Below are 56001 nucleotides of genomic sequence, written 5' to 3'. Positions count from 1 at the left end.
CGCGAACGTGACGTCAACGCCGCGGTGCATCAGCGCATCGTACAGCTCGCGCACCTGATGCTGGGCCTGCGCGACCGCCATGCCGTATCCGGGCACGATGATCACCGACCGCGCCGCCGCGAGAATCGAGGCGGCTTCTTCCGGGGTCGCGCTCCGGACGGGCTTTTCGGGGGCCGCCCCGGCCGCCGTCGCCTGGACCTGGCCGAACGCGCCGAACAGGACATTGGCGAACGAGCGGTTCATCGCGCGGCACATGATGATCGAGAGAATGAAGCCGGAGGAACCGTCGAGGGCGCCGGCGATGATCAGCAACTGGTTCTTGAGGACGAAGCCCATCGCGGCGGCGGACAGCCCGGCGTACGAGTTGAGCAGGGAGATCACCGTGGGCATGTCGGCGCCGCCGATGGGAATGATCAGCAGCACGCCGAACACGAGCGCGAGCGCGATGATCACCGGAAACAGCATCGTAAGCCCGGGGCGCATCACGATGACGGCCGCCAGCCCGATCGTCACGCCCAGCAGCGACAGGTTCATGACGTTTTGGCCCCCGTAGGTGATCGGACGGCCGGGGAGCAGGTCCTGGAGCTTGCCGAACGCCATGAGGCTGCCGGTGAACGTGAGGCTGCCCAGCACGACCTCGACGGCGAGGGCCGTCATAGTGAACGTGCCGACGCGGGGCGCCTGGAGGTAGTATTCGCCGGTCCCGACCAGCGCCGCGGCGAGGGCGCCGAACGAGTGCGAGAGCGCCGTCCGCTGGGGAACCGCGGTCATCGGTATCCCGAGGCCCATCGGCGCGCCGCTGGCCGATCCCAGCACCATGGCCACGATGATCCACTGATAGCTGACCACGTGCGTGCGCAGCAACGTGCCTACGATCGCGAGCAGCATGCCGATTTCGCCCGCCAGCACCCCGTGACGGGCCGTCGCGGGTGCACTCAGCCACTTCAACGCCAGAATGAACAGCGCCGCGGCCAGGATATAAACCAGGGAGACGGCCGTGTCGAGCATCGTCCCGGCTACTTCCGCTTGAACATCCGGAGCATGCGGTCGGTGATCAGAAACCCGCCGACGACGTTGGTCATGGAGGCCGTGACGGCCAGGGTGCCGAGGATGGTACTGAGCGTGGTCCGCTGCTCGCCGGCCATCACCAGCGATCCGATCACCGCGATGGCCGAGATCGCGTTGGTGAGCGACATCAGCGGCGTGTGGAGGAGCGGCGAGACCCGGCGGATCACCTCGAAGCCGAGGAACGCGGCCAGGACGAACACGTAGAGCCCGGTCATCAGGTCGGTCGACATCAGGCGGTGCCTCCTTCGCGGGCGGGACCCGCCGCCGCGGTGCCCGCGGCCGTCGCGTCCGCCGCGTTCTGGCTCACGCCTGCGGGCAGCGGGGCGAGCTCCAGCGCCGCGCGGACCCTCGGCTGCACGACGTCGCCGTCCCGCGTCACCAGCGTCTCGCGGACGATCTCGTCGCCGGCGTCGAGGTGGAGGGCGCCGTCGTGGCTGAGGTAGAGCAGGAAGGCGGTCACCGTGCGGGCATACAGCTGGCTCGCGTGGGCCGGCACGGAGCCCGCCAGTTGCACGGGGGCGATGATGGTGACGCCGTGCGCGACGGTGGTCTCACCCGGACGGGCCAGCTCGCAATTCCCGCCGTGGTCGGCGGCGCCGTCGACGATCACCGACCCCGGCGCCATCCCCGCGACCATCTCGGCGGTCACGACCACCGGCGCCCGCCTGCCCGGGACGGCCGCGGTGGTGATGACGACGTCATGTTCCGCGACCGTCTGCGCCAGCAGCTCGCGCTGGCGCCGGTAGAACGCCTCGTCTTGCGCCCGCGCGTACCCGCCGCTGTCTTGGGCTTCCGACGTGTCGAGCGGCAGCTCGACGAAGCGCGCGCCCACGGACGTGACCTCCTCGCGCGCGGCCGGGCGGACGTCGTACGCGGACACGGTGGCCCCGAGGCGCCGCGCCGTCGCGATCGCCTGGAGGCCCATCACGCCGGCGCCGATGACGAAGACCCGGGTCGGGGTGATGGTGCCGGCGGCCGTGGTGAGCATCGGGAACATGCGCGGCAGCGCGGCGGCGGCCAGCAGCACGGCCTTGTAGCCGCTCACGGTCGCCATCGCGGAGAGCGCGTCCATGCTCTGCGCGCGGGTGATGCGCGGCATCAACTCCATCGCGAACGCCGTCGCGCCCGTGGCCGCGATCTCCCGCACCGTCTCCGGGGACGCGAGGGGGTCCATCAGGCCGATCAGGACCTGGCCGCGCCTGAGGCGCGCCAGGTCGCCCCGGCCGGCGTCGTTGGCGGCGCTGTAGCACAGAACCTGCACCACCGCGTCGGCCTCGGCGAACACATCCGCCCGCGCCGGCGCCATCCGGGCGCCGTGCTCGGCGTACCGGGCGTCGGAGTAACCTGCCCCCGTCCCCGCCCCTGCCTCCACAAGCACCTGATGGCCGGCCTTGGTGAGGATGGGAACGGTGCTGGGAATCACTGCAACGCGCTGTTCTCCGGTTCGCGTCTCCGTGCCGATGCCGATGATCATCCGGTCTCCGCTGTTCGTGCCCCGTGTTTCACCCTTTCCACCGTATCCGAGTGAGGCGACGCGGGCCATCCGACGACGGTCCGATTCCAGCATACGTCCGGGCGACCCTGCGAGGACACCGGCGGCACGGTCGAGGAGTTCCTGGCGCAGAAGGCCCAGGAGATCAGCCGGGAGCGTTAGGTCATGGCGGCCGTATTCGTGCTCGATTCCAGCGCCATTCTTGCCTTCCTATACGATGAACCGGGCCGCGATGCGGTCGAGGAGTTGCTGGCAGGTGCCGGCGATCAGACTGTTGTGCGTCTGCACCGGATCCATCTTGGGGAGGCCTACTATCTCTTTTATCGCAAGGGGGGTCAAAGGCTGGCCGACGAGATGCTCGACGACGTGCGGCGGCTCCCGATCGTCCTGGAAGACCGCATCTCGCCGGCGTTGATGCGTGAAGCCGGAAGGCTGAAGGCGTCGTATCGACTGTCATGCGCCGACGCATTCGCGGGGGGCCTCGCGAGAGTGCGACAGGGGAGGCTTGTCTCCGCAGATCGCCGGGAGTTCGGGCCGCTCGAGTCGGCCGGAGAGATTGCGGTTGGGTGGATACGTTGAATGCGCCGCGTGACCATGGCCTCATGCCGCCGGCGTCGACCGCGTCATGGGAGCCGAAGGCGGACGCCCGCGGTTCCGCGGTCGCCGGGCGTCGCGCGCGCCGGCGCGGCACCGCGTCCGACCGGGGCGACGGCGTGTTCAACCGGCTCCGACCGGTGCGCCGTTCGCCGGTCGAGGAGGAGATCCGCGATCTTCGGAATCGCCGCGCCGAGCAGCCGCAGGTGCCGCTGCGGGCCGAGGTCGATGGTCGCGACGAAATGGCCGGCGAGCCCGGGCACGCCGGCGCCGCCGTTCACGGGAAGGCCCAGGGCGCTCGCCTGCAACACGACTCCGTCGCCCGGGCCGTAGGACAGCACCGCATGGGGAAGGCGGCCGGCAATGCCGGACAGCGTACGCTCGCGGCTGCCGTATAGCGCGTAGACGCGGATCGCCTCGGGCAGCGGGTGCGTGTTGAGGGCCGCGAGCGTCGGGTTCTGACCGTCGGGCGGGACGCTCCACGGCGTCCGATCGTCGGGACGCCAGAACGGGAAGGTCGGCAGCAACTCACGCGCGGCGGGCGTGCGCGCCACGGTCGCGGCCGGGTACCACGCGTACAGGTAGGACGTGACCGACCCCTCATTGGGTGTGCCGGTCAGAATCAGCCGATCCACCAGGTGATCCCATCCGGACTCGAAGGCGATGTTCCACCGTGCCATCAATCCGCCGAGGCTGTAGGCGACGATGTTGATCCGCGCCGCGTATGACTCGCGAAGCACCACGTCGCGCACGTACGCCGCGAGCGCCGCGGCGGCGGTCCGCAGCGACAACGCGCGGGACCGATACGAGAACCAAAACAGGTCGGGCGCCGGCCCCGTCGCGGAGAACCCGCGCTGCTCGAGCCCCGAGATCACCGCCGGATCGGCGCTTCCCTCGAGGTCGTTCAGGTACCCCGGCACGATTACGGTCGGCAACCGTACGAGGGCGATCTGTTTGGCGGTGGCCGCCGCGGGTCCCTGGCGCGCGGTGACCTCGACCGCGATTTGTAAGTTTTCGTCGATGGGCGGCACGGGCGTGAACTCCGCCACGGACACGTCGCCGCCGACGCGAACCCGGCCCGCCGGCAGGTCGATGGAGGCGGGAATGCGCGGGGCGATCAGCGGGTGCGGCGGCCGCCGGATCGTCTGGCCGCCCACGGTGATCGTCCACTCGATGGTGGGCGGCGGTTCCGGTTGCAGGCCCGTGATCGTGAGTTCGGCCTCCACCCGGCCCGGCGCGCCCATCCGTGCCGGGGAAATGCGTAGACCGAGCGGCGGTTGCGCCTGTCCCGCCGTGCCGCGCACGGTTGCCGCCACCGCGACGCCGAGGAGCAGGGCGAGCGCGATTCTCGCCGGCTTCCGCCACCTCACCGGCCGGCGCACGTCGCCGCTACAGCTCGACACTCTGCCCTTCGGACGGCATCTCTACCCGGCCGTCCGCCGCGAGCCGCTCCGCGAAGGCGCGCATGACCTCTTCCTCGCCGTGCACGAGGAACGTGCGCTCCGGCGCCACGCGGCGGTGCCAGGCCAGGAGTTCGTCGCGGTCGGCGTGACCGGAGAACCCGTTGATCGTGTAGATGCGCGCCCGCACCGGGATCTCCTCGCCGAAGAGGTGCACCTGTTGCGCGCCGTCGATGATCTGCCGGGCGAGCGTGCCCCGGGCCGCGTACCCGACGAAGATGACGCTGGAGTCCTCGCGCGCGAGATTGTGCCGGAGGTGGTGGCGCACCCGTCCGGCGGTGGCCATGCCGGAGCCGGCCATGATCACCGCGCCGCCTCGAATGGCGTTCAGCGCCACGGAGTCCGCCTGGTCGCGGGTGAAGTGCAGCCCGGGGAGATGAAAAGGATCGCGGCCGGCACGGAGGAGCGCGCCGACGGGCGCCGTGTAGCACTCCGGGTGATGTTCAAAGATGGTCGTCGCCGAGATCGCCATCGGCGAGTCTAGGTAGACCGGCATTGACCGGGGCAGCTGCCCGCGGTCCACGCCGTCGCGCAGGAAGAACAGCAGCTCCTGGGCACGTTCCAGGGCAAACGTGGGGATGATGACGTTCCCGCCGCGGCGGAACGCGTCGGCGACCGCGGCGTAGAGCTCCGCGACGGACGCGTCCAGCGGCTTGTGCAGGCGATCGCCGTAGGTCGTTTCCATCACCGCCGCGTCGGCCTGCGGCGGCGCGACCGGCCCGCGGAGGAGCGGCCGCCCGGGGCCGCCCAGGTCCCCCGAGAACAGCACCGTGGTGCGGCGCCCTCCTTCCTCCAGGTCCAGGCGGATGCTGGCCGAGCCGAGAATGTGGCCGGCGTCGAGAAAGGTGGCGTGGATGCCGGCGGTCACCTCCAGGGCCTCGCCGTACTGCGCCCGGCGCCCGAAGTGCTGCAGGGTGTCGAGCGCGTCGCGCGGAGTGTACAGGGGCCGCGCCTCCACCTTCCCGCCGCGGCGCCGCTGCCGGCGGGCGCGGGACCGCGCCTCCTCCTCCTGCACGTGGGCCGCGTCTTGCATCACGACGTGGGCCAGCTCCCGCGTCGCCGCGGTCGCGATCACGTCGCCCCGGTATCCGCGGTCCACCAGGAGCGGCAGCCGGCCGCAGTGGTCCAGGTGCGCGTGGGTCAGGAGCACGCAGTCGATCTCGGCCGGCTCGAAGCCAAACGGCCGGGCGTTCTCCTCGTCGAGATCGCGGCCGCCCTGGTGCAGCCCGCAGTCGACCAACACGCGCCGGCCCGCGCACTCCACGAGGTGGCAGGAGCCCGTGACGCTGCGGTCCGCGCCGTGGAATGAGATCCTCATGGTGATAGTGTACGGCAGGCGTGCCGGATCACCCGCCGGGCGCCGAGAGCGAATGCGCAGGGACGGCGCCCTGCTCGGGCGCCGTCCCTGTGTGTCCTGAGACCGCGGTTCCTCAGGCCGCGGCCTGCACCTTCACCGGAACAGGCTTCACGTGCACGGCCTTCGGGATCTTCACTTCCAGCACGCCGTCCTTGTAGACTGCCTTGGCCTCCACGCCCTTCACCGTCGTGGGGAGCCTGAGGGTGCGGCTGTAGGCCCCGTACAACAGCTCACGATAGTAGTAGTTCCGTTCCTTTTGCTCCTCCTCGTGCTTCGTCTCGCCACGCAGGGTGACGGTGTCCTCGCTGACCGTAATCTCCACCTGCTTCGGATCGATGTTCGGCAGTTCGATCCGCACGATCACCTCGTTGTTGGTTTCAAACATCTCGACCGGCGGCTCCCACTCTTTGGGAGCGAGAGTCCGCCGCGGGGTGCGCATCAACAGCTCATCGAACACCCGGTCCATCGACCGGCGAAGGCCCAGGTCCTCAAACGGATCCCACCGGAATGGCTCCCAGCGAATGATGCTCATCTTCTGTCCCTCCCCTGCACCCATTGCCCTGTCGTTTGACGATGCGCGCCCCATCGCCATCTTTACCGTAGAGCGGCGATCCTAGGGCGTACATCGGATGCGGAACCGGAACGGGATCGGTGCGGGACCCGATAGGCCGTCTACCGGTGGAATGTCTCGGTCTGCCCGCCGACGACCGGCCCGACGTCGGCGAGGGTCGCGTGGCTGATGTCGCCGGGATACGTCTGCTTGAGCGCCGCCAACGCGGCGCCGTAGCGCAGCCCGTCGCGGACGTCTCCACGGCGATGCCCGTACAGGAACCCCGCGGCAAAGGCGTCACCGCGCCCGATCCGGTCCACGATCGTGGTGGGAAACGCCGGATGGCGGTAGACGCCGCTTCCGTCGTGCGCGAGCGCGCCGGCCGCGCCCAGGGTCAGGACCAGCGTCGTGCAACGAAACCGCTCCCGCAGGTCCGCGGCAATGACCTCCGGATCGCCCTCCGCGTCGAACACGCCGCGCGCGTCGCGCTCGTTGAGGAACACGGTGTCCACGCCCCGGAGCAGCGGCTCGATGACCGTGCGCGCGGCCGCGCGGGTCCAGAGCGCGGCCCGATAGTTGACGTCGAAGGAGATCCGGACCTCCCGCCGGCGCGCCTCTGCGATGGCGCGCTCGACGAGGGCCCGGGGGCGGCCGCCGAGGGCCGGCGTGATGCCGGTGAGATGCACCAGGCCGGCACCGTCCAGGACGCCCCATCCCACGGCGTCGGGATCGATCTCGGTAAACGCCGAGCCGGAGCGGTAATAGAAAACCTCCCCCGCCCGCGGCGGTGCTTCGGGTTGGAAGAAATTGAGGCCGACCGATCCCTCCGGCGCCCAGAGGACGCCGTCGACCTCGACGCCGAAGCCGCGGATCGTCCTGGCCACGCGCCGCCCCAGCGGGTTCGCCGGCAGGCGCGAGATCCACGCCGTCCTCACGTCGAGGCGCGCCAGTCCGGCGCAGACGTTGGCCTCCGCGCCGCCGACGTGGACCGCGTAGGTGGAGGCGGTTTCGAGCGTCTCCGCACCGGCGGGCGAGAGGCGGATGAGAGCTTCCCCGATTCCGACGACTTCGGCTGCACGCACGTTTGATCCCTGGGCGCCTCCGTGCAACGCCGGGTTCCTATCCCGAGCGCAACGCGCCGACCTTGCCCTGCAGAACCTTCATCGCGACCGCATATCCCGTGATGAGCCCGTGATAGAAGCCGCGGGTGTCCGGGGTGCTGATTTGCCGATACCGTTTGTCGGCCCGGCTGATCGCGCGGCGCAGCCGGCGGCCCGGCGTGCCGTCCGCGAATCCGTCGAGGAGGTCGAGGTTCTTATCGATCAACACCTTTACGGCCTCTGGTTGCCCGACGCTGAGGTGTCTCATCCGGTTGCCTCCCGCACGCGGCCGGCCGTGCCTTCCCCAGAGTCCACGCTATCCCGATGCCAGGGGGTCCCGCCATCAGGCGGCGGCCTGATTCCCCTATGCGTTCGCCCGCCCCTTGAGCGGCGGTGCGCCGTGTTGGAGAATCGGAGGTGAGGGGGATGCGGAGGCAACCAATGAAAACGCTGGCCATTGTCGTCGGGGGTGGTCCGTCACCGGGCATCAACGCGGTGATCGCCGCGGCGACGATCGAGGCGCGCAACCACGGATTGCACGTGGTGGGTGTGCAGGGCGGCTTCCGGCCGCTGGTCGCCGGGGACGTGAGCCGCGTCCGGCCCCTCGACATCCAGGACGTGTCGCGGATCCACTTCGAAGGCGGCTCGATTCTCGGCACATCCCGGGTGAACCCGGCCAAGACCGCCGACGACCTCCGGCGCGTCGTTGAGTCGCTCCGCCGCCTGGACGTCGCGTACCTCGTTACCATCGGCGGCGACGACACCGCGTTCGGAGCGGCCCGTATCGCGGCGGCGATGACCGGGCAGCTCGCCGCCGTGCATGTGCCCAAGACGATCGACAACGATCTGCCCCTCCCGCCGGGCATTCCCACGTTCGGGTTCACGACCGCGGTGAACCTCGGGAAGGACCTGGTGCACAACATCATGCGGGATGCGGCGACGACCGGACGGTGGTTCTTCGTCACGGTGATGGGCCGCCACGCGGGGCACCTGGCCCTGGGCGTGGCCGGTGCGGCCGGAGCCACACTTGCCGTCATCCCGGAGGAGTTCCGGCCGGAGGAATTCCCCGCGTCGCACCTGCCGCTGGATCGAGTCGCCGACATCCTCGAAGGGGCGATCATCAAGCGCCTGGCCGACGGCCGCGAGCACGGTGTGGCCCTCCTCGCCGAGGGGCTGCTGGAGATGCTGGATCCGGCGACGCTGGGGCCGGTGGAACGCGACAGTTACGGAAACCTGCAACTGGCCGACTTGGACCTCGGGCGCCTCCTCCGGGCCCGGGTCACGGCGGGCCTCGCGGCCCGGCATCTTCAGGTGCCGATCGTCGCGATCGACCTCGGCTACGAGCTGCGCTGCGCGCCGCCGGACGGGTTCGACATTCAATACTGCCGGGGCCTCGGCTACTCGGCCATTCGGTTCCTGCTGCAGGGCGGCAGTGCCGCGATGGTCACCGTCCAGGGCGACCGGCTCGTGCCCATCCCGTTCAGAGACATCATGGATCCGGCCACCGGCCGGATCCGGGTGCGCCGCGTAGACGTGGAGTCCGAGATGTACGGGGTCTACCTCTCGTACATGCTCCGGCTCCGGCCGGAGGACTTCGCCGATCCGGAGCGGGTGAAGACGCTGGCGGCGGCCGGCCGTCTCACCGAGGCGGAATTCGTGCGGCGCTTTCGCCCCGTGGCCGCCGCCGTACCTCGTGCGGCGGTGCCCGTTCCGCCGCACGGCGACTGATCGACGGCCGGGAGGGCTGACGGCGTCGCGGGAAACACAATCCAAGTGGGAGGTCGCAGATGAGCGTGAACGCGATGGTCGAGACCGCACGGGCCCTCACGGCGCCCGGCAAGGGGATCCTGGCCGCGGACGAGAGCCACGGCACAATCGGGACGCGGCTCGCCGCGGTGGGCGTCGAGAACACGCCGGAGAATCGCCGGCAGTACCGGCAGCTCCTGTTCCTGACGCCGGGGATCGCGGACGCGCTCAGCGGCGTGATCCTGTTTGATGAGACGGCCCGCCAGCGAGCCGACGACGGGACGCCGTTTCCCGAGATCCTGACGCGGCTCGGCATCGTGCCCGGCATCAAAGTCGACGCCGGCGCCAAGCGGCTGGCCGGTGCGCCCGGCGAACGCGTCACGGAGGGCCTCGACGGGCTCCGCGAGCGGCTGGCGGAGTACCGGACGCTCGGCGCCCGGTTTGCCAAATGGCGGGCCGTGATCGAAATCGGCGAGGGCCGGCCGAGCCGGTACTGTCTCGCCGCGAACGCCCACGCCCTCGCGCGGTACGCGGCGCTCTGCCAGGAAGCGGAGGTCCTCCCCATCGTCGAACCCGAGGTGCTGATGGACGGCGGCCACACGATTCAGCAGTGCTTCGATGCGACCGAGGCCGCGCTCGACCGCGTGTTCCACTCGTTGCGGGACCACCGGGTCGCGCTGGAGGCGGTGCTCCTCAAACCGAACATGGTGGTGTCCGGAGCGAAATCCCCGGAGCAGGCGGGCGTGGAGGAGGTGGCGGAGGCCACCGTGCGCTGCCTGCGGCGCACGGTACCCGCGGCCGTGCCGGGCGTGATGTTCCTCTCCGGCGGCCAAACCCCCGAACGCGCCACGCAGCACCTGAACGCTATGAACGCGATGCCGGGAACCCGCCCGTGGGTGCTGAGTTTTTCGTTCGCGCGCGCGCTACAGGGGCCGGTGCTGGAGACGTGGCGGGGGTCGGCGGACGCGGTGCAGGCGGCTCAGCAGGCGTTCCTCCATCGGGCGCGGTGCGCCTCGGCGGCGCGGGAAGGGCGGTACACGCCCGCAATGGAGCAGGCCGGCGCAGCGGCCGGTCGGGGGCGCCGCTAGCGCCGACGCCGTACGCCCCGCGGTGGGCTTAGACGCCGGCGGTCGTCTGGACGCTGATCTGCGACGGCTCGAATCCGGCGCTACGCAGCGAGCGCACGACATCGCGCGGATCCTCTTCGCCGGCGGTCAGCACTACCGACCATCCGTGCCGGTCGGCGTACGTGGCCAGGCCGGTGAGCGGTGCCTTTGCCCGCTCGAGCGCGTCGAGGACCGCGCGGACGCCGGTGGTCACGTCGGCGATCGGGATGACGAGGCGCGTGCCGGTCCGCCCCGCGCCCAGCAGCTCGAGAAACGAGTCGAAAATGTCGCTTTCGGTGATGATCCCGGCAAGCTGCCCGTGGTCGACCACCGGCAGCGCGCCGATTCCGAGCGTGCGCATCTTGGCGGCCGCCTCGACGATCGGGACGTCGGGGGCGGTCGTATATGGCGTCGCGGTCATGAGGTCCCGAACCGGCGTCGTCGCCTTGCCGCGCTCGTAGAGCGTCCGCTGCGTCACGATCCCGACCAGCACACCCCGTTCGTCGACGATCGGAAGCCGCCGGATCTTGTGCACGTACATGGTTTTGAGCGCCGCGCTGGTGTCCGTTTCAGGCTTCGCCGTGATTGCCGGGCTCGTCATCCGGTCGCGCACGAGCATCCCGATCACCCCGATTCCTGCTGGCTCGCTGTACCCACCCTTACAGTAGCGCCGGGGGCCAGGCCGGCGCCATGGGACCGAGGCCCGATCCTGAATCGGCTGCGTGATGGATAGGCCCGTCCGGACGAGCGGCGTTATGGTAAGGGCGGAAGACTCGGGGGAGGTGAGTCGGCATGACCGAGATCGAGTCCGGCAACTTTGCGACCTTCGGGGCACCGTGCCTGCGGCGTCTGCGGGAATATCTCGACATGGCCGGCGTGGCGTACGAGGTCTCGCGGCACGCGCCGCGGTACACCGCGCAGGAGCTCGCGCAGGTGGAGCACGTGCCGGGGAAGCTGATCGCCAAGGCGGTCCTGGTCATGGCGGATCAGCGTCTCGTGATGGTGGTCCTCCCGGGGACGTCGCGCATCAACGTGCCGTGGGTGCGCGCGGCGGCGGGCGCGAAGAGCGCGCGGCTGGCCACGGAAGCCGAGTTCCTGCGCGCGTTTCCGGACTGCGAGGCCGGCGCGATGCCGCCGTTCGGCAACCTGTACCACGTCCCCGTGCTGGTGGACCGGGGGTTGACCCGCGACCCGGTGATCATGTTCAACGCGGGTACGCACGACCTCCTGATCACGATGACCTACGCGGATTTCGAGCGGCTCGTGCAGCCCAAGATCGGGATTTTCGCGGTACAGCCGCAGGCCGCGGCATCGTGACGTAGGGCGGGGGAGGGACCGGCGCCGGGTGGGAGCGCGTCCGGCGTCCCCCGGGGCGTCTATGGCTGGCGAGCAGGATGCGTTGCCGCGCCGTCTTGTGCCGGGCATCGCGCGAAGCGTCGTCCTGAACACTGTCATCCCGATCCTGTTGTACCGCCTCACCAAGCGCTATCTCTCGCCGTCCGAGGTGGTCGCCCTCGGCGTCGCGGCGCTGTTCCCGCTTGGGGAGAGCGTCGTCCAGGTCGCCCGCAGCCGCACGCTCGATCCCATCGCGCTGATCGTGCTCGGGGGCGTGGCGGTCAGCATGATCGGCGTCGCGTTCGGAGGCAGCGCGAAACTGCTCTTGATCCGAGAGTCGCTGTTCACGGGGGCGCTCGGGATCGCCTGCTTCGTCTCCCTCGCGCTTCCCCGGCCGCTCATGTTCTACTTTGGCCGCTCCTTTACGACGGGCAACGACCCCGACAGAATCGCGACGTTCAACGCGGGCTGGCAGCGCCCGTATTTTCGGTACGTGAACCGGCTGATCACCGTGGTGTGGGGCGCGGCGTTCACCGCGGAGTTTGTGGTCCGGGTCACGATGGTCAACACACTGCCGGCGGCCGTCGTGCTCGCCGTTTCCCCGGTGATCACGGGCGGGGTCACGATCGCCACGATCTTGTGGACCTTCACCTACGTGCGGCGGGCGAAGGCGCGGGGATGAGCCCCGCGTAATCCCCGGCCGCGGCGGCCGGGGGGAGGAGCCGGCCGCCGCGCCCCGTACGAGGTATGTACGTGCGAGTTACGCCACCCCCGTACCACCTGATCCGCGCGTTGCTGCGCCGTGCGTTCCGGCGCCACCGACCGTCGTCGCTTTCGCTGACCGAGGTGGCCGGCGGTCTGACGTGGGCCTGCACCGACCTTGGAGCCTTCCCGCGGCCGCTGCCGCGCCTGGACGATCTCGAGGGCGTGGTCCTCATGGAGGATCGCGATCCGCAGTTCTTTCTCTCTTTTACCGGGTACGAAGCCCGGCGCGCCGCGGATCTCAACCGGCACGGGCCCCTGAGCGCGTGGACCACGCACGAGGACGTGCGTACTCTGGTCGGGGAGCTTCGCGGGCAGGGCATCAAGGTCGCGATCGGATTTTGGAACTACGGCGGCTGGCGGCTCCATCACCGGCCCCCGTGGGTGCGGGCGCATCCCGAACTCCGGCACATGGCGTTGAGCAGCCAGCTCTACCCGTTCGTCCGGCTGAGGTCCGAGGGGGTGACCTACGCCGAGTACATCGGCCGGCAGTACACGCGTCTTCGGGAGGCCTTCGGCTTCGACGGACTGATGCTGGGCGACGGTTTCTGCGGATTCAGCAGCATTTGGGATCCGGATCGCTACAACGATCGGGCCGGTACGACTCCCGAGTGGACGGTCTTCTACCGAACGGTCGCCCGGGCCGTCCACGGCGCGGGCGGCGTCCTGCTGGCTTACGATCAGATGGGCATGTCCGCCTCCGAGGCGCGGGGTCACGGGATCGATTACGGGGACCTTGCCGCCGCGGGCCTGGACGTCCTTGTCTACCAGTCGTATCCGCAGGCGTGGGCCGGCTTTTGGTTGGAGTCGTACCGGAGCCGGTTCGACCTCGCCGCCAACGTCCGGAACCTCGCGACGATTACCGCCGCGATCGCCGGCACGGGAACGCGGGTGCTCTATACCCTGGAGTTGGGCGACTCGGTCGAGCGGTGGTGGGCGGACCCGGGGCGTACCGTGGAACAGATGACCGCTCTCGATCCGCTGGCCGGCGGCCGATTCTTGGTGTGGGCCAACGATCTGGTCGCCCAGCTCGGCCGACCGGAGCTTCACCCGATTGGAAATAAGACCCGGGTCTGATGGCCGTCACATACCCAAACGCCTACGGGCCGTGCTGGTGTTCGTCGCCGTCATTGTGATTCTCTCACGGCGGGCCGAAGCGAACGAAAAGACGGAAGGCGCGCAACCGCCGGATGCCGAGCCGCAGGCCGTGAGACGCCGCGCTGCGTGATACAGGGTGAATGGAGGAGACCATTCCGGAGGGTTGGGCGCGATGAAATATTCCGTTCAAGGCGACGGCGCGAAGGTGACGATCACGGTTGAGGGCGTTGGATCGAAGCAGGCCGACCTGCTCAAAGAATTCACGGAGTGCGCGGAAGGGCGCTGCTCGTGCCCGACGACCCAGTACGAAAAGGTGGCGTCGATGCGGATCGCGCCCGGCAAGGATCGATTGAGCATCACGCTCACGGCGAAGGCGGGAGAGACTATCGAGCACGGTGACATCAACACCTGTCTCGAGCACACGACGCGGAAGGTGGCGGGCAGGCAGGGCCCCTGACCCCGGGCGCTCGCGCTCGCGGGGCGAGGCGCGGATCTTCAGGCGGGCGCGCCGGGCGCCGCCGTCGGAAGTTCCGCCACCACCTCGGTCCCGCGGCCTTCGCCTGACCAGATCTTGACGGTGCCCCCGATCAGCGCGGCGCGCTCTCGCATGCCACCGAGCCCCAGGCCGCCCCGTAGGGGGTCAAACGGGCGCTCACCGTCCGGCCGGAACCCCCGGCCGTTGTCCTGTACGCGCAGGCGCACGCCGTCGGGGATGAGGTCGAGCCCGAGTTCGACGCGCGTCGCCCCCGAGTGCTTGACGACGTTCCACATCGCTTCCTGCGCGATGCGGAACAGGGTGGTCTCGACGACCGTCTCGAGGCGCGTCTCTCCCACGTGGTTATGAAACTCAACCTCGATCCCGCGCGGCTCGAGCTGCTGGTGGGCGTACCAGCGCAACGCGGACGTGAGTCCGAGATCGTCCAAGACCGTGGGCCGCAGATCGTAGATCAACTTGCGGACCTCTTCCAGCGTCCCCTCCGCGAGGTCCTTGAGCCGGTCGAGCGCCTCGGCGATTTGAGGCACGCCCTCGGCGGCGGCGCGGGCGATGTCGAGGTTCACGATGAGCGCCGTGATCGACTGCCCGGTCTCGTCGTGCAGCTCCCGGGCGATCCGCCGGCGCTCGTCCTCCTGCGCCGTCAGCAGCCGCTTGATAAGCTCGCCCCGGCTGCGCTCCTTGACCGCCAGTTCTTCGAGGAGCTGCGCCTTCTCGATCGCGAGACCGACTTCACCTCCCACCGTAGCGAGGAGCGCCAGTTCGCGGTGGCCGAACAGCCGGCCGGCCGGCAGGACCAGATTCATCAGCCCGGCGATCCCCTTCGACGTGCGCAGCGGCACACTCGCGTGCTGGGCGGCGCTCCCGACGCCCTCCAGCCGCATGCAGTTGACGATGTTGACCGGCTCGGTCAACTGGTGACCGGCCAACAGGTCGAGACACCGGCACGTGCCCCGCATCGCTTCGCGCCCGTCGGCCTCGAGCGGGCGGGGCAGGTGATACGCCGCGGCCAGCTCGTACGCGTCCGTGCCCGGGCGGCGCAGAAAGACCCAGCCGGTGTGCAGCTGCAGGAGCTCGCCCGCGCGCTCAAGGACGTCCCCCAGCAGTTCGTGGACGCCGTTCGGCTGGTGGAGCGCGGTGCTGAGCTGGCTCAGGATGATGAGGCGGCGCGCCCGCTGCATCGACCGTAGCACGACCCCCGCGCCGAACACCAGGATGAAGAGTCCGCCCAGCAGTTCAGAGATGGTGGCGGCCTGCGCGGTCCACGGGGTCCATGCCCACGCAATGAAGTTCAGCCCCGCGATGATAAGGCCCCCGAAGATCAGCCGCGTTGCGAGGTCGTCCAGGATCTGCTCGGCGCGGCGGTAGCCTTCGGCGGCCAGCAGGAACGCGGCGCCTGCTGCCAGGCCCGCGATGTCGCGCGCGAGCGCCGCCTGGCCGGGATCGGCCGGGGCCGAGAGCAGCAACGCCGCGATCACCGCAACGAGCAGCGCCCCGAATCCTAAGGTCCCGACGACAACGATGCCGCGGGAGCGGGGGTCGCGGGACACCGACGCGGTCAGGAAAAACCCGGCGCCCGCAAGCAGCAGGGTTGTTCGCAGGAGCACCAGCGGCAACGGCGCCGCCGGCGCCAGCGCCCCGAGATCGACCACGGCGCGCGCCGCGAGCGCCGCCGCCCCCGCCACCCACCACAAGGCATACGCAGCGCGCAGTTCAACATAGTGCGCGACCAGCATCAGGGCAACGGCGAGGTGAAGTCCGATCGCGAGCGCGAGGATCGTCGTGAGTGCCTGCATGGCTTCGTGCTCCCTGCCGGGCTGTTCGGGCCCGCGCGACGCGGTCCCTCCGGGCGGGGCCGGCGGATCGGGTGCCGGGGGGGCCGGGAATACGACATCGATCCGATAGGCGCTGCGACGCGGGCGTGCTACGGTACAAAGTGGAGCGCATGCGGCGAGTCACCGAGTCAAACGCCGGCTCCGGGATACCGACGGTCGTCCATGTTCACTTCGGGGAGCGCGCCTCCTCGGAGGGCACCGGACGACAGTAGGGCCCGGGGTGCCGGCCGAAGACGGTGGGATGCCGCTCATCAAGTGCGCTCCTTTTGACGTTCGCGGCGAGACGGCGGGGCAGAATCGGGTCGAAGGATGAGCCGGAATCAGATAGCCGCCGGATAGGGCCGGCGGGCCGGGGATGCTAGGGTTGGTGAAAAGGCCGGCGCTCACAGCCGGGCCGCGGGAGGCTGGTTCAATGAAACAGGTGACGGCGTGCGATCGGTGCGGTCTGCGGACGGTGCGCCACGAACTGGAGCAGCGCGGCGTGGTCATGCACTTTTGCGACGAGTGCTACTGGGGTGAAGCCCAGGAGATCGCTCCCGCGGAGGTACCGGGAGCGCGGCCGGTAGAACCGGCGGCACCCCGCAGCGGCGGCCCGGTCACTCAGTAGAAGGCCCAGGTAGGGACGCGCCATGTGGCCGATATTATTTGGTTACGGTTGGATCTGGGGTGTGCTCGTCGCGGCGACGCTTCTGTGCTTCGTCGTCGGCGGGCTCGGATTTCTGTTTCTCGTGACCAGGAAGCCGTCCACGCGCGGATCCGACGACCTTAGCGAAGCGTGGCACCGGTATGAGGAAGGCGATCTGACGCGGTCCGAGTGGGAGCGCACCGCCGGGCGCCCTCAGACCCGGGGGAAGGTCGCCGGCGCCGGACACCCATGAGCGGGACCCGTCACACGGGCCGGGGGCGGTAAGTCAAGAGCCGCAGGCCGTTCAGCACGACCGCGACAGTGCTGCCCTCGTGGCCAACCACCCCGAACGCCAGCCTAAGGCCAATACCCAGCGTGAGCGCGATCAGGCCGGCAATGACGCAGGCGGCCACGAACAAGTTTTGCGCAACCACCTGACGCGTTCGCCGGCTGAGCTCGATCGCGTAGGGGAGCCGCGTTAGATCGTCCCCCATCAGCACGACGTCGGCCGTCTCCAGGGCCGCGTCCGTGCCGGCGGCCCCCATCGCAATACCCACGTGCGCGGCGGCGAGGGCCGGGGCATCGTTGACGCCGTCTCCAACGACGGCAACCGCGGCCGCCCCGGCGAGGCTCCGCACCGCGTCCGCCTTCTCCTCCGGCAGCAGCTCGGCCCGTACGTCGCGGATGCCGAGACGCGCCGCGACGGCGCCGGCCGCCCCGGCATGATCGCCGGTCAGCATCGTGATGCGCGTGATGCCAAGCGCCCGAAGCATGCGGAGCGCCGCGCCCGCCTGCGGCCGCGGCACGTCGGCGAGGGCGATGATGCCGCGGAGCTGGTCGTCGGCTACGTACATCAGCGTCCGGCCGTCCGCCTGGAGGCGCGCGATGTGCGCGCGCGCCGATTCCGGCACGGCGACGGCCTCTTCCCGCATAAACGCCGCGCTGCCCACGCGGACCACGGCCCCGCCGAGCCGGCCGCGCACGCCCCGGCCGGTCACGGACTCGAACGACTCCGGCTGCCCTAAGCTGATGCCGCGCTCGCGGCAGGCGCCCACCACGGCATCAGCGAGCGCGTGCTCGGACCGCTGCTCGAGGCCGGCCGCCATGGCCAGGACACGGTCCTCATCGCCGTCGATCGGGACGACATCGGTGACGACCGGACGTCCGGTCGTCAGCGTGCCCGTCTTGTCGAAGACCACCGTCTCGACGGCGGCCAGTTGTTCCAGGGACGCGCCGCCTTTGAAGAGGATGCCGCGCCGGGCCGCGTTCGCGATCGCCGACAGGATCGCGGCCGGCGTGGAAATGACGATGGCGCAGGGGGAGGCCACCACGAGCAGCGTCACCGACCGGTAGAGGGCGGTGCCGCCGCCGATACCCGCGGCCGCCATGACGGCGTAGGCGACCGCCGCTCCCGCGATGATGACGATCGCGTAGACCTGTCCAAACCGGTCGATCAGCCGCTGGGCCGGCACCTGAGCGGCCTGCGCCTGCAGGACGAGGGCGATGATGCGGGCCAGCGTCGTGTCTTCCGGGGCCTTGGTCACGCGAACTTCCAGTCCGCCGCGCTGGTTGATCGTGCCGGCAAAGACGGTGGATCCCGGGACCACGTCGGCGGGGATCGATTCTCCGGTAATCGGGGCCTGATCAATACTCGATTCCCCAGCGATCACGATGCCGTCGGCCGCCAGCCGTTCGGCCGGGCGGACGATGACCACATCTCCGATCCGCAGCGCGTCCGCCGGCACGGTCCGGGTCTCGCCGCCGCGGCGCACGAGGGCGACCGTGGGCCGCAGGGCGACGAGCGCGCGGATGGCGCGGCGGGTCCGTCCGATCGCGTAGAACTCCAACGCATTGCTGAGCGAAAACAGGAACAGCAGCACGCTGCCTTCGGCCCACGCGCCGAGCCAGGCGGCGGCGAGCGCGGCGACGAGCATGAGCACGTTGACGTCGATCCGGCCGCGCCGTATCGAGCCCCACGCCGCGACCGCGCTGCCCGTTCCTCCCGCGAGGTACGCGAGGGCGTAGAGTAGGACGCCGGCTTGGCCCCCGGCCAACCAGGCGGCGATCTGACTCGCCGCGCAGAGCAGCGGCTGCGCGGCGGGCAGCACCTGCGTCAGCGGGGAGGCGGCATCGGGTGGATGCCGCCGGGGACGTACGGAGACCGGGCGCCCGGGCGCAATTGAATGCGTCGCCATTGAGGTGTGTGAGAACCTCCTGCCGCAGCATATCGCAGCGAAGCTCCGGGGGCATCTGGCGGGCGCCTGATTCCAAATCAGGCCCGGGTCGGATGCCGTCCCGGGGCGCCGTCGACGATGATGAACGTGCAGTCAGGAACGCCGCGGGAGGGATCCGATGCCGCAGGACCGCGAAACGTACTGGGATCTGATCGAGGTGGAACGCCAGCTGCGAAACGCGCTCAGCATCGTGCGCGAAGCCGAGCACCTGGCGCCGGATCGCACGTCGATTCGCGTCGAGGTCTCGAAGATCGCCGACGCCCTCACAGACGCGGTGGCCCTCGCCGCCGCATCACGGCGGCGGGCCCTGGAAGAGTTGTCGGAGTCCGCCCTGGTGTCGGCCGCGGATTAGGCAGGCTCCCTCGCTCCACAGGCCGGGATAGGGTCGCGGCCGGACCGGACAATCAACTCCGGGTCTGACGACATTCGCGTTCTTGGTCCGTATCCTCGGAGTATCGCATCCTCAGAGCGACAATCGCGAGGATGTCGGGGGGTGCGGACGAGGATGACTGCGGAGACCGGACCGAAGGCGGCGCTGGATCGCCGTACGTTTTTCAACCGTCTGTTTTGGGGTCTTAGCGGTCTGCTCGGCGCCCTGGTCGGCATTCCGGTCGTCGGCGCCTTCCTCTCGCCGGCCTTCAAGCCCGTCGAGCGGGCGCAATGGGTGGCGGTCGGCGGTGCCGGCACCTTCGGCCCCGTGCCGTCGCTCGCCCATCACCTGCACCCGGCGCATGAAGGCTGGGTCAACGCGACCGCCGAGATGCAGGTCTGGGTGGTGAGAGACCGGCAGGGCGCCTTCCGCGTTTTCGACAATCACTGCACGCACCTCGGCTGTCCGTATCACTGGGAGGCGTCGCAGCAGCGCTTTGTCTGTCCGTGCCACGGCGGGCAGTTCGACGCGACCGGCAAGGTGCTCGCCGGTCCGCCGCCGCGGCCGCTCGATGCCTACGACACCAAAGTCGAGGGCGGCACGTTGTACATGGGTGCGTTGCGCCGGGGCGGCGCATGACCGCTGACCCCCGGCACGGCGCGTCGGGCCCGCGCCGGGGATGGCTCGAAGAACGCCTCGGCGGGCAGCTGTTCGGCGGGTTCCTGAACCGCAACGTGCCGGACGAGACCGGGCTGCCGCACACGCTCGGCAGCGCAACACTCTTCCTCCTTGTCGTGCAGGTTGCGACCGGCATTGTGCTCGGGATGAACTACGTGCCGAGTCCCGAGCACGCCTACGACAGCATCGAGTTCATCATGTCGCAGGTGCTCCTCGGGCCCATCCTCCGCGGCCTTCACCACTGGGGCTCGAGCGCCCTCGTCGTCGTCGCGGGCCTGCACATGCTCCGGGTGTTCCTCTGGGGGTCGTACAAGCGTCCGCGCGAGGTCACCTGGATGGCCGGTGTCGCCCTCTTACTGATCGTCATGGGATTCGCGTTTACCGGCTACCTGCTCCCCTGGACGCAGCGCTCCTACTGGGCGACGGTGGTCGGCACGAAGATCGTCGGCACGGTGCCGGGCGCCGGGGCATGGCTGCTGCAGGTGATCCGCGGCGAAGCCGGCGTGGGTCCCGTCGCGCTCGCCCGCTTCTACGCGATTCACGTGCTGTTGCTGCCGGCGCTGCTCGTACCGCTCGTGGTTTTGCACCTCTATCTCGTCTACCGGCACGGCATCGCGCCGGCGCCGGGGAACGAAGCGGCGGCGCGCAAGGGCAAGCGGTTCTACCCGGAGCAACTCGCGGAAGACCTCGGCGTGTCGCTCCTCGTGTTGGCGGTGCTCTTCGCCCTGACCGCGTGGCGGGGCGTGCCGACGGAGGTGCGCGCGGATCCGGCCTCGACCACCTACGTGCCGCGCCCGGAGTGGTACTTCCTGTTCTTCTTCCAGCTGCTCAAGTATTTCGAGGGGCCGATCTGGGAGCCGTTCGGCGTGATCGTGCTGCCGCTCGCGGCGATCTTGCTGCTCTTTGTTATCCCGCTCGTCGACCGGCGGGCCGAACGTCGGCCGGCCCGCCGGCCGTACGCGATGGTGTCCGCGGCCGCGGCGGTGGCCGTCGTGGCCGGGTTGACGTACTTTGGGGCCGTGCAGGTGCCGCCCGGGACGCGGACGGCGCCGGCGGGCTCCTCACAGGCGCTGATTAGTCGCGGGCACGAGGTGTTCGTCACCAACGGGTGCAAGAATTGCCATGTCGTTGCCGGGCAAGGCGCCGAAGTCGGTCCCGAGCTCACCCACGTCGGCAGCCGTCTGACGGCCGACAGACTCGCCGCGCAAGTCCGCAACCCGGCATCGGTGAATCCCAAGACCAACATGCCGGCGTTCGACAAGCTCTCCGGCGACGATCTCAAGGCGCTGGTCGCCTACCTCCTGACACTCAAGTAACAGATTTGGGTGCGTAGAACCCGGTCGTGCCGCCGCCCGATACGAAATCCGGTCGATGTCCGATAGGCTCAGGCGCGGCGCGCCAATACACTTGGACTCAATAGCGCGACCGACAGCGAGTCAAGTGTGGGGAGGGGAGACCGATGGTCAAGAACGTGAGCCGGCGCGAGGCTTTGGCTGTGGCGGCCGGCGGGTTGGCAGGGGTCCTCGTGGCCGGACCGCTCGCGCGGGTGCGCGCCGCGGCCGGGCAAACGGTCACGGTGTACATTTTCAGGGGCAAGACGGGTATTCTCGGGCCCGACGGCAAGGGCCATGACGCATTCGTCCCGTCCAGCTTCGTCGTCACGGCAGGCGCGCCGGTGGCGATCGACTTCATCAATTACGACGAGGGCGCGCACACCCTCACCGCGCCCAAACTGAATCTGAACATCACGATCAAAGGCGGCCAGCAGGTCGGCGACGACGTGAAGCCGGTCACCACGACCGCGCAGTTCACGGTTCCGAAGGCCGGCACGTACCGCTGGTATTGCGCGCTCACCTGCGACGCGGGCGGCCACGGCTGGGCGATGGAGCAGGGCTACGCCGGGCCCAGCAAAGAGGGGTATATGGCGGGGTTCATCGTGGCGATGTAGGCGTCGGTCCCGGCCCTACCTCGGCACCACCGCGTCCGCGGCGGGATCCGCCGCGGACGCGCTCTATCGGCGCACGAGACTGCGCAGCGCAAAGAGCACGTTCGCCGGCCGTTCGGCGAGCCGCCGTATGAGATATGTCGACCATTCCGGGCCGTGCGGGGCCGCGATCCGCACGCGATACCCGCGGCTCGCGAGGTCCGACTGGAGCCGCGGCCGCACGCCGTACAGCATCTGGAATTCGAACCGCTCCCGGGGAATCCCACGCCGCGTCGTCACGTCGATGACCTGGTCGATGATCCGGTCGTCATGGGTGGCGATCGCGGCGTAGCCGTCTGACAGGAGGGCGTGTTCGGCGAGACGGACGTAGCTGCGGTCGACATCCGCCTTACGCGGGTAGGCGACGTCCGCCGGCTCGAGATAGGCGCCTTTGACGATCCGTACGTTGGGCGCCAGCGGCCGCAGGCTCTGCAGATCGTGCTCGCTGCGATAGAGGTACGCCTGCAGCGCAAGGCCGACTCTCTCGTGGCCCTCGCCCCGCAGCCGCCTATAGATGCGCAGGGTGGTATCGACCCGAGGCGACTCTTCCATGTCGATGCGGACGAAATTGGCGCGCTGGGCCGCGATTTCCACGAGCCGCGCGACGTTGCGGTACGCGATGTCCTCGCCGAGGTCCAGTCCGAGGTTCGTGAGCTTCACCGCGATGTTCGTCTGCAGCTGCTCTCGGGCCACCCGATCCAGTACGGCAATATAGCCCCGGACGACCGACTCCGCGATTCCGGCGTCCGTGACGCCTTCGCCCAGGATGGTCGTGTTCGTGAGCAGACCCCGCTCGTTGAGTCTTCGCAGGACTGGGACGCACTCGTCCAGGGATTCCCCGGCCACAAACCGGGCCGCGCCGAGCCGCAGGCCGTGGCGGCGCACCGCGGCCGCAATCCGCGGCCGGTGCGCCGCGGCGAGGAGGACGCTCCGCAGAATGGCGGTCCCCGGCATCTTGCCGCGAGAGTAGCGCAGAGGGGGCGGCACGGATATCGGGCGAGGATCCGATGCCGCTGCGGCGTTTGCTTCATGCAAATGAGCCAGGTTCGTCATTGTCTCCTCCCTCCCGGGCCGGTACGGTGGGCACAAGCGATCGAGCGCTCGACCGACAGGATCGACGACGCGAACGGATGTGGCGATGGAATACGATGCTCGACGGGAGACGATTCTCGAGACCGCCGCGTCGCTGTTTGCATCCCAGGGGTACGAGCGAACGACGATTCGGGATGTCGCGCACGGCGCCGGGATGAGCGTCGCCGGTCTCTATTATTACGTTCGCGGCAAGGAAGAACTGCTGTTTCATATCTGCGAGCGCAGTTTCTCCATGGTGCTGGACGCTCTGACCCAGGAATTGGCCCGCACGCCCGATCCCAGGGCCCGCGTGCGGGCGCTCATTCGCAATCACCTCGACCACTTTCTGCGCCACGTGAGTGAGATGAAAGTGCTGACCCGGGAACTGGACGCGCTGCAGGGCGCGCACGCCGCTCAGATCTACGCCCTCCGTCACCGCTATTACACGATCTGCCGCAAGGTCGTCTCGGACGTCGCCATCGACACGGTGCCGCTGCGCCTCGCGACGATGGGACTGTTCGGCATGCTCAACTGGATTCACATGTGGTACCGGCCGGACGTCGACGGCGACGCCGACGCGCTGGCCGACGGCATGGCCCGGATCTTCCTCGACGGATACGCGACGCCGCGGGAGGCGCGCGTCCGGTGAGCGGGACCGATGGGCAGGTCACGCTGACGGTCGACGGCCGCGCGGCCCGGATTGTGATCGATCGGCCCCCGCTCGGCATTCTCACCCTCCCGATGTTGCAGGCGCTCGCGTCGGCCTGCGGACGGCTGGCCGCGATGCCGGACGTTACCATCGCCACATTGACGTCGACCGGCCCGCGGGCCTTTTGCGCCGGGGTGGATGTGGCCGCACACGCTCCCGACCGCGCGCGGCCGATGCTCGAGGCGTTCGAGCAAGTGGCCGACCGGATGCTGTCGCTGCGCCAGGTTCTGATCGCGTCGGTGCAGGGTCCGGCGCTCGGGGGAGGATGGGAGCTCGCGCTGCTGTGCGATCTGGTGGTGGCCGCCGAGGACGCGCGCTTCGGCCTGCCCGAGATCGCGCTGGCGGCGTTCCCGCCCGCGGCGGCCGCGCTGCTCCCGCGCCTCGTCGGCGAGACGCGTGCCCTCGCCCTCGTGCTCACGGGGGCGCCGATCTCGGCGGTCGACGCGCACCGGTTGGGACTCGTGACCCGTGTCGTCCCACGCGGGGACCTGGATCGGGCGACGCACGACATCGAGTCATCGGTGCTGGCCCACAGCGCGGCCGCGGTTCGCTTCGCCAAGCGCGCGGTGGTCGCGGCCGGCCGCGAATCCGTGCGGCGCGCCCTGCGCGACGCCACGGAGCTATACACGTCGGAACTCGTCGCGACCGCAGATGCGGCCGAGGGCATCGCCGCGTTTCTTGAAAAGCGCGCGCCGGTCTGGAAACATGCGTAGTCTGTCGTCGCAGCACCGCGCACCCGCGATCGAGGAGGAGGCCCGTCATGACGGTGTCGCTTGAGCGAGTACGAGGGCGTGTCACCTGGTTCAGCGTCAACGCCGGATTTGGCTTTATCGAGTCGCCGGCCGGGACCAAGGTCTTCGTGCACTACTCGGCGGTCGGCACACCCGGTCCGGCGTTCCTCCGCGAAGGAGAGGAAGTGGAGTTCACCATCTTCCGAGGGTTGGAAGGCCTTCAGGCGTCGGACGTGCGCCGGGTGGCCTGATGCCGGGAAGGAGACCTGCCGTGACTCCTGAGGCCGAAATCGTCGTGATCGGCGGAGGAGTCCACGGGGCGAGCGTGGCGTATCACCTCGCCAAAGCCGGCAAGCAGGTCGCGCTGGTCGAGCGCCGCGGCATCGGCGCGGCGTCGTCCGGGGCGTCGGGCGGCATCATCCGGTGTCACTATTCCAACCCGTCGATGGTCCGGCTTGCGCACCGGGCGGCCCAACTCTGGCCGCACCTGGAGGCCGAGCTCGGGCGTCCGGTCGATTACGTGCGGAACGGCTTCATCGCCACCGCCGGCGCGGGCGATGTCCTCAACATGAAGCGGGTCGTCGCAATGCAACGGCAGGTGGGCGTGGACACCGAGCTGATCGATCCCGGGGAGGTCCGCGGCTGGATCCCGGAGTTCGCGAGCGACGGCCTCGGGGTCGCCGCGTACGAAGCGGACGCGGGCTATGCGGACCCCTACTCCGCCGCCGTGGCGTTCGTGGACAAGGCAAGGGAGCTCGGCGCGACGATCTATCCCGGCGTCACCGTGATCGACATCGTCCGGAACGGGGCCGTGTCCGGAGTGGTGACGGACCAGGGCCCGATTCGGACGTCGCTCGTCGTCAACTGCGCCGGGGCGTGGGCAGCCGGGATTGCCCGGATGGTGGGCGTGGAGATCCCTGTGAGGCCGGGATTGTTGCAGATGGTGGCGTTCAACCCACAGTACCGCGGGTGGAATCGTGCGAGCCCGACCTGGATCGACATGACCACCATGACGTACTGCCGGCCGGACGCGACGGGCCTCATGCTGGCCGGCGGAGGTTCGTCCGAGAACGCGGAGTTGGAGACACACGTTCTTGACCCGGACGCCGTCCCGCCGCGTCCCCCGGTGCTCTTCGAGGCGGAGATCCATGACAATCTGGTCCGGCGCTGTCCGTGGGCGGACCGGATGTCCCGCGTGCGCTCATGGTCGGGACCCGACGGTATCAGCCCGGATTACCACCTGATCTTCGGCCCCGTGCCAGGCGTGCGCGGCTACCTTCAAGTCGTCGGCGGCAGCGGCAACTCGTTCAAGCTTTGCCCGGCCACGGGCGAGGCGATCGCGGAATACGTCGTCACCGGCCGCTGCTCCTACGTCGATCTCGAGGCGTTCAGCATCACGCGCTTTGCGGAGCGCCGGGCGTTCCGCGGCGGCTATCAGATGCACATCACCGGCTAGTTCATCCCTCGGTCGGGCGGCCGGGAGCGTTTGCATCACCACAATGAAGCGGACGCTTCATTGTCTTGGCCGGGGTGCGGCCCCATAGTGAACATCAACCGACCGTTTGGTCGGGCGGCTGTTGGCATGCCGTCGCGATCGGGAGGGCCCCCGATGGGAATGACCATGGCGGAGAAGATCTTCGCTCGCGCCTCCGGCCGGCCCGACGTGGTTCCCGGCCAGTTCGTCACGGGACGCGTGGATTTGGCGCTCCTCCACGACATCTTCGCGGTTCCGGCGTTCGACCTGCTCCGCGGATCGGGCTTCGCGTCGGTGTGGGACCGGGCCCGCGTCGTGGTCGTGCTGGATCACCTGGTACCCTCGCCGTCGGTGGCCGCCGCCGAGGTTCACCGCCGCATCCGCGATTACGTGCGTGAGTTCGAGATTCTGCACTTTTTCGACGCCGGCACGGGCATCTGCCACCAGCTCGTCGCCGAGCAAGGGTTGGCGCAGCCCGGGCAACTGCTCGTGGGTACCGATTCCCACACGACGACCGCCGGCGCCCTCGGGATCGGCGGCACCGGAATCGGGACCTCGGAAATGACCTACGTCCTGGCGACCGGAGAGCTGTGGTTTCAGGTCCCTCCGACGATCCTGGTGGAGCTGGCCGGCCGGCTCGCCGTGGGCGTCATGTGGAAGGACGTGGTGCTCGCCCTGGCCGGACAGATCGGCACCGACGGCGCCCAGTACCAGGCGCTGGAATTTGGCGGGCCGGCGGCCGGCGCGGTGGACGTCGCGGGCCGCCTGACGATCGCGAACATGGCGGTCGAACTCGGCGCCAAGTTCGGCCTGTTTCCCGCCGACGACGGGACCCTCCGGCACTATCGCCAACTCGGCATTGACGTGGACGCGTTCGGCCCCGACGCCGATGCCCGCTACGCGCGCACCGTGCGCATTCAACTCGAGACCCTCGGGCCGCAGGTTGCCGTCCCGCACGCCGTCGATCGGGTCAAGCCCGTCGAGGCGGTCGAGGGCACGCCGATCGATCAGGCGTTCCTCGGCTCGTGCACGAACGGCCGCCTCGAGGATCTGCGCGTGGCCGCCCGGATCCTGGCGGGACATCGCGTGCACCCGCGCACCCGGCTGTTGGTCGCTCCCGCGTCCTGGCAGGTCGAGCGTCAGGCCATGGCGGAAGGGCTTCTCGAGACGCTCGTGGACGCCGGCGCGCTGCTGATGCCCGCCGGGTGCGGGCCGTGCTTTGGCGGACACGGCGGGGTGCTCGCGGCCGGCGAGCGCTGCATCGGCACGCACAACCGCAACTTTCCCGGGCGGATGGGCAGTCCGCAGGCGGAGATTTTCCTCGCGTCGCCTGCGACGGTCGCCGCGACCGCCATACGCGGCCGCATCACGGATCCGCGCCGCCTGCTGTGTCCGGTGCCGCGGGGGCCGTGGCGCGCGCGCGGCACAGGCCTGGGCCTCGGTCCGCCGGCGCAGGAGATTCCATGACCACGGGTGAGCCGGGTCTCCGCATTCTCGGCCGGGCGTGGCGCCTCGGTGACGACATCAGTACCGATGTCCTGTCTCCGGGCGCCTACGCGGTCGTCCCGCTTGCCGAACGCGCGGCGCACACGCTCGAGGCGGTCAATCCGCGCTTCGCCACCGAGGTGCGTTCGGGCGACGTCGTCGTCGCCGGCCGGAACTTCGGCTGCGGGAGTAGCCGCGAGACGGCGCCGGAGGGGCTCAAGGCGCTCGGCGTCGGGTGCGTGGTCGCGGCCTCGTTCGCACGCCTGTTTCTGCGCAACGCGGTCGCGATCGGCCTGCCGGTGCTGCCGTGCACGGGCGCTGCGGACGCCGTCGCCGACGGAGATGCGATCGAGGTCGACCTCGAGGTCGGCATCGTCCGTAACCCGGCAACCGGCGCGACCCTGCAGGGCCAGCCGCTCGCGGCGCCGATGCTGGAGGTGCTGCGGGCCGGCGGGATCGGGCCGCTGTTGCGGCGCCGTGCGCGCGCCGCGGGGAGCCGCGGATGATCTGGAATCCCGGCGTGGAGACGCTCGACCGTGAGGCCCTCCGGGCGCGGCAAGACACACGGCTGCAGGCGACCGTGGCGCGCGTCTCCCACGCCGTGCCGTTCTACCGCGCGCGGCTCGACGCCGCCGGCATCCGCGCGGGGGACATCCGTGGCGTCGACGATCTCGCCCGTGTGCCGTTTACGACGAAGGACGACCTGCGCCGCGCGTACCCGTTCGACCTGCTCGCCTGCCCGCGGGACCAGGTTGCGGAGTTTCACTGCTCGTCGGGCACGACCGGGACGCCGACCGCGGCCGCCTATACGCGCGCCGATTGGGAGACCTGGGGCGAGACGATGGCGCGTTGCCTGGCCAGCAGCGGCGTGGGGCGCGGCGACATCATTCAGAACGCGTTCGGATACGGGCTGTTCACCGGGGGCCTCGGCTTCCATTACGGAGCGCAGCGTCTGGGGGCCGCGGTCCTTCCCACGTCGTCGGGGAACACGGCGCGCCAGGTGCGGCTGCTGGGCGAGTTCGGCGTCACGGTCCTGTGCTGCACTCCATCGTACGCCCTGCACATCGCGGAGGCCATCGACGGGGCGGGCGGCCCGCCGCCCGCGTTGCGCTGCGGGGCGTTCGGGGCGGAGCCCTGGTGCGAGGCGACACGGGCGGAGATTGAGGGCCGTCTCGGCATCCGCGCCTCGGATATCTACGGGCTCAGCGAGGTGATCGGGCCGGGCGTCGCGGCGGAGTGCGAAGCCAGAGGCGGGCTGCACGTGCAGGAGGACCACTTCTTCCCCGAGGTGGTCGACCCGGCGACCGGCGCGCCGCTTCCGCCGGGGACGCCGGGGGAACTCGTGCTGACCACGCTGACCAAGGAGGCGGCCCCGCTGCTCCGGTACCGGACGGGCGACATCACGTCGCTCGATCCGGAGCCATGCGCGTGCGGCCGCACGCTCGTCCGCATGGCGCGCGTCGGCGGCCGGATCGACGACATGCTGATCGTACGCGGCGTCAACCTGTTCCCGTCGGACATCGAGGCGGTGCTCCTGCGTATTCCGGATCTCACCCCGCACTACCAGATCGTGATCCACCGGCCGCGGGCGCTCGACGTGCTCGAAGTGCACATCGAACGCCGCGACGCCGGCGCGACCGAGACCGTTGCGCTCGCGCGCCGCGCGGAGAGCGCCCTGCGCGCGAATCTCGGACTGTCGGCCGTGGTCGCCGTGCTGGCACCGGGCGAAATCCCGCGGAGCGAGGGGAAGGCACTCCGCGTCATCGACCGACGCCCCAGGAGGGGAACCAAATGATCAAGCCCGTGGATCTGATCTACGACTGGAACACGGCGGGGCAACGCCCGCGCCGGCCACGCGGACCGCTCGACATCAACGACGAGACGCTCCGCGACGGGTTGCAGAGTCCCTCCGTGCGGCAGCCGTCGGCGGAGCAGAAGCGCGTGATCCTGCACCTCATGGACGATCTCGGAATCTCCGCCGTGAATCTCGGCTATCCCGGCGCCGGCCCGCAGGCGCTCGACGACGTGGTGGCGCTGGCCCGCGAAATCCGCGGCCACCGGCTGCATCTCCGGCCGAATTGCGCCGGCCGGACCACCGAGGCCGACATCGTCCCGATCGCGGAGGCCCAGCAGCGGAGCGGTGTCGCGATCGAAGCCGCGCTCTTCCTCGGGAGCAGCCCCATCCGCCAGTACGTCGAGGGCTGGGACGTCGAGTTTCTGCTTCGTACCGCCGACGCCGCGGTGACGCACGCGCGCCGCCTGGGGCTCGAGGTGATGTTCGTCACCGAGGACACCACGCGGGCCCGGCCGGATGACCTGCGGCGTCTCTACACCGCTGCGGTGGCGGCGGGGGCGGGTCGGATCTGTGTGGCCGATACGGTCGGGCACGCGACGCCCTGGGGGGCCTGGCGGCTGGTCCGGTTCATGCGTCGCGTCGTCGGCGATGCGATCGCCATCGACTGGCACGGCCACCGCGATCGTGGGCTGGACGTGATCAATGCGCTCGCGGCCGCAGAGGCCGGCGCGGACCGGTTGCACGCGTGCGCGCTGGGGATCGGCGAGCGGGTCGGCAACACCAGCATGGAGCAATTGCTCGTCAATCTGCGGCTGCTCGACTGGATGGGCTGGGTCGAGATCGATCTGCGGGCGCTCCCCGCGTACTGCCGGGCCGTCGCCGACGCCGTGGGGCTGCCGATGCTGCCCAACTATCCGGTCGTCGGCAAGGATGCGTTCGAGACGAGCAGCGGCGTGCACGCCGCCGCGATCCTCAAGGCGTTGCGGCGGGACGACCGCTGGCTCGCGGACCGAGTCTACAGCAGCGTTCCCGCCGAGGAGGTCGGCCGGGAACAGCGGCTCACCATCGGGCCCATGAGCGGACAGGCCAACGTGGTGTACTGGTGCGAACAGCACCGCGTCCCGCCGCATCCGGACTTCGTACGTCGCGTGCTCGACTGTGCCAAAGCGAGCACGCATGTCCTCTGCGACGAGGAGATCCTCGCGCTGGTGACGTCAGGGGCGTCGTCATACCGGACGGCACCGGTCGCGTGAGCCTCCAGCCTAAGCCGGAAGACCGGGCCCCCGTCTCGCGCGGGGTGCTCCTCGGCAACCAGGCGGTGGCGCGGGGCGCCTACGAAGCCGGCGTGATGGTGGCGGCCGGATATCCCGGCACGCCCAGCACCGAGATCCTCGAAACACTGGCGCAGTGGGAGGGCGTGTACGTCGAGTGGTCCCCCAACGAGAAAGTCGCCCTGGACGTGGCGCTGGGGGCCTCCCTCGGCGGCGTTCGCGCGCTGGCCGCCATGAAACACGTCGGGCTGAACGTGGCCGCGGACACGTTCCTCTCGGCGGCGTACACGGGCGTGGGGGCGGGCTTGGTTGTCGTCTCGGCCGACGACCCCGGGATGCATAGTTCTCAAAACGAGCAGGACAATCGCCTTTACGCCCGGTTCGCCGGGATCCCGCTGCTGGAGCCGGCGGATTCGGCGGAGGCCAAGGCGTTCACCGCGTCGGCGTTCGATCTGAGCGAGGCCTACGATACTCCGGTGCTCGTGCGGACCACGACGCGCGTCAGCCACGGGAGCGGAGTCGTCGAGATCGGCGAACGGCGGTGCCCCGAGGCCCGGGGATTCCGCCGCGACCCCGCCAAGTACGTCATGCTGCCGGCGCATGCCCGCCGCCGTCATCCCGTCCTGCTTGACCGGCTGTCCCGTCTCGCCGCCGAGGCCGAGACCTCGCCCCTCAACCGCGTGGAACTGCGCGATCGACGCCTCGGCGTGATCACAAGCGGCGTCGCCGCCCAGTACGTGCGCGAGGTGCTGCCCGAAGCCAGCGTCCTTCAGCTGGGGTTCTCGTTCCCACTGCCCCTCGGCCGCATTCGGGACTTTGCCGCGTCGGTCGACCGGCTGTTCGTCGTCGAAGAGCTCGAGCCGGTGGTCGAAGACGCCCTGCGGGCCGCGGGCCTCTCCGTGGAAGGCAAGGCGTACTTCCCGAGGACAGGCGAGCTCACGCCGGACCTCGTGCGTGACGGCTTCGCCCGGGCCGGGGGACTGGCGGCGCCCCCGGCGCGGGAGGTGCCGGCGGCGCCGGCGTCTCCCCGACCTCCGGTCCTGTGCCCCGGCTGTCCTCACACGGTGCCGTACATGGCGCTGCGAGAGATGGGGGCGGTCGTCGCCGGCGACATCGGCTGCTACACGTTGGCCGCGCTGCCTCCGCTCGGGGCGATTGATACCACGCTGGCCATGGGGTCGAGCATCGGGATGGCGATCGGGCTTGCGCGTTCCGGCGCGCGCACCGGCCCCATCGTGGCCACCTTGGGCGATTCGACGTTCCTCCATGCCGGCATTCCCGCGCTGCTGGACGCCGTTTACAATCGCACGCCGATTACCGTGCTGATCCTCGACAACGGCACCACCGCGATGACCGGCGGACAGCCACACCCGGCCACCGGCCGGACAATCCGAGGCGACGGCGCGCCGCGCACCGACCTCGTCGCGCTGTGCCGCGCGCTGGGCGTGGAGTGGATCGAGGTCGTGGACCCGTACGACGTCGGCGCTACCCATCGGACGCTCGAGGCCGCCGTCGCGCATCCCGGGGTCTCGGTCGTCATCACGAACCGTCCCTGCGTGGAAGCCCCGGCCAAGATCCGCCGGCCGCCGTTCGGGGTGGTCGCCGAGGCCTGCACGGCCTGTCAGGCGTGCATCGCGATCGGGTGTCCGGCGCTGGGCTGGACGCCCGCGCGGTACGAGAGACGGTTCAAGGTCACGATCGATCCCGCGTTGTGCTCCGGATGCGCGATCTGCCCGCAACTGTGCCCCACCGGCGCCATTGTGCTGCTTCGAGGGGAGTCCGCGCCGCCCGGCGGCCGCGGAGGCGTCGCCGCGCGGGGGGGAGCGGCCGATGCCCGCAACGCGTAGCGTGCTCATCGTGGGCGTGGGCGGTCAGGGAGTGGTGCTGGCCGGCAACATCCTCGCGGACGTCGCGCTCGCCGCCGGTTTCGACGTCAAGAAGAGCGAGGTCCACGGCATGTCGAAGCGCGGCGGCATCGTCTTCAGTCACGTCCGCTACGGCCCCACGGTCCACAGCCCCCTGATCGGGGCCGGCGAGGCCGATGCGGTGGTAGCGCTCGAATGGGCCGAGGGACTGCGGTGGCGCGCCTACCTGCGCCCCGGCGGGGTCTTGATCGTGAACACGGCGCAGATCGTGCCGCCGGCCGCCCACCTTGATCATCGTGGATGGACGCGGGCCTATCCCTCGTTCGACGGTGCGGCCCTCGGCGATCATGGCGGGCCGGTAGAGACCGTCGACGCCCTGGAGGTGGCGCGGCGTCTCGGCTCCGCGCATGTGGCGAACACGGTGTTGCTCGGCGTGCTCGCCGAGACCTTGGATTTTCCCCGGGACGTGTGGGAGGCGACGCTGGCCCGGCACGTGCCCGCGCGCACCGTCGAGATGAACCTGCGCGCATTTCGGGAAGGCGGCGTCCTCCAGCCGGTGCCGGCCGCGGGCCTACGCCATGAGCCAAGACGCCCCGTGAGGCCGGCCGAGGAGCGCCGTGCCGGCGCGCCCGAGATCACCGCCGCGTGGTGCAAAGGGTGCGACATCTGCGTGCGTATCTGCCCGGAAGCCTGCCTTCGCCTCAACGATCGCGCCGTCGTCGAGGTCGTCGACATGGCTGCGTGCACGGGCTGCCGGCTCTGCGAGTGGTTCTGTCCCGATTTCGCCATCGCCGTGCGCCCGGCGGGAGGACTCTCGTGAGCGATCAGCCGCAACTTGTACAGGGGAACGCCGCGTGCGTGGCCGGCGCGGTCGCGGCCGGCTGCCGCTTCTATGCCGGGTATCCCATCACGCCCTCGTCGGAGATCGCCGAGGGAATGGCCCGGCGGCTCCCCGCCGTGGGCGGCGTGTTCGTGCAAATGGAGGACGAGATCGGCTCCCTCGCCGCGGTGATCGGGGCATCGCTCGGCGGCCTGCGCGCGATGACGGCCACGAGCGGGCCCGGGTTCTCCCTCATGCAGGAGCACATCGGCTTCGCGGCCATGGCCGAGGTGCCGTGCGTGATCGTGAACGTCATGCGCGGCGGGCCGAGCACCGGGCTTCCGACCTCGCCGTCCCAAGGGGACGTCATGCAGGCGCGCTGGGGGACGCACGGCGACGTCCCGAGCCTCGTCCTGACCCCGGCGTCGGTCCCCGAGGTGTACGAGCTGACCGTCGCGGCGTTTGCGCTCGCGGAGCGCTTCCGGACACCGGTCGTCGTGCTCTACGACGAGGTGATCGCGCACATGCGCGAGGAGGCGGTGCTGCTTGAGGCGCCGCGCGGCGGCGTGCCGGGCCGGCGGCGTCCGGCGGTGGCGCCCCCGGTGTACCGGCCGTACGCACCGGACGCGGACGGTATCGCGCCGATGGCGGACTTCGGGAGCGGGTACCGGTTCCACGTCACCGGCCTGGCGCACGACGATCGCGGCTATCCCACCCAGGACCCCGGAACGATCGCGGCGCACCAGCGCCGCCGGCTGGACAAGATCGCAACCTTCGAGGACGTGGTGGTGCCGGTCCGGAGCCTCCACCTCGACGATGCCGAGATCGCGGTCGTCGCCTGCGGAAGCGCCGCGCGCGCGGCGGAAGAGGCCGTCGGCGAGGCGCGGCGGCTCGGGCTCCGCGCGGGTCTGCTGCGCCCTCTCGTGCTTTGGCCGTTTCCCGACCGCATCGTGCGCAGCGTCGCCGCATCGGTCAAGGCGCTTGTGGTCGCGGAGATGAACCTCGGCCAGATCAGCCGGGAGGTCGAGCGCGCCGTGGGCGGCCGGGTGCCCGTCGTTCCGTGCTGCCGCGCCGATGGGGAGCTGATCGATCCCGAGCAAATCCTCGCGTGCCTGGAGACGCGCTGTCCGGTCGGGGGGCGCGTGTGATGAGCGACATCCGCCGCTTCTTGCGTCCGGAGCAGATGCCGCACATTCTCTGTCCGGGCTGCAGCCACGGGATCGTCGCCGGCGCGCTCCTCCGAGCCATCGACCGCCTCGGGCTGGCGCAGGACTCGGTGGCCGTCGTGGCCGGCATCGGGTGCAGCAGCCGGCTGCCGGGCAGCATGGACTTCTGCACGCTGCACACCACCCATGGGCGGGCGCCGGCGTTTGCCACGGGCCTGAAGCTCGCGCGCCCGGATCTCCACGTGATCGTGATCACCGGCGACGGCGACGGGTTGGCGATCGGCGGCAACCACCTCATCCACGCCGCGCGGCGGAACATCGACCTGACGTGTCTGCTCTTCAACAACCAGGTATACGGGATGACCGGGGGGCAGCTTGCACCGACGACGCCGACCGCGGGCACGACGACCACGTCCCCGTACGGGAACATCGAGCCGCCGTTCGACGCGTGCCGCCTGATGGCCGCGGCCGGCGCGACGTTCGTGGCGCGGGGCATCGCCTACGAGCCGGCGGTGCTCGAGGACCTCTTCGCGCGCGGGCTGCGCCACGCGGGGTTCGCCTTCGTCGAGGTGATCAGCGACTGCCCGGAGGTGTACGGCCGCTACAACCGGCTGGGCAGCCCCACGGCGATGCTGTACGGCCAGAAGCGCGCGGCGGCGGCGATCGACGCCCCGCTCGCGCTCGGCGAGCCCACGCTCCTGCACGAGAGCCGCCCGGCGGTGGCGGCGGGGCCCGTCGAGACCGGCGTGCTCGTCGAGGTCGAACGGCCGGAGTTCGGTGCGCGGGTGCGCGCGCTCGTGCCCGCGGTGGGGGCCCGATCATGACGCTCGCGATTCGCCTCGGCGGCGCAGGGGGACAGGGCATCGCGCTCGCCGGGCTGATCCTGGCCGAAGCCGCCGTGGCGGCGGGCCGCCGGGTCGTCTGCACCCAGGCCCACGGGCCTGAGTCGCGGGGAGGCGCGAGCCGGTCCGACGTGATCATCAGCGAACGCCGCGTGGCGTTTCCAGTGCCCCGCCAGCTCGACGTGCTGGCCGCGCTCACGCAGGAGGCATGGGACCGATCGCGGCGCGCGCTCGTGTCCTCCGGGATGGCGATCGTGGACGCGGGGCGGGTCACAGTTGCCGCGGACGATGCGGCCGCCGGTTACGCGCTGCCGATCATCGAGACGGCCCGCGCCCTCACGGGATCGGCACTGGGCGCGAACATGGTGATGCTGGGTCTAGTGTGCGAGCTTACCGCGGCCGTCCCGCCGGAGATCCTCGCGGAGGTCGCCGCGCGCCGCGTGCCGGAGTTCTCGCGCACGCTCAATCTGGCGGCGTTCGATGCGGGACGGAAACTTGCGGCCGGCGCGCCCTCTCTGCGCATCTTTGGCCCGCGCCGCAGGCCCAAGGACCTCCCCGTCTGGCGCGGGACCTCCGGCCGGCCGCTTCGCGGCCTCCTGCCGGCGATGCGGCGGAGCCCGGGCGGGTCATGACGGAGACCCTCCGGCATCGTGCCTCCGCACCGCCGGGAGCGGCGGCGAACACGGACGCCGTGCCCGCGCTTCGGGCGAGGCCGGCGGGGCCGGTCGCCGCGGCCGAACGTCCACGGGCGCGGGACGAGGGGATGCGCGGCCAGATCCTCAAGGCGGCCGCCGCGTTGTTCCGCCGGCAGGGGTTCGAACGCACGACGGTCCAGAGCATCGCGGACGCGGTGGGCCTGAAGAAGGGATCGTTGTACCACTACATCACCGGCAAGCAGCGGCTGCTCTTTGAGATCCTCCAGCACGCGCTGGAAGACTCGCTGCCGGAGCTCGAACGCATCGCCGCCGGCGACGCGCCGGCGGCCGAGCGGCTTCGTGAGGCGGTGGGTCTGCACATTCTCACGCTGGCGCGCGACCGTGACAATGTCGCATGTTTTCTCGAGGAAGGACGCTGGCTCGCGCCCGAGTACCGGGCCGCCCATCAGGCCACGCGGGATCGCTACGAGGCCCTGTTCCGCCGCATCGTCGCGGACGGCGTATACGCCGGCGAGTTCGCGCCGACCGACGTGCGGCTGGCCGGGTTCGCCGTGCTCGGGATCGTCAACTGGGTCGTGCGCTGGTATCAGCCGGCCGGCCAGTATCGCGCCGAGCAGATCGCCGACGAATTCGGCGACTACGCGGTCGGCGCGCTCGGCGGCGCGAGGAGGCGGGATGGGCGCGCTTGACGGCGTTCGCGTTCTCGACCTCTCGCAGGGGGCCGCGGGGCCGATCTGCACGATGCATCTCGGCGATCTCGGCGCCCGGGTCGTCAAGGTCGAGCCGCCCGGCGGCGAGTGGGGAAGGGCGCTCGGCCCGCCGTTCGTCGGAGGGGTGGCGGCGGCGTTCATCGGGATGAACCGCAACAAGCGCAGCATTGTCGTCGACCTCAAGCGGCCCGGCGGGCGCGACGTCGTCGCGCGGCTCGCGGCGCGCAGCGACGTCCTCGTCGAAAGCTTCCGGCCGGGCGTGATGGGCAAGGTGGGGCTCGACTACGAGACGCTGACCGCGCGCCATCCGCGGCTCGTCTACTGCGCCATCTCGGCGTTCGGCCAGGACGGCCCGTGGCGTCACCGGCCGGGCGTCGACGGCATCGTCCAGGGCGCGAGCGGCCTGATGAGCGTGACCGGTGAGCCGGACGGCGGCCCGGTCAAGGTCGGCGTTCCCGCGGCGGACACCTGCGCGGGGTTTCTGGCTGCGCAGGGCGTGCTCGCCGCGCTGTTCGCGCGCGAGCGCACCGGCCGGGGACAGCGGGTGGACGTGGCGCTGCTCGACGCGCTGCTGGCATTTCAGGCCGTGCCCCTCGCGATGTATCTCGCCTCGGGGGAGCCGCCCGGCCGCACCGGCAGCGGGGCCGCGTACGCCGCCCCGAACGAAGCGTTCCCGACGCGCGACGGCTTTGTCATGGTGGCCGCATATACCCCGGAGCGCTGGGTCCGGTTGTGCGAGGTGCTCGGCCGGCCGGACCTCACCGCCGATCCTCGCTTCGATTCCAACGAGGGACGCGTGCGCCACCGCGGCGCGCTGCGCGATGCGCTCGTCCCGATGTTTCGAACGCGGACCTCGGCGGAGTGGGTGTCCGTGCTGGACGCCGCCGACATCATGTGCGGCTCGATCGCCACCTATCCGGAAGTGGTGGCCCACCCGCAGGTCGTCCACAACGAGATGGTGGTGGCGCTCGACCACCCGACGCTCGGACGGACGGCCGTGGTCGGCAGTCCGGTGCGGCTGAGCGAAACGCCGGCGGCGGTGACGCGTCCCGCCCCGCTGCCGGGCGAGCACTCCGAGGAGGTGCTCCTCGAGGCGGGGTTCGCCGCCCGCGAGATCGCCGGCCTTGCGGCCGCGGGGATCGTGCCGGCGCGGGCCGTCGAGGTTCGCACCTAGAGCGCGGGGAACCGCCCGCGCCGGAGGAGGTGATACGCATGAGCGAGGTTGTGCTGTTCGATCGCGAGCACGCGATCGGCGTGCTCACTCTCAACCGGCCCGAAGCGCTGAACGCCCTGACGGTCGGGATGCTGGACCGGATGGGTGAGGTATTCGCAGAAGTGGAGGCGCGCGGGGAGGTCCGCGTGCTGATCCTGGCCGCCGCGGGCGAGAAGGCGTTTTGCGTCGGCGCCGACCTGAAAGCGCGGTCGCGGGAATACGAGGACGATGGCGCCGGCCCCGATCCGCTCGCCGAGCGCGTGCGCCGTGTCTTCGGCCAGATCGAAACGCTCCCGCTGCCGGTGATCGCCGCCGTCCATGGCTATGTGCTCGGGGGCGGACTGGAGCTCGCGCTGGCGTGCGATCTCCGCGTGGCGGCGGACAGCGCGCGCTTCGGGTTCCCGGAGGCCAAGGTCGGCAGCATGCCCGGCGCGGGCGGCACGCAGCGGCTGACCCGGACGATCGGTCCCGCGCGGGCCAAGGAGTTGATGTTCACCGGCGAACACATCGACGCCGCCGAGGCGTATCGCCTCGGTCTCGTCAACCGGCTCGCGCCGCGCGAAGGCCTGCTGGAGGGCGCCCGGGCGCTGGCCCGCACGATCGCCTCGCGCGCCCCGCTGTCGATCCGCGCCATCAAGACCGCGGTGCACCTGTGTCCGGATGTGAGTCTCGAGGCCGGACTCGCGTTCGAGCGCACCGCCCACGCGGTGCTGCGTGCCAGCCGCGACCGCCGTGAGGGCATTCAGGCGTTCGTGGAAAAACGCGAGCCTCATTTCGCCGGGCGGTAGCGCGCAGATCCCGCAGTTGATGCCTACGGCACTGGAGCCAAGGCGATACTGATCGACGCGTCCGGATAGGGAGGGAGCAACGATGGGTGTTCAGGGACGGGCGGCAATCGTCACCGGAGCCGGTCAGGGCATCGGCGAGGGGATCGCGCGCCACCTGGCCGCCGGCGGCGCCAAGGTGGTCGTGAACGACGTGATCGCGGACCGGGTGGAGCGCGTCGTCGCCGGCCTCGAAGACGCGGGGGCGCACGTCGTTGGGGTGGCCGCGGACATCAGCCGCGCGGGCGGCGCGACGGAGGTGGTGCGGCGCACGCGCGAGGCTTTCGGAAGCGTCGATATCGTCGTCAACAACGCCGGAATCGCCCGGGACCGCTACCTGACCAAGATGTCCGAGGAAGATTGGGACGAGGTGCTCCGCGTGAACCTCAAGTCGTGTTACCTGCTTTGCCACGAGGCCGTGCCCTTCATGATGGAGCAGCGCCGCGGTCGCATCGTGAACATCGCGTCGCGGGCGTGGCTCGGGAACCCCGGCCAGGTCAACTACGCGGCCAGCAAGGGCGCCGTGGTCAGCCTGACGCGCACGCTCGCCTTGGAGCTCGGCAAGTTCGGGATCACGGTCAACGCCATCGCCCCCGCGCTGGTCGACACGCCGTTGTTCCGCGGGCTCAAAGACGACATCCAGGAGCGTCTGCTCAAGACCGTGCCCGTCGGCCGCATCGGCACCCCCGCCGACATCGCCAACGCGGTGGGGTTCTTCGCGGGCGACGAGGCGTCGTACGTGACCGGACAGCTCCTGTACGTGTGCGGTGGGCGCAGTGTAGGAGCCTACTAAGACGACATGACGCGGTTGTTCGCAGCGCTCGTGCGCCGGGCGCTGCAGCCGCCCTCCGGTCGGGTCTGGCCGATCGGGTGCCGGCGGAGGGACGCGAGGAGGTGGGAGCCATGGCCGACCATGTGGCCGTACACGAAGCCGGACCGGCAGTGCCGCTTCGTCCCGGACTGTTTGAGGGTGACGCCGGTGGACGGCTCCGCCTCGTGGGCACGCGCTGCGAGGCCTGCGGAGCCCGTTTCTTTCCCCGGCGCCGGATATGCGCGCGGTGCCGGTCCTCGGCGACGTCGACCGTGCCGTTGAGCACGCGCGGAATACTCTACACGTACACGACGGTGTACCAGTCCACGCCCGCGTTCGCGACGCCGTACGTGCTGGCCTACGCCGATCTTCCGGAGGGCGTCCGTCTACTGGCGCAGCTGGTGACCGCTCCCGGCGACGTGCGCATCGGCATGCCGGTGGAGCTGCGGGTTGAACCGGTCGGCGTGAATGCGGAAGGCCGGCCGGTGCTGGGCTACCGGTTCCACCCGGCGCAACCCGAGAAATCGGAGACGCGCGATGGCTGACGTGTGGATCGTCGGCGTCGGGATGACGAAGTTCGGAAAGCATCCGGACCGGACCGCGGCGGAATTGGGCGCGGACGCGGTGCTCGAGGCGATCGCGGACTCCGGCCTGGACCCGGGCCGCGTCGAGGCGGCGTACTGCGGCCACGTCTTCCAGGGGATGGTGACCGGCCAGCGCGTCCTCGCCAACACCGGGCTCGCCGGTATCCCGCTGGTGAACGTGGAGGACGCGTGCAGCAGCGGCGCGGTCGCCATCCGCGAGGCGATGCTGGCCATCCTCGCCGGCGCGCATGACATCGTGCTCGCCTTCGGTGTCGAGCATCTCACGGCCAGGTTTCGCGGCGCGCTCACTCCCGACGAAGACGACATCGAGGGCGCGGTCGGCCTGACCATGCCCGCGATCTACGCGATGCGCGCGCGGCGGCACATGGCGGAGTTCGGCACGACCCGCCGGCAGATCGCGATGGTCTCGGTGAAGAACAAGCGGAACGCCAGTCAAAACCCGCTGGCCCAGATCCGGACGCCGGTCACGCTCGACGAGGTGCTGGAGTCGCGGCCGATCGCGGACCCGCTCTCGCTCCAAGACTGCTCGCCGGTGAGCGACGGGGCCGCCGCCGCGGTGTTGTGCAGCGATCGCGTCGCGCGCCAATCCGGCCCGGGCCGGGCCATGCGCCTCGCGGCGTCGGCGTTGCGGACCGGCGTCGTCGAGGCCGAGCCGCGGTCGATGGCGTTTGAGCCCCTGACCCGGCACACGGCCTGGGACGCGTACGAGCGGGCCGGTCTGGGACCCGAGGAGATCGACCTCGCGGAGGTCCACGATTGCTTCTCCATCGCCGAGATCCTGCGGGTGGAGGGACTGGGCCTCTACGCGCCGGGGACGTACCCCGCGGCGCTCGAGCGCGGCGAGGCCGACATCGGCGGCCGCCGGCCGATCAATCCCAGCGGCGGTCTGCTCGGCAAAGGGCATCCGCTCGGCGCGACCGGCGTCGCGCAGGTCGTCGAGATCGTCCGGCAGCTGCGCGGCGAGGCGGGGACCCGGCAGGTCCAGGGCGCCCGAGTGGGCCTGGCCCACTGCCGCGGCGGCAAGGCGGCGGGCATCGAAGGCGCGGCGTGCACCGTGCAGATCGTGACGACGTAGAGGGGGGACGGACCGTGCGGGAACAGGTCGCCATCCGGTGCGTGTTGATGCGGGGCGGCACCAGCAAAGGGGTGTTTCTCCGCGCGGCCGACCTGCCCGCCGATCGGGCCACCCGCGACCGGGTCATCCTCGCGCTCTTCGGCAGTCCCGATCCCCGCCAGATCGACGGGCTCGGCGGTGCGGACATCCTGACCAGCAAGGTCGCGATCATCGGCGCGCCCACGCGCTCCGACGCCGACGTGGACTACACGTTCGGCCAGGTCAGCATCCGCGAGCCGGTCGTCGACTATGACATCAACTGCGGAAATCTCTCCGCGGCCGTCGGGGTCTACGCCGTCGAAGAAGGCTTCGTCCGGGCGTCGGAGCCCGTGACGTCCGTGCGGGTCCACAACACGAACACCGCAAAGATTTTCGTCGCGCACGTGCCGGTCCGTGACGGTTCTCCGGTTGTGGAGGGGGACACCGTGATCGACGGTGTTCCGGGAAGCGGTGCGGAGATCGTCCTCGACTTCACCGGCACCGTCGGCGCAGTCACGGGACGCCTGCTGCCCACGGGGCGGCCCCTTGACCGCCTGACCGTGCCGGCCCTCGGCCGTTCGGTGGAGGCGAGCATCGTCGACGTCGCCAACCTGTGCGTGTTTGTTTCGGCGGCCGACGTGGGCATGACCGGTGCCGAAGGCCCCGGTGACTTCACCGCCGCGCACCTTCGGGCCCTGATCGCGGTCAAAGACGCCGCCGCGGCGCACCTGGACCTTTCCCCCGACGGACTCGTGCCGCTGCCCGTGGCCGTCGCGCCGCCTATCGCCTATCAAACGCTTACCGGCCGGCGCGTGCGTCCGGATGACATGGATCTGCTGGCGCGCCTGGCCGGCGGCCGCCCGCCGATGTTACACAAGACGTTTCCCGGCACCGCGGCCACGTGCGCCGCCGTCGCGGCGCGGATCGCAGGAACCGTCACCGCCGCGGCGTCGGGCCGGCCTCAGCACAATCGAGAGATCCGCATCGGCCATCCCGGAGGGGTCATGCCGGCGCGGGCCTGGGTGTCGGACGGTCCGCCGTGGACGGTCCGTGAGGCGGGTTACTTCCGCACCGCCCGGCGCCTGATGGAGGGACACGCGCTGATCCGCCGCGCGGTCCTCGGCGAATATGCCGGCACACGGAGATGAAGGACGTCCTGGACCGCATTGAGGGGCTGGCTTGCCGGGGGCAAGCAGGTAGGTCTTGCGACCGTGATCGGTACCGAACGCTCCGCGCCCCGGGGTCCCGCCGCCGTGCTGGCGGTCACCGACGGTCTGGAAGTCGCCGGCTCGCGTCCATATCTTCATAGTGACGATCCGCCCCTGCTGAAATCGGAGAGGATTCTCCGCGCGGACTACCGAACGCCCGCCGCAACATGGCGCGATTGGATCGACGCGGCAAGACAGCCCGAGAAGCCGGGCAGAATGAGGCCCGTCGAGCGCCCGCCGCGGCGGCGGACTCCACCGACCTTCTCGATTTGTTCACGCGCACTACCGACGGCGTGGTGGCGGTGGACCCGACATGCCGCGTGATCCTCTGGAACTGCGCCGCCGAGTCTATTTTGGGATATACGGCCGCCGAGGTGCTCGGCCGGGCGTGTCACGACGTGGTGCGCGGACGCGACGCCGTCGGGAATCTGTTCTGCCATCCTCACTGCAGCGTGCTGACCATGGCGCGGCGTGACGAGATGGCGCACGCCTACGACATCACGACCCAGGCCCGGGACGGGTCGGAGCGGCGGCTCAACGTCAGCACGGTGCTCGTGCCGGGTGCAGCCGGCAACATCATCGTCCACCTCTTTCGGGACGTGACGGCCGTCCGCGGAGGACGCCCCCTGGAGGCCGTCGCCGGCGGCGAGGACAGGGCGGACGTCTCCGATCAGCTGACTGCGCGCGAACGGGAGATACTGTGCCTTATGGCGCGCGGAGAGGGGACCCAAGCCATGGCGCGGCGTCTCTTCATCAGCACCGCCACCGTCCGAAACCACACGCAGAGCATCCTCACAAAGCTCGCCGTGCACAGCCGCCTCGAAGCCGTCGCGCTTGCGTTCCGCAGCGGAATCATCTAGGGCATCTGCCCCAGAGAAATAAGCCGGCCGCGTCATTGTCCCAGCGGCCCCACCGCGATACCGTTGGACCAAGGCATTCGAACGAGCGCTCGGTCGGGAGGCGGATTCCATGGCCTCGGGGCACACCCTGGACTCCATCCTCGAGGACTGCCGGACCCTCGTAGAGGACCCGGGGTTTCCCGCGGTCCACCGCTGGTTGGAGGCCAACCCGCAGGGCAAAGTCCTGGGTCACTTCCAGGTGTACTTCCCCGAGGAGATCGCCCACGCCGCCGGCATGCTGCCGATCAAGATCCTCGGCGCCGGCAGCGCGGTACAGATCCGCAAAGCCGACGCCCGGATCGCGGCATTCGTGTGCTCCATCATCCGCAGTTCGCTCGAACTGGCCCTCACAGGCCGGTTGGACTTTCTGTCCGTGTTCGTGACCCCACCGATCTGTGACGCGGCGCGGAATGCCTGCGGGGTCTGGGTGCGCAACCTGCCACGGCTCAACTGCCAGATGCTCTACCTGCCGCAGAACGTCACGTCGCCGCACGCCGCGCTCTACCTTCGGGACGAGTACCGGCGCATTGCCGGCGTCATCGAAGAGGCCGTCGGGCGGCCGATCACGGAGGACGCGCTGCGCCTGAGCATCACGCTGTTCAACGAGAACCGGCGCCTCCTCCGCGAAATCTACCGCGTCAAGCGGGAGACACCGTGGCTGCTGTCCGCCGTGGAAGCGTACACGCTCGTGCGCGCCGGCGGGCTCATGCCCCGGGACGAGCACAATGTGCTGCTCCGCCGGGTGCTCGACCTGCTGCCGCAGCGGCAGGGCAAGCGGCAGGACAAGATTCGCGTCGTCTTCGAGGGCGGCTACTGCGAGCAGCCCCCCGCCGACTTGCTCGCGGTGATCCAGGACGCCTGTTACATCGTCGACGACGATCTGCTGATCGGGCTGCGCTGGCTGACCGGGGATGTCCCCACCGACGGGGAGCCGCTCGCGAACCTGGCGCGCGCGTATCTCGACGGGTCGAGCTACAGCCCCGTGCAGCACGATCCGCGCAAACCCAAGTCGGAGATGCTGCTCCGGCGCATCCGGGAGGCCGACGCCGAGGCCGCGATCGTCGCCGCGCCCAAGATGTGCGAGCCGGGCTTGGAGGAACAGGTCAACCACATCCGCGCGCTCGAGGGGGCGGGGATCCCGCACCTCGTGATGGAGTTCGAAGAGAAGATGACGGTCTTCGAGCAGATGCGGATGGAAGTCGAGACGTTCGCCGAATCCCTGCTGCTCGACTTCGCATGAGCACGGACGCCGACCGACGCGTGTTGACGGGAGGCCCCACGATGGCCGAGACACCGACGAGGATCGGCTTCATCCGGAACGAGGGCCGCCGCCTGATGGACCAGTGGTGGCAGGAGATGACGGCCGCCGCGGACGCGCAAACGCCGACCGCCTACGTCTTCGTGATGGGATCTCTCGACGAAATCCTGAGAGTCTTCGATCTGCCCATCAACTGTCCCGAGATCACGTCCCTGCAGACCGCGGTGCGCGGTCAGTCCCTCGCGTACTTGCAGAGCGCCGAGGGGTACGGCTACTCCCCCGACATCTGCGGCTACGTGAAGGCGGACGTGGGCCTGCAGCTCAAGGACCGGCGGCATCCCAACGGCACCGTCCCCAAGCCCGCGCTCGCGATCGCGACGAACATGTGCAACACCTACATCAAGTGGGCCGAGATCTGGGAGCAGATGTACCACTGCCCGGTGTTCGTCCTCGACCTCCCGGCCTGGCGCGGCGGCGACGCCCGCGCATTCCCCGAAGGGGGCGCCGCCGAGCCGCGTGTCGACGGCGAGGCGTTCCGGAACGACCGCCGCTATGTGGAGGGGCAGTTGCGGGACCTGATCGGGCTTTGCGAGCGCCTGACCGGCCGGCGCTTCGACATCGACCGCCTGCGCGAGGTGATGGCCGAGGTGAACCGCATGGCCGCCGCCTACCAGACCGTGCTGACGGTCAACCAGCACCGGCCCGCGCCGTTCAGCGCGATCCGCGAGGGCATCGTGTTCCAGGGGATCTCCAACCTCTACCGGGGCGCGCCCGAGGGGTCCCGGTTCTTCGAGCTCGCCGCGGACGAACTGCGCGACCGCATCCATCTGGGGATGGGCACACTCAACGAGAAGTACCGGCTGCTCCTGACCGGCACCACCTGCTACGCTGCCCTGAAGCGCTTCGCCGAGATGTTCGAGGAGTGGGGCGGCGTCTTCGTGCACAGCACGTACATGATGTTCGCCGGCGGCGGCTTCGCCTCGGGCTTCGCCTATGACGTGACCCGCCCGCTCGAGAGCCTGGCCGAGACGCTGCTCCTCTCCGCCTGGCGGGGATTCAGCACGCCGATGTTCTACGCGCAGGACTGGCTCGCGCAGACGGTCCGGGAGTGGTCCGTCGACGGGATCTGTTTCCACGGCGTGAAGTCGTGCCGCACCACCTCCACCGGCCTGCCGGACGTCCGCGAGTGGCTGCGTACCCACTTCGACATCCCGGGGCTGTTCATCCAATCGGATCTCGTGGACCCGCGAATGTGGTCGGACGCGCAGCTCAAGAACCGGATCGACGCGTTCATCGAGTCGCTCGCGGGCCGCCGGGCGACCCCGGCTGCGCGGGGCGGCACGGCCCCGGCTGCGCGGGGCGGCACCGCGGCGGCGAGGTGAGGGGGATGCTGGTCGGCGGCGTGGACGTGGGATCCACCCAAACCAAGGCCGTGGTCATGGACGACACGCGCCTTCTCGGCCGCGCGATCGTCGACACCGGCGTCCGGTTGACCGACGCGGCCGGGACCGCGTTCCGCCAGGCGCTCGCGGCGGCCGGGGCCGCCGAAGCGGACGTGGCGTGCGTCATCGGTACCGGGTACGGGCGCTTCCGGGTGGAGTTCGGACACGCCCAGGTCACGGAGATCTCCTGTCACGCGCGCGGCGCGGTCTACCTGTTCCCGGGGACCCGCAGCGTCCTCGACATCGGCGGGCAGGACACCAAGGCGATCCGTGTGAGCGAGACCGGACAGGTGCTGGACTTCAGCATGAACGACAAGTGCTCGGCCGGGACCGGGCGGTTTCTGGGCGCGGCCTCGCAGGCGCTCGAGATCCCGCTCGGCGAGCTCGGTCCGCTCGCGCTGCGCGCCAGAAACGCGGTGACGATGACCACGACGTGCACCGTCTTCGCGGAATCGGAGATCTTGGGATGGCTCGCCCGGGGCCGCAAGACCGAGGACGTCCTGATGGGCGTGCACACGGCGATCGCCTCCCGCAGTCTATCGCTGCTGCGGCGCGTGGGGATCGAGCCCGAGCTCACGTTCACGGGCGGGGTGGCCCGGAACGTCGCGATGGTGAAGCTGCTCGCGGATCTGACGGGCGTGCCCCTGAACGTGAGCGAGGAGTCGCACTACTGCGGCGCCATCGGGGCGGCGCTGTACGCTCTCGACCGGATGCTGGTGGGCGCGGAAGCCGCATCTGCCGAATTCGCTCAGCCTGTCTCGCCGACGCGTTCTGCCGAGCCCGTGCGGGCGACCCCGTCTTCGCGGGGCGGGACGGCCCCGGCTGCGCGGGGCGGGACGGCCGACGCGACCGGCGCCGGGGGAGGCGGGCCGTCATGACCCTCACCGCCGGCATCGACGTCGGCTCGGCGTACACCAAGGTGGTGCTCGCCGGCCTGTTCCCCACAGGGGACGACGACGGCCGGCTCGCCGGCCTCACGGCGATCCCGAGCGGCTATGACTTCGCGCGGGCCGCCGAGCGAGGTCTCGCGGCGGCGCTCGAATCGGCGGGGATCTCCCGGGACGAGGTCGGGTACGTGGCCGCCACGGGCTACGGCCGGTACATGGTGCCGTTTCGGGATCTCGCCATCACCGAGCTGACGTGCCACGCGCACGCGGTCTCCCGGCTCCTTCCGTCCGTCCGCACTGTGCTCGACATCGGCGGCCAGACGGTGAAGGCGATCCGCCTCGGGGAGCGCGGACGGGTCAAGGCGTTTCGCCTGAACGACAAATGCGCGGCCGGCAGCGGCGCGTTCTTAGAGAAAACGATGCGCTATCTCGGGTACGGCGCTTCGGACATCGCGCCGCTCGCCGGGGCCGCGACGGCGCCCGTGACGATTTCCAGCGTGTGCGCCGTCTTCGCCGAGTCCGAAGTCATCAACCACCTGACCGCCGGGCGCAGCGCGGAAGATGTGTGCGCGGGCGCCGTGATGGCGCTCGCGGAACGCGCGGGCCAGGTGTTCAAGCGGGTCCGGCCGGAGCCGGAGTACGCGCTCACGGGCGGCCTCACCCGGGTGCCCCTGCTCCGCCGGGCGATCGAGGACGCGCTCGGCGTCACATTCCACGTCGCCTCCGACGACCTGGGCGTGTACGCGGGCGCCATGGGAGCCGCGCTGCTGGGCCGCGAGCGGAGCCGCAAATTGGCCCAGCAACGAACCGCCTGAGGGGCGGAGAGCGTGGAGGAAGGGGGATCGACGATGAGCATCATGTCTGAGGTGGCTCCAGCGCCGCTGCACGCGCGACCGGCCGAGGAGTTTCATTTTCAGGACATTCTCTACGAAAAGCGCGACTGGGTGGCGCGGGTCACGATCAACCGGCCGAAGGTCTACAACGCCTACCGCGCGCACACCCTCGCCGAGATGCGCGATGCGTTTCGCGACGCCGCCTACGACGACGGCGTCGCCGTGCTGGTCCTCACCGGGGCGGGCGACCGGGCGTTCTGCACCGGCGGGGATGTCGCGGAGTATGCCGGCGAGTACACCCGGCGGCCGCGCGACTACTGGAAGTACATGACGCTCTTCATCGAGGCACACGACGCGCTGCGGAACATCGGCAAGCCCGCGATCGCGCGGCTCAACGGGATCGTGGCCGGCGGCGGGAACGAATGGAACATGGACTGCGACCTCGCCGTGGCCGCGGACGACGTCACGATCCGCCAGGTGGGGACGAAGGTCGGCAGCGTGGCAGCGGGCGGCGCGACGCAGTGGCTGCCCATTATGATCGGGGACCGGCGGGCCCGCGAAATGCTCCTCACGTGTGAGCCCATCACGGCGCAGCAGGCGCTGGACTGGGGGCTCGTAAACCGCGTGGTGCCGCGGGGCGAACTCGACGCCGCGGTCGACACCCTCTGTCAGAACCTCATCGACAAGTTCCCGGAGTGTCTCAGGTACACCAAGCAGCAGGTGAACTTCTGGAAGGACCTCGCCTGGCACATGACGGCCGGCCACGCCCGGGAGTGGTTGAGCCTGCATTTCGCTTCTCGCGAGCCGTGGGAGGGCATGACGGCGTTCGTCGACAAGCGGCCCGTCGACTACCGGGCGCTGCGCGCCCGCGCCCGCGACGGCGGATCGTCGGAGTCGGTGTGGGGACCTCCGGTGCGCGCGTGTCCGGCGTGCGGGGCGCGGGGCCTGCCGGAGGGTATGGCGTTTTGCGGCCATTGCGGGCAGCAGTTGTAGCGGCGATGGGGCACGCCCATGGCCACTGACAATCGCACGATCCTGGTCACCGGCGGAGCAAGCGGCATCGGCAAGGCGATCTGCGCGGCGTTTGCCGCGGCGGGCGATCGTGTCGCCGTCGCCGACATCAACGGCCCGGGGGCCGAGGAGGTTGCCGCCGCGACCCCCGGGGGCATGCCGGTGGCGATAGACGTGACCGACCGCCGGAGCGTCGTGGCCGGGGTCGATCAGGTGGTGGCCGCGTGGGGCCGCATCGACGTACTGGTCAACGCGGCCGGATGGGACCGAATCGCACGGTTCGTGGATACGACCGAGGATTTCTGGGACCGGGTGATCGCCATCAACTACCGGGGTATCCTCGCGACGTGCCATGCTGTGTTGCCCCACATGATCGCGCGACGGAGCGGGGTGATCGTGAACGTCGCGTCCGAAGCGGGGCGCGCGGGCTCATCCGGGGAAGCGGTCTATTCCGGCACCAAGGGCGCCATCATCGCGTTCACCAAGGCGATCGCGCGCGAGGCGGCCCGCGACGGAATCCGCGTCAACGTCGTCGCCCCCGGCCTCACCGACACCCCCCTGCTGCAGGGCATGATCGCCGCGGGCAACGAGAAGATCATCTCCTCGATCGTCAAGGCAACGCCGCTCGGCCGCTTGGCCCGGCCGGAGGAGGTGGCGGACGCCGTCGTCTTCCTCGCATCGGACGGCGCGTCGTTCATCACCGGCCAGACCCTCAGCGTCGGCGGCGGCCTGACCATGATCTGATGGGCGGGGGAGCGGCGGTCGTGCGCGCGACACAGCAACTGGCGGCGGAGCACCGGGTCATCGAGGAGGTGCTCGCGGCGCTGGACCGCGTCGTGGCCGACGCGGAGCGCACACGTGTCGTACCCGTCACGTTCCTCAAGCAGCTGGTGACGTTCAGCCGGTCGTTCGTCGACCAATGCCACCATGGGAAGGAAGAGCGGTGTTTCTTTCCGTGCCTCGTGAAGCGCGGCGTCCCCGCCGAGGGCGGGCCGATCCAGGTCATGCTGCGGGAGCATGAGGAGGGGCGCCGGCTTGTGGGAGTCATCGAGGACACGCTGGTCCGTCACGAAGACGGCCGCGCGGCTCTCGACGATGTGCTCGGGGCCTGCCGCGACTACGTCGATCTGCTGCGGACCCACATCGAGAAAGAGTCCCAGGTGCTTTTCCGTCTCGGCGACGCCGTCATGGGCGACGACGACGAGGCCGGGACGGGGCAGTGCTTTGCGGACATGGACGCCGCGCTCGGGGCCGGTGCGCACGGGCTCGCCGAGGGGCTTTGTGCGGCGGTGGAGGGAGGGGAGCGCCCGTGACATCCCCGGTCGAAGGGATCGATACCTACGCGGTCGTCGGGAAATCGTACCCGCGCACGGATGTGAGAGACAAGGTGACGGGAGCCGCCCTCTATCTCGAAGATCTCCGGTTCACCGGTATGCTCTACGGAAAGGTGCTCCGCAGCCGGCACTCGCACGCCCGCCTCCTCAATATCGACACCTCCAGGGCCAAGAAGCTGCCCGGCGTCCGCACCGTGATCACCGGCGCGGACTTCCCGTTCGTCCACGGGGAATCCATCTGGGACGAGCCGTTCCTGGCCAGGGAGAAGGTTCGATACCAGGGAGAGGCGGTCGCGGCGGTCGCCGCCGTCGATGAGGAGACCGCGGAGGAAGCGCTGGCGCTGATCGCGGTCGACTACGATCCCCTGCCGGCGGTCCTCGATCTCAGCGAGGCCGTCAAGCCGGACGCGGTCCTGGTGCACGAGGCGCTGGACACGTACCGCCGCGAACGTGGGATCACGCCGATCAAGGGGAGCAACATCTGCAACCATTTCCAGCTCTTCCGGGGCAACGTGGAGCAGGGGATGGCGGAAGCGGACGAGATTTTCGAGGATACTTTCACGACGCCCATGCAACAGCACTGCAGCATCGAGCCGCACATTGCCATTTGCCGGATCAGCAACGACAACGCCGTGACCCTGTGGCTCCATAACGACTCGCCCTACCGCTGCCGCAAGGAGATCGCCCACGCCCTCAACGTTCCGCTCAAAGACGTCCGGGTGATCACGGCCCCCGCCATCGGCGGCAACTTTGGCGGCAAGGGCGGGCTCAAGGCGGAGGCCCCGGCCATCGCGCTCGCGTGGAAGCTCCGGAACCGGCCGATTCGGATCGTGTACACGCGGGAAGAGGAATTCTGCTGCGCGCTCGGGCGGCATCCCTCCATGACCCGGATGCGAACCGGGGTGAAGAAAGACGGCACGATTGTCGCGCGTCAGGTGGAACTGTACCTCGATACCGGCGCCTACGCCGAGAAGGGGCCGACGGTGGCCGCCTTCGCCGGCGTCTCGGCCGCCGGCCCCTACAAGATCCCCCACGTCAAGGTCGACGCGTATTGTGTCTACACCAACAAGACCGTGGCGGGCGCGATGCGCGGGTATGGCGGGCCGCAGGCCGCGTGGGCCTATGAGTCGCAGATGGACATCATCGCGGGCAAGTTGGGGCTGGACCCGCTGGAGATCAGACTGAAGCAGGTCTACGAAGAGGGCGACGAGCACATCACCGGCCAGGAGAACGTCTCTCAGGGCCTCACGGAATGTCTGCGCGCCGTTGCCGGGCGCATGGAGTGGGGGAGGCCGCTCGGCGGGAATCGGGGCCGGGGCATCGCGTGCATGGAGCGGGCCGTCAAGACGCCATTCGGGTCGGCGGCCTACGTCCAGGTCAACGAAGACGGAACCGTCGACGTCATCAGCAGCACGACGGAGGTGGGCCAGGGCTCGGAGACGGTCTTGCGGCAGATCGCCGCCGAGGAGCTCGGCGTGCCGTTGGAGAGTGTGAAAAAGGACGCGCCGGACACGGCGTTTACGCCGTTCGACGCCTCGACGACGTCCAGCCGGTCCACCTTTCACATGGGCAACGCGGTCAAGATGGCCGCCGCGGACGCCAGGACGCAGCTCCTCGCGCTGGCGGCGCCGCTCTTCGGCGCGGGCCCGGGCGACCTCGGGATCAAGAACGGGAACGTCTTCGTGACGCGGGATTCTGGAAGCGTCCTGCCCATCGCCCAGGTGCTGAGCCGGCACTACGGACCCAGCGGGACCGTACTCGGACGAGGCTACTATTTCCCCTCGATGCCCAAACCGTCGGCGGAATACTACTCCCGGTACATGGTCTACTGGCTCCTCGGCGCGAACGGCGCCGAGGTGGACGTGAACACGACGACGGGCGAAGTCACCGTCCTGAAGATCTGGGGCGCGTACGACACCGGCAAGGCCATCCACCCGATGAACTGCGAAGGGCAGATCCAGGGAGGGGCCGCGATGGGGCTCGGCTTTGCCCTGGCGGAGGAGGTGATCTTTCAGGACGGCGAGGTCATGAATCCGTCGTTCCTCGCCTACAAGCACCTCTCGGCGCCGGACGTCCCCGAGGTGGTCCCGATTCTTGTTGAGCATCCGCATCCCTGGGGCCCGTACGGCGCCAAGGGACTGGGAGAGACCACCAACGTTCCTGTTCCGCCGGCCATCGCCAATGCGATCTTCGACGCGGTCGGCGTGCGGATCAAGGACCTGCCCATCACACCGGACAAGATCCTGGCGGCCTTGAGAAGGGTGGGCGAGGAGGGCCGCCATGAAGCTCCCTAAGTTCGAGTACACGGCGCCCCGATCGGTGCGGGATGCGTGCCGGGCGCTCGCGGCGGGTGACGGCGGGGCGCGCGCCATCGCCGGCGGGACCGAGCTCCTCACGGCGCTCCGGAACCGGCAAGACCACGCCGCCCTGCTCGTGGATCTCGGCGCGCTCCCGCTCGACCGGATCAGTTACGCCGTTGATCGGGGGCTGCGGATCGGGGCGTTGGTGTCCCTCCGCCATCTCGCCGCTCATCCGCTGGTCAGAGAGAAATTCGCGGTACTGGCGCAGGCCGCCCGCGCCGCCGGCAGCGTCCAGCTGCAGGCGATGGCCACGCTCGGGGGCAATTTGTGCCAGAACACCTGCTGCATGTACCTCCACCGGGCGACCGGCGCGCGGCAATCACTGGAGCCGTGCCTGAAGCTCGACGGCGACGTCTGCCACGTGGTCGCCGGCAGCGCACGGTGCTGGGCCACTTACGCGGGTGACCTCGCGCCCGCGTTGCTGGTGCTCCGCGCGACTCTGGTGATCGCGGATCCCGACGGGGAGAAGACCCTACCGCTGCGTGCTCTCTTTTCCGGGGACGGGCAGCGCCCCCACACGCTCCATCCCGGACAGATCATCACCGAGATCCGGATCCCGAACACCGCGCCTCGCTCCGGCGGCGCGTACCTCAAGTTGCGGCAGCGGGAGACGCTCGATTATCCGCTGCTCGGGGTGGCGGCACACGTGACCCTGGAGACCGGCGGCGCGATTTGCCGGGAGGCTGCGCTCGCCCTGACAGGCGTCGACCGGGCTCCGGTGATGGTCGACGAAGCGGGCCGGCTCCAGGGGAAACTGCTCACCGACGAGTCGATCCGGGAACTGGCCGCCGTGGCCCGCAAGCGGGCCCATGCGGTCAACAACGTCTGCGGCATCCCGGTCCGGTATCGCCGGGACATGGTGAACGTCTACGCGGAGTCGGCGCTGCGGCAGGCGCGCGACGCCGCGGCACACTGACGAGGTGCGGCATGGAGATCACAATCGCCCTAACCGTCAATGAGGAAGCGTACGACGTGATCGTGCGGCCGCATTGGACGCTCCTGGACGTGCTGAGGGACCGGCTGGCGCTGACCGGCACGAAGAAAGGCTGTGAGGGCGGCGCCTGCGGGTGCTGCACCGTGCTCATCGACGGAGAACCGGCCCTCAGCTGCCTGACGTTGGCGGTCCGGTGCGACGACAAGCACGTCACGACCGTCGAGGGTCTGGCACGCGACGGCACGCTCCATCCGCTGCAGGAAGCCGCGGTTGCCTACGGCGCGGTGCAGTGCGGCTTCTGCACGCCGGGCTGGCTGCTCTCGGCAAAGGCGCTATTGGACGGCAACCCGGCGCCGACGCGCGAGGACATCCGCGCGGCGATCTCGGGCAACCTCTGCCGCTGCACCGGTTATCGCAAGATCGAGGACGCCGTCCTCGCGGCGGCGGCAAGGACCCAGGATGACCCGCAGCACACCGCGGTGGCCGGGGTGCTCGGGCCGGCGCACACGAACGGCTAGTCGATCCCGGGCAGGGGACCGCCCGGGATCGGGTCGAGAGGCGAACGAGAATCAGGTAGCCGTCCGATGCATCCGGACGGCACCGGTGCTACGGTAGGCGCAAATGCCACATCCCGTGCGGCACCCCGCGATCGACGTCGATCGGCGCCCTTTCATCGTAATCTGGGAGGTCACCCGGGCGTGCGATCTCGCCTGCCTCCACTGCCGGGCCGAGGCCGCGCCGTACGCCCATCCCGGCGAACTGACCACCGAGGAGGGGCGGCGGCTCATCGATCAAGTCGCCGCGTTTGGCTCGCCGCCCCCGCTGTTCGTGCTGACGGGGGGCGACCCGGTCAAGCGGCCGGACCTGCCGCACCTGGTCGAGTACGCGGCGGCGCGCCGCCTGCCGGTGGGGTTCTCACCCTCGGCGACGCCCTTGTTGACGAGCCGGGTGATCGCCGACGTGCGGGCGGCGGGGGCGGTCGCCTTGTCCCTGAGCCTCGACGGCGACACCCGCGCGACCCACGACGCGTTTCGCGGCGTCGCGGGTGTCTTTGACCGCACGCTCGACGCGTGGGACACTGCGCAGACGGTCGGGCTCAAGGTGCAGATCAACACCACGGTGACCGGCGCCAACGTGATGGCGCTGCCCGGCATCGCGCGGCTGGTCCGAGAACGCGGCGTGATGGTGTGGAGCGCGTTCTTCCTCGTGCCCGTAGGACGGGGCGCGGCGCTTCCGCAGATCACGCCGGCGGAAGGCGAGGACGTGCTGCACTTTCTCTACGACGTCGGCGCGGCGCTGCCGGTCAAGACGACCGAGGGCCATCACTTCAAGCGGATCGTCCTCCAGCGTCTCATTCTGGAGCGCCGGGGAATCGCGCCCGACTCCGTGCTGCCGTTCGGCCCAGTCTATTACGCCCTGCGATCGATGCTGGGACCGTGGCCCGCCGGCACCGGACGGCGGCGCAGCCCGATGGACGTGAACGCCGGCCGTGGGTTCGTCTTCGTGTCCCACACCGGCACGGTCCATCCAAGCGGCTTCATGCCGCTGGCGGCGGGCAACATTCGCCGGCGCCCGCTTGCGGAGATCTATCGCGACAGTCCGCTCCTGCGTGCCCTCCGCGATCCGGCGGCGTGGCATGGGCGGTGCGGCCGGTGCGAGTTCCGCGACGTCTGCGGGGGCTCGCGCTCCCGCGCGTACGCGTCGACGAACGACCCTACCGGGGACGATCCGCTCTGCCCGTATCAGCCGGGCAGTTTCGCGTTCGCGTCCGATCTGGCGGGTGTGCTCGAGCCTACCGCTTGATCCGGCTGATCTTGGCGCCCTGTAGCGACACGTCGAACATCAAGCCCTTTTGCCCGATGACGAAGGCGACGATCGGCTGATTGATCTGCATCGTGCTGACGTCCGCGCCCACCCCGACGTTGATCAGGGTGACGGCGCCGTTCACGCCGACCTGCCAGCCCGAGGCGTTTTCAAAGCTTCGGAGGGCATCGGCATCGCGAAAGACGAGGAGGAGATCCTTTTTTTGAATGCCGATCGACGCGCCCCACGACCCGCCCGTAATACTGTAGTAGCCGCGGGTGCCGCCCCCCACACGCAGCGCGCCCTCGCCGTACTGCCCGCCGAACACGAGCGCGGCCTTCACGACACCCGGGAAGACCAGGACACCTTTGGACCTGGCGAGGAACCGGGCGCCTCCCTTGACGTCCTTGTCGAATCGAGCCAGTGTGGCATTGGCGCCCGCGTCGATCTCCCCCGCGGTCTTGGCCTGGGATACCGCCGGAAGGACGAGCCCGCCGAGCACGAACAGACATGTCGCCCACGCGAGCGTTCGATGAGGATGCATCCGTCTTGACCTCCTCCGCACCAAGGCCGCAGCGGATGACACGGCCGTGCCGGCGCTATACGTATGCTTACCCACCTCTGATGGCATCACCTGCGGCTAGTACGAGATGGTGCTCCTCTCGTGTCCGGTTCAGCATCGCGAGCAACTGCGCTTCGGCGTCAGGGACAAACGTGCTCTCAACTCTGGAAGCGGGAGGTACGATCGCCGGGGGGAGCATCGTAGGCGTCTGGGACGCCGCCGGCGAGACGCTCCCCAGCAGCACGGCCGCGGCCGCACCGGCCAGGGTGAGCACGCCGGCGCACCATCCGGCCCGGATCCCGGGAAGCATGGCGCGGCATAGTCGCCGGTCGCCGCGAGTCCCCTTCGCCCGCCGACCGTGCGGGACGTCACCGCGTCGGGGCGGGCGGAGGGAAGATTCCCAGCTGTCGCAGCACGCCGAGCAGATCCGAGGCGTGCCAGT

Annotated in this window: 60 protein-coding genes (1 of these 60 only partly in view); 46 read left to right on the top strand and 14 right to left on the bottom strand. The window is 70.1% G+C overall.

Annotated elements, in window-relative coordinates:
- The 3 genes from VGZ23_06950 to VGZ23_06940 form a co-directional block, all read right to left on the bottom strand.
- On the bottom strand, window positions 1-1008 hold part of the coding region annotated (locus VGZ23_06950; protein ID HEV2357334.1) for an NAD(P)(+) transhydrogenase (Re/Si-specific) subunit beta (this coding region is incomplete at its 3' end). The annotated region extends 331 nt beyond the left edge of the window; 1008 of 1339 annotated nt are visible.
- Between the two features lie 8 nt (window positions 1009-1016).
- Window positions 1017-1298 carry an NAD(P) transhydrogenase subunit alpha gene (locus VGZ23_06945; GenBank protein ID HEV2357333.1) on the bottom strand — a complete coding sequence of 94 codons (282 nt, stop codon included), beginning with the start codon at window positions 1296-1298 and terminating at the stop codon, window positions 1017-1019.
- On the bottom strand, window positions 1298-2542 hold the full coding sequence (locus VGZ23_06940) for an NAD(P) transhydrogenase subunit alpha (GenBank protein HEV2357332.1): 1245 nt from the start codon (window positions 2540-2542) through the stop codon (window positions 1298-1300). The genes VGZ23_06945 and VGZ23_06940 overlap by 1 nt, the downstream gene beginning before the upstream one ends.
- A gap of 183 nt (window positions 2543-2725) precedes the next feature.
- Here VGZ23_06940 and VGZ23_06935 point away from each other — a divergent pair, with 183 nt between their 5' ends.
- Window positions 2726-3139 (top strand): PIN domain-containing protein, encoded by a 414-nt coding sequence (locus tag VGZ23_06935; GenBank protein ID HEV2357331.1) that lies wholly within the window; start codon window positions 2726-2728, stop codon window positions 3137-3139.
- A 44-nt stretch (window positions 3140-3183) separates the two neighbouring features.
- Here the strand turns inward: VGZ23_06935 and VGZ23_06930 are convergent, their stop codons facing one another.
- From VGZ23_06930 to VGZ23_06910, 5 genes are all read right to left on the bottom strand, one after another.
- Window positions 3184-4524: a hypothetical protein gene (locus tag VGZ23_06930; protein ID HEV2357330.1), complete on the bottom strand. Its 1341-nt coding sequence runs from the start codon at window positions 4522-4524 to the stop codon at window positions 3184-3186.
- Between the two features lie 19 nt (window positions 4525-4543).
- A complete protein-coding gene (locus VGZ23_06925; protein HEV2357329.1) occupies window positions 4544-5932 on the bottom strand; it encodes an MBL fold metallo-hydrolase in 1389 nt (462 codons plus the stop codon).
- A gap of 112 nt (window positions 5933-6044) precedes the next feature.
- Window positions 6045-6503, bottom strand: a complete 459-nt coding sequence (locus VGZ23_06920; GenBank protein ID HEV2357328.1) for an Hsp20/alpha crystallin family protein — start codon at window positions 6501-6503, stop codon at window positions 6045-6047.
- A 140-nt stretch (window positions 6504-6643) separates the two neighbouring features.
- A complete protein-coding gene (locus tag VGZ23_06915) occupies window positions 6644-7603 on the bottom strand; it encodes a sugar kinase (protein ID HEV2357327.1) in 960 nt (319 codons plus the stop codon).
- A 37-nt stretch (window positions 7604-7640) separates the two neighbouring features.
- A complete protein-coding gene (locus VGZ23_06910) occupies window positions 7641-7889 on the bottom strand; it encodes a hypothetical protein (GenBank protein ID HEV2357326.1) in 249 nt (82 codons plus the stop codon).
- A 173-nt stretch (window positions 7890-8062) separates the two neighbouring features.
- On the opposite strand from VGZ23_06910, the gene pfp reads away from it, so the two are divergent.
- Window positions 8063-9349 (top strand): diphosphate--fructose-6-phosphate 1-phosphotransferase, encoded by a 1287-nt coding sequence (pfp, locus tag VGZ23_06905; GenBank protein HEV2357325.1) that lies wholly within the window; start codon window positions 8063-8065, stop codon window positions 9347-9349.
- Between the two features lie 59 nt (window positions 9350-9408).
- On the top strand, window positions 9409-10455 hold the full coding sequence (locus tag VGZ23_06900; protein HEV2357324.1) for a class I fructose-bisphosphate aldolase: 1047 nt from the start codon (window positions 9409-9411) through the stop codon (window positions 10453-10455).
- 28 nt (window positions 10456-10483) lie between these two features.
- On the opposite strand, the gene VGZ23_06895 is transcribed toward VGZ23_06900, so the two are convergent.
- Window positions 10484-11092, bottom strand: coding sequence for a CBS domain-containing protein (locus VGZ23_06895; protein HEV2357323.1), 609 nt, complete (start codon window positions 11090-11092; stop codon window positions 10484-10486).
- A 173-nt stretch (window positions 11093-11265) separates the two neighbouring features.
- Between VGZ23_06895 and VGZ23_06890 the strand changes: the two genes are divergently transcribed.
- The 4 genes from VGZ23_06890 to VGZ23_06875 all read left to right on the top strand — a co-directional run bounded on the left by VGZ23_06890 (window position 11266) and on the right by VGZ23_06875 (window position 14125).
- Window positions 11266-11790, top strand: a complete 525-nt coding sequence (locus VGZ23_06890; protein ID HEV2357322.1) for a YbaK/EbsC family protein — start codon at window positions 11266-11268, stop codon at window positions 11788-11790.
- Window positions 11791-11851: 61 nt separating this feature from the next.
- Window positions 11852-12490 (top strand): VC0807 family protein, encoded by a 639-nt coding sequence (locus tag VGZ23_06885; protein ID HEV2357321.1) that lies wholly within the window; start codon window positions 11852-11854, stop codon window positions 12488-12490.
- 71 nt (window positions 12491-12561) lie between these two features.
- Window positions 12562-13647 (top strand): hypothetical protein, encoded by a 1086-nt coding sequence (locus VGZ23_06880; GenBank protein ID HEV2357320.1) that lies wholly within the window; start codon window positions 12562-12564, stop codon window positions 13645-13647.
- A 193-nt stretch (window positions 13648-13840) separates the two neighbouring features.
- Window positions 13841-14125, top strand: coding sequence for a hypothetical protein (locus VGZ23_06875; protein HEV2357319.1), 285 nt, complete (start codon window positions 13841-13843; stop codon window positions 14123-14125).
- 38 nt (window positions 14126-14163) lie between these two features.
- On the opposite strand, the gene VGZ23_06870 is transcribed toward VGZ23_06875, so the two are convergent.
- The gene (locus VGZ23_06870; protein ID HEV2357318.1) at window positions 14164-15957 is read right to left on the bottom strand and encodes a GAF domain-containing sensor histidine kinase; all 1794 of its coding nucleotides are present in this window, start codon (window positions 15955-15957) and stop codon (window positions 14164-14166) included.
- A gap of 451 nt (window positions 15958-16408) precedes the next feature.
- On the opposite strand from VGZ23_06870, the gene VGZ23_06865 reads away from it, so the two are divergent.
- Together VGZ23_06865 and VGZ23_06860 are read left to right on the top strand one after the other, a co-directional pair.
- Complete coding sequence (locus VGZ23_06865; GenBank protein HEV2357317.1) at window positions 16409-16603, top strand: hypothetical protein; 195 nt, start codon at window positions 16409-16411, stop codon at window positions 16601-16603.
- Between the two features lie 22 nt (window positions 16604-16625).
- Window positions 16626-16874 (top strand): hypothetical protein, encoded by a 249-nt coding sequence (locus VGZ23_06860; GenBank protein ID HEV2357316.1) that lies wholly within the window; start codon window positions 16626-16628, stop codon window positions 16872-16874.
- 10 nt (window positions 16875-16884) lie between these two features.
- Here VGZ23_06860 and VGZ23_06855 read toward each other — a convergent pair whose 3' ends face one another.
- On the bottom strand, window positions 16885-18729 hold the full coding sequence (locus VGZ23_06855) for a heavy metal translocating P-type ATPase (protein ID HEV2357315.1): 1845 nt from the start codon (window positions 18727-18729) through the stop codon (window positions 16885-16887).
- A gap of 244 nt (window positions 18730-18973) precedes the next feature.
- On the opposite strand from VGZ23_06855, the gene VGZ23_06850 reads away from it, so the two are divergent.
- The 4 genes from VGZ23_06850 to VGZ23_06835 all read left to right on the top strand — a co-directional run bounded on the left by VGZ23_06850 (window position 18974) and on the right by VGZ23_06835 (window position 21851).
- Window positions 18974-19207: a hypothetical protein gene (locus tag VGZ23_06850; GenBank protein ID HEV2357314.1), complete on the top strand. Its 234-nt coding sequence runs from the start codon at window positions 18974-18976 to the stop codon at window positions 19205-19207.
- A 141-nt stretch (window positions 19208-19348) separates the two neighbouring features.
- Complete coding sequence (locus VGZ23_06845; GenBank protein ID HEV2357313.1) at window positions 19349-19864, top strand: Rieske 2Fe-2S domain-containing protein; 516 nt, start codon at window positions 19349-19351, stop codon at window positions 19862-19864.
- Window positions 19861-21219: a cytochrome b N-terminal domain-containing protein gene (locus tag VGZ23_06840; protein ID HEV2357312.1), complete on the top strand. Its 1359-nt coding sequence runs from the start codon at window positions 19861-19863 to the stop codon at window positions 21217-21219. Before VGZ23_06845 ends, VGZ23_06840 begins: the two co-directional genes overlap by 4 nt.
- A 143-nt stretch (window positions 21220-21362) precedes the next feature.
- On the top strand, window positions 21363-21851 hold the full coding sequence (locus tag VGZ23_06835) for a hypothetical protein (GenBank protein HEV2357311.1): 489 nt from the start codon (window positions 21363-21365) through the stop codon (window positions 21849-21851).
- 63 nt (window positions 21852-21914) lie between these two features.
- Here the strand turns inward: VGZ23_06835 and VGZ23_06830 are convergent, their stop codons facing one another.
- Window positions 21915-22841 (bottom strand): proline dehydrogenase family protein, encoded by a 927-nt coding sequence (locus VGZ23_06830; GenBank protein ID HEV2357310.1) that lies wholly within the window; start codon window positions 22839-22841, stop codon window positions 21915-21917.
- Between the two features lie 184 nt (window positions 22842-23025).
- Between VGZ23_06830 and VGZ23_06825 the strand changes: the two genes are divergently transcribed.
- The 33 genes from VGZ23_06825 (at window position 23026) to VGZ23_06665 (ending at window position 54997) form a co-directional block, all read left to right on the top strand.
- Entirely contained in the window at window positions 23026-23607 is a 582-nt protein-coding gene (locus VGZ23_06825; protein HEV2357309.1) for a TetR/AcrR family transcriptional regulator, read from the top strand.
- Window positions 23604-24380: an enoyl-CoA hydratase-related protein gene (locus tag VGZ23_06820; GenBank protein ID HEV2357308.1), complete on the top strand. Its 777-nt coding sequence runs from the start codon at window positions 23604-23606 to the stop codon at window positions 24378-24380. Before VGZ23_06825 ends, VGZ23_06820 begins: the two co-directional genes overlap by 4 nt.
- 47 nt (window positions 24381-24427) lie before the next feature.
- Window positions 24428-24649, top strand: a complete 222-nt coding sequence (locus tag VGZ23_06815) for a cold shock domain-containing protein (protein HEV2357307.1) — start codon at window positions 24428-24430, stop codon at window positions 24647-24649.
- Window positions 24650-24669: 20 nt separating this feature from the next.
- On the top strand, window positions 24670-25854 hold the full coding sequence (locus tag VGZ23_06810; GenBank protein ID HEV2357306.1) for an FAD-binding oxidoreductase: 1185 nt from the start codon (window positions 24670-24672) through the stop codon (window positions 25852-25854).
- A 153-nt stretch (window positions 25855-26007) separates the two neighbouring features.
- Complete coding sequence (locus VGZ23_06805; protein HEV2357305.1) at window positions 26008-27339, top strand: 3-isopropylmalate dehydratase large subunit; 1332 nt, start codon at window positions 26008-26010, stop codon at window positions 27337-27339.
- On the top strand, window positions 27336-27863 hold the full coding sequence (gene leuD / locus VGZ23_06800) for a 3-isopropylmalate dehydratase small subunit (GenBank protein ID HEV2357304.1): 528 nt from the start codon (window positions 27336-27338) through the stop codon (window positions 27861-27863). Before VGZ23_06805 ends, leuD begins: the two co-directional genes overlap by 4 nt.
- Entirely contained in the window at window positions 27860-29152 is a 1293-nt protein-coding gene (locus VGZ23_06795; protein HEV2357303.1) for a phenylacetate--CoA ligase, read from the top strand. Before leuD ends, VGZ23_06795 begins: the two co-directional genes overlap by 4 nt.
- Complete coding sequence (locus tag VGZ23_06790; GenBank protein ID HEV2357302.1) at window positions 29149-30405, top strand: LeuA family protein; 1257 nt, start codon at window positions 29149-29151, stop codon at window positions 30403-30405. The genes VGZ23_06795 and VGZ23_06790 overlap by 4 nt, the downstream gene beginning before the upstream one ends.
- Window positions 30402-32270 (top strand): indolepyruvate ferredoxin oxidoreductase subunit alpha, encoded by a 1869-nt coding sequence (iorA, locus tag VGZ23_06785; protein ID HEV2357301.1) that lies wholly within the window; start codon window positions 30402-30404, stop codon window positions 32268-32270. The genes VGZ23_06790 and iorA overlap by 4 nt, the downstream gene beginning before the upstream one ends.
- Window positions 32254-33108: a 2-oxoacid:acceptor oxidoreductase family protein gene (locus tag VGZ23_06780; GenBank protein HEV2357300.1), complete on the top strand. Its 855-nt coding sequence runs from the start codon at window positions 32254-32256 to the stop codon at window positions 33106-33108. Before iorA ends, VGZ23_06780 begins: the two co-directional genes overlap by 17 nt.
- Window positions 33105-34256, top strand: a complete 1152-nt coding sequence (locus tag VGZ23_06775) for a 2-oxoacid:acceptor oxidoreductase subunit alpha (GenBank protein HEV2357299.1) — start codon at window positions 33105-33107, stop codon at window positions 34254-34256. The genes VGZ23_06780 and VGZ23_06775 overlap by 4 nt, the downstream gene beginning before the upstream one ends.
- The gene (locus VGZ23_06770) at window positions 34256-35098 is read left to right on the top strand and encodes a thiamine pyrophosphate-dependent enzyme (protein ID HEV2357298.1); all 843 of its coding nucleotides are present in this window, start codon (window positions 34256-34258) and stop codon (window positions 35096-35098) included. The genes VGZ23_06775 and VGZ23_06770 overlap by 1 nt, the downstream gene beginning before the upstream one ends.
- Entirely contained in the window at window positions 35095-35748 is a 654-nt protein-coding gene (locus VGZ23_06765; protein ID HEV2357297.1) for a 2-oxoacid:acceptor oxidoreductase family protein, read from the top strand. The genes VGZ23_06770 and VGZ23_06765 overlap by 4 nt, the downstream gene beginning before the upstream one ends.
- Window positions 35745-36461 carry a TetR/AcrR family transcriptional regulator gene (locus VGZ23_06760; GenBank protein HEV2357296.1) on the top strand — a complete coding sequence of 239 codons (717 nt, stop codon included), beginning with the start codon at window positions 35745-35747 and terminating at the stop codon, window positions 36459-36461. The genes VGZ23_06765 and VGZ23_06760 overlap by 4 nt, the downstream gene beginning before the upstream one ends.
- Window positions 36448-37656: a CoA transferase gene (locus VGZ23_06755; GenBank protein ID HEV2357295.1), complete on the top strand. Its 1209-nt coding sequence runs from the start codon at window positions 36448-36450 to the stop codon at window positions 37654-37656. The genes VGZ23_06760 and VGZ23_06755 overlap by 14 nt, the downstream gene beginning before the upstream one ends.
- A gap of 38 nt (window positions 37657-37694) precedes the next feature.
- Entirely contained in the window at window positions 37695-38483 is a 789-nt protein-coding gene (locus VGZ23_06750) for an enoyl-CoA hydratase-related protein (protein ID HEV2357294.1), read from the top strand.
- A gap of 82 nt (window positions 38484-38565) precedes the next feature.
- Window positions 38566-39312, top strand: a complete 747-nt coding sequence (locus VGZ23_06745; GenBank protein ID HEV2357293.1) for an SDR family NAD(P)-dependent oxidoreductase — start codon at window positions 38566-38568, stop codon at window positions 39310-39312.
- Between the two features lie 110 nt (window positions 39313-39422).
- Window positions 39423-39875 carry a Zn-ribbon domain-containing OB-fold protein gene (locus VGZ23_06740; protein HEV2357292.1) on the top strand — a complete coding sequence of 151 codons (453 nt, stop codon included), beginning with the start codon at window positions 39423-39425 and terminating at the stop codon, window positions 39873-39875.
- Window positions 39868-41010: a thiolase family protein gene (locus VGZ23_06735; protein HEV2357291.1), complete on the top strand. Its 1143-nt coding sequence runs from the start codon at window positions 39868-39870 to the stop codon at window positions 41008-41010. Before VGZ23_06740 ends, VGZ23_06735 begins: the two co-directional genes overlap by 8 nt.
- A gap of 14 nt (window positions 41011-41024) precedes the next feature.
- Entirely contained in the window at window positions 41025-42176 is a 1152-nt protein-coding gene (locus VGZ23_06730; GenBank protein ID HEV2357290.1) for a PrpF domain-containing protein, read from the top strand.
- Window positions 42177-42194: 18 nt separating this feature from the next.
- On the top strand, window positions 42195-42560 hold the full coding sequence (locus tag VGZ23_06725) for an XdhC family protein (GenBank protein ID HEV2357289.1): 366 nt from the start codon (window positions 42195-42197) through the stop codon (window positions 42558-42560).
- The gene (locus VGZ23_06720; protein HEV2357288.1) at window positions 42506-43096 is read left to right on the top strand and encodes a LuxR C-terminal-related transcriptional regulator; all 591 of its coding nucleotides are present in this window, start codon (window positions 42506-42508) and stop codon (window positions 43094-43096) included. The genes VGZ23_06725 and VGZ23_06720 overlap by 55 nt, the downstream gene beginning before the upstream one ends.
- Before the next feature lie 109 nt (window positions 43097-43205).
- Entirely contained in the window at window positions 43206-44375 is a 1170-nt protein-coding gene (locus VGZ23_06715; GenBank protein ID HEV2357287.1) for a 2-hydroxyacyl-CoA dehydratase family protein, read from the top strand.
- Window positions 44376-44416: 41 nt separating this feature from the next.
- Window positions 44417-45775 carry a 2-hydroxyacyl-CoA dehydratase family protein gene (locus tag VGZ23_06710; protein HEV2357286.1) on the top strand — a complete coding sequence of 453 codons (1359 nt, stop codon included), beginning with the start codon at window positions 44417-44419 and terminating at the stop codon, window positions 45773-45775.
- A gap of 5 nt (window positions 45776-45780) precedes the next feature.
- Entirely contained in the window at window positions 45781-46713 is a 933-nt protein-coding gene (locus VGZ23_06705) for an acyl-CoA dehydratase activase (protein ID HEV2357285.1), read from the top strand.
- Entirely contained in the window at window positions 46710-47537 is an 828-nt protein-coding gene (locus VGZ23_06700; protein HEV2357284.1) for an acyl-CoA dehydratase activase, read from the top strand. The genes VGZ23_06705 and VGZ23_06700 overlap by 4 nt, the downstream gene beginning before the upstream one ends.
- A 33-nt stretch (window positions 47538-47570) precedes the next feature.
- Entirely contained in the window at window positions 47571-48548 is a 978-nt protein-coding gene (locus tag VGZ23_06695) for an enoyl-CoA hydratase-related protein (GenBank protein ID HEV2357283.1), read from the top strand.
- A gap of 18 nt (window positions 48549-48566) precedes the next feature.
- The gene (locus VGZ23_06690; GenBank protein HEV2357282.1) at window positions 48567-49310 is read left to right on the top strand and encodes an SDR family NAD(P)-dependent oxidoreductase; all 744 of its coding nucleotides are present in this window, start codon (window positions 48567-48569) and stop codon (window positions 49308-49310) included.
- Between the two features lie 20 nt (window positions 49311-49330).
- The gene (locus VGZ23_06685; GenBank protein HEV2357281.1) at window positions 49331-49879 is read left to right on the top strand and encodes a hemerythrin domain-containing protein; all 549 of its coding nucleotides are present in this window, start codon (window positions 49331-49333) and stop codon (window positions 49877-49879) included.
- Window positions 49876-52194, top strand: coding sequence for a xanthine dehydrogenase family protein molybdopterin-binding subunit (locus tag VGZ23_06680; GenBank protein HEV2357280.1), 2319 nt, complete (start codon window positions 49876-49878; stop codon window positions 52192-52194). Before VGZ23_06685 ends, VGZ23_06680 begins: the two co-directional genes overlap by 4 nt.
- Window positions 52181-53176: an FAD binding domain-containing protein gene (locus VGZ23_06675; protein HEV2357279.1), complete on the top strand. Its 996-nt coding sequence runs from the start codon at window positions 52181-52183 to the stop codon at window positions 53174-53176. Before VGZ23_06680 ends, VGZ23_06675 begins: the two co-directional genes overlap by 14 nt.
- Before the next feature lie 11 nt (window positions 53177-53187).
- Window positions 53188-53712 (top strand): (2Fe-2S)-binding protein, encoded by a 525-nt coding sequence (locus VGZ23_06670; protein HEV2357278.1) that lies wholly within the window; start codon window positions 53188-53190, stop codon window positions 53710-53712.
- Window positions 53713-53815: 103 nt separating this feature from the next.
- Window positions 53816-54997 carry a TIGR04053 family radical SAM/SPASM domain-containing protein gene (locus tag VGZ23_06665; protein HEV2357277.1) on the top strand — a complete coding sequence of 394 codons (1182 nt, stop codon included), beginning with the start codon at window positions 53816-53818 and terminating at the stop codon, window positions 54995-54997.
- Here the strand turns inward: VGZ23_06665 and VGZ23_06660 are convergent.
- On the bottom strand, window positions 54987-55541 hold the full coding sequence (locus VGZ23_06660) for a YSC84-related protein (protein HEV2357276.1): 555 nt from the start codon (window positions 55539-55541) through the stop codon (window positions 54987-54989). The genes VGZ23_06665 and VGZ23_06660 overlap by 11 nt on opposite strands.
- A 67-nt stretch (window positions 55542-55608) precedes the next feature.
- Window positions 55609-55869, bottom strand: a complete 261-nt coding sequence (locus VGZ23_06655; protein ID HEV2357275.1) for a hypothetical protein — start codon at window positions 55867-55869, stop codon at window positions 55609-55611.
- Window positions 55870-56001 lie beyond the last annotated feature (132 nt).

This window comes from bacterium (assembly GCA_035945995.1).
Classification (GTDB): domain Bacteria; phylum Sysuimicrobiota; class Sysuimicrobiia; order Sysuimicrobiales; family Segetimicrobiaceae; genus DASSJF01.
This window is presented reverse-complemented; position numbering and strand designations above follow the sequence as displayed.

Bases quoted from the DNA above. Each gene is read 5' to 3' on its own strand.
- VGZ23_06945 (HEV2357333.1), bottom strand. From the start codon at position 1,298: ATGTCGACCGACCTGATGACCGGGCTCTACGTGTTCGTCCTGGCCGCG.
- VGZ23_06940 (HEV2357332.1), bottom strand. From the start codon at position 2,542: ATGATCATCGGCATCGGCACGGAGACGCGAACCGGAGAACAGCGCGTT.
- VGZ23_06935 (HEV2357331.1), top strand. From the start codon at position 2,726: ATGGCGGCCGTATTCGTGCTCGATTCCAGCGCCATTCTTGCCTTCCTA.
- VGZ23_06925 (HEV2357329.1), bottom strand. From the start codon at position 5,932: ATGAGGATCTCATTCCACGGCGCGGACCGCAGCGTCACGGGCTCCTGC.
- VGZ23_06920 (HEV2357328.1), bottom strand. From the start codon at position 6,503: ATGAGCATCATTCGCTGGGAGCCATTCCGGTGGGATCCGTTTGAGGAC.
- VGZ23_06910 (HEV2357326.1), bottom strand. From the start codon at position 7,889: ATGAGACACCTCAGCGTCGGGCAACCAGAGGCCGTAAAGGTGTTGATC.
- pfp (HEV2357325.1), top strand. From the start codon at position 8,063: ATGAAAACGCTGGCCATTGTCGTCGGGGGTGGTCCGTCACCGGGCATC.
- VGZ23_06900 (HEV2357324.1), top strand. From the start codon at position 9,409: ATGAGCGTGAACGCGATGGTCGAGACCGCACGGGCCCTCACGGCGCCC.
- VGZ23_06895 (HEV2357323.1), bottom strand. From the start codon at position 11,092: ATGCTCGTGCGCGACCGGATGACGAGCCCGGCAATCACGGCGAAGCCT.
- VGZ23_06890 (HEV2357322.1), top strand. From the start codon at position 11,266: ATGACCGAGATCGAGTCCGGCAACTTTGCGACCTTCGGGGCACCGTGC.
- VGZ23_06885 (HEV2357321.1), top strand. From the start codon at position 11,852: ATGGCTGGCGAGCAGGATGCGTTGCCGCGCCGTCTTGTGCCGGGCATC.
- VGZ23_06875 (HEV2357319.1), top strand. From the start codon at position 13,841: ATGAAATATTCCGTTCAAGGCGACGGCGCGAAGGTGACGATCACGGTT.
- VGZ23_06870 (HEV2357318.1), bottom strand. From the start codon at position 15,957: ATGCAGGCACTCACGACGATCCTCGCGCTCGCGATCGGACTTCACCTC.
- VGZ23_06865 (HEV2357317.1), top strand. From the start codon at position 16,409: ATGAAACAGGTGACGGCGTGCGATCGGTGCGGTCTGCGGACGGTGCGC.
- VGZ23_06860 (HEV2357316.1), top strand. From the start codon at position 16,626: ATGTGGCCGATATTATTTGGTTACGGTTGGATCTGGGGTGTGCTCGTC.
- VGZ23_06850 (HEV2357314.1), top strand. From the start codon at position 18,974: ATGCCGCAGGACCGCGAAACGTACTGGGATCTGATCGAGGTGGAACGC.
- VGZ23_06840 (HEV2357312.1), top strand. From the start codon at position 19,861: ATGACCGCTGACCCCCGGCACGGCGCGTCGGGCCCGCGCCGGGGATGG.
- VGZ23_06835 (HEV2357311.1), top strand. From the start codon at position 21,363: ATGGTCAAGAACGTGAGCCGGCGCGAGGCTTTGGCTGTGGCGGCCGGC.
- VGZ23_06830 (HEV2357310.1), bottom strand. From the start codon at position 22,841: ATGCCGGGGACCGCCATTCTGCGGAGCGTCCTCCTCGCCGCGGCGCAC.
- VGZ23_06825 (HEV2357309.1), top strand. From the start codon at position 23,026: ATGGAATACGATGCTCGACGGGAGACGATTCTCGAGACCGCCGCGTCG.
- VGZ23_06815 (HEV2357307.1), top strand. From the start codon at position 24,428: ATGACGGTGTCGCTTGAGCGAGTACGAGGGCGTGTCACCTGGTTCAGC.
- VGZ23_06805 (HEV2357305.1), top strand. From the start codon at position 26,008: ATGGGAATGACCATGGCGGAGAAGATCTTCGCTCGCGCCTCCGGCCGG.
- leuD (HEV2357304.1), top strand. From the start codon at position 27,336: ATGACCACGGGTGAGCCGGGTCTCCGCATTCTCGGCCGGGCGTGGCGC.
- VGZ23_06795 (HEV2357303.1), top strand. From the start codon at position 27,860: ATGATCTGGAATCCCGGCGTGGAGACGCTCGACCGTGAGGCCCTCCGG.
- VGZ23_06790 (HEV2357302.1), top strand. From the start codon at position 29,149: ATGATCAAGCCCGTGGATCTGATCTACGACTGGAACACGGCGGGGCAA.
- VGZ23_06780 (HEV2357300.1), top strand. From the start codon at position 32,254: ATGCCCGCAACGCGTAGCGTGCTCATCGTGGGCGTGGGCGGTCAGGGA.
- VGZ23_06770 (HEV2357298.1), top strand. From the start codon at position 34,256: ATGAGCGACATCCGCCGCTTCTTGCGTCCGGAGCAGATGCCGCACATT.
- VGZ23_06765 (HEV2357297.1), top strand. From the start codon at position 35,095: ATGACGCTCGCGATTCGCCTCGGCGGCGCAGGGGGACAGGGCATCGCG.
- VGZ23_06760 (HEV2357296.1), top strand. From the start codon at position 35,745: ATGACGGAGACCCTCCGGCATCGTGCCTCCGCACCGCCGGGAGCGGCG.
- VGZ23_06755 (HEV2357295.1), top strand. From the start codon at position 36,448: ATGGGCGCGCTTGACGGCGTTCGCGTTCTCGACCTCTCGCAGGGGGCC.
- VGZ23_06750 (HEV2357294.1), top strand. From the start codon at position 37,695: ATGAGCGAGGTTGTGCTGTTCGATCGCGAGCACGCGATCGGCGTGCTC.
- VGZ23_06745 (HEV2357293.1), top strand. From the start codon at position 38,566: ATGGGTGTTCAGGGACGGGCGGCAATCGTCACCGGAGCCGGTCAGGGC.
- VGZ23_06740 (HEV2357292.1), top strand. From the start codon at position 39,423: ATGGCCGACCATGTGGCCGTACACGAAGCCGGACCGGCAGTGCCGCTT.
- VGZ23_06735 (HEV2357291.1), top strand. From the start codon at position 39,868: ATGGCTGACGTGTGGATCGTCGGCGTCGGGATGACGAAGTTCGGAAAG.
- VGZ23_06715 (HEV2357287.1), top strand. From the start codon at position 43,206: ATGGCCTCGGGGCACACCCTGGACTCCATCCTCGAGGACTGCCGGACC.
- VGZ23_06710 (HEV2357286.1), top strand. From the start codon at position 44,417: ATGGCCGAGACACCGACGAGGATCGGCTTCATCCGGAACGAGGGCCGC.
- VGZ23_06705 (HEV2357285.1), top strand. From the start codon at position 45,781: ATGCTGGTCGGCGGCGTGGACGTGGGATCCACCCAAACCAAGGCCGTG.
- VGZ23_06700 (HEV2357284.1), top strand. From the start codon at position 46,710: ATGACCCTCACCGCCGGCATCGACGTCGGCTCGGCGTACACCAAGGTG.
- VGZ23_06695 (HEV2357283.1), top strand. From the start codon at position 47,571: ATGAGCATCATGTCTGAGGTGGCTCCAGCGCCGCTGCACGCGCGACCG.
- VGZ23_06690 (HEV2357282.1), top strand. From the start codon at position 48,567: ATGGCCACTGACAATCGCACGATCCTGGTCACCGGCGGAGCAAGCGGC.
- VGZ23_06675 (HEV2357279.1), top strand. From the start codon at position 52,181: ATGAAGCTCCCTAAGTTCGAGTACACGGCGCCCCGATCGGTGCGGGAT.
- VGZ23_06670 (HEV2357278.1), top strand. From the start codon at position 53,188: ATGGAGATCACAATCGCCCTAACCGTCAATGAGGAAGCGTACGACGTG.
- VGZ23_06665 (HEV2357277.1), top strand. From the start codon at position 53,816: ATGCCACATCCCGTGCGGCACCCCGCGATCGACGTCGATCGGCGCCCT.
- VGZ23_06660 (HEV2357276.1), bottom strand. From the start codon at position 55,541: ATGCATCCTCATCGAACGCTCGCGTGGGCGACATGTCTGTTCGTGCTC.
- VGZ23_06655 (HEV2357275.1), bottom strand. From the start codon at position 55,869: ATGCTTCCCGGGATCCGGGCCGGATGGTGCGCCGGCGTGCTCACCCTG.